At 68.5% G+C, this 56,438-nt stretch carries 49 protein-coding genes and 1 tRNA gene (2 of these 50 running past the window's edge); 21 read left to right on the top strand and 29 right to left on the bottom strand.

What is annotated here, in order from left to right; genetic code table 11:
- The 3 genes in view from QO015_RS14935 to QO015_RS14925 are tightly spaced (at most 36 nt apart) and all read right to left on the bottom strand, a layout consistent with a single transcriptional unit that may run on beyond the window.
- On the bottom strand, positions 1-205 hold the 5' portion of the coding sequence (locus QO015_RS14935; RefSeq protein WP_370877464.1) for an MFS transporter. The gene continues 992 nt to the left of window position 1, outside the view; only the first 205 of its 1,197 coding nucleotides appear in the window; it begins with the start codon at positions 203-205; the stop codon falls past the left edge of the window.
- A 36-nt stretch (positions 206-241) separates the two neighbouring features.
- Positions 242-784 (bottom strand): DsbA family protein, encoded by a 543-nt coding sequence (locus QO015_RS14930; protein WP_266278483.1) that lies wholly within the window; start codon positions 782-784, stop codon positions 242-244.
- The gene (locus QO015_RS14925; RefSeq protein ID WP_266278484.1) at positions 781-1,299 is read right to left on the bottom strand and encodes a redoxin domain-containing protein; all 519 of its coding nucleotides are present in this window, start codon (positions 1,297-1,299) and stop codon (positions 781-783) included. The genes QO015_RS14930 and QO015_RS14925 overlap by 4 nt, the downstream gene beginning before the upstream one ends.
- A 293-nt stretch (positions 1,300-1,592) precedes the next feature.
- On the opposite strand from QO015_RS14925, the gene QO015_RS14920 reads away from it, so the two are divergent.
- From QO015_RS14920 to QO015_RS14910, 3 genes are read left to right on the top strand one after another with little or no spacing between them, the layout of a single operon-like run.
- Positions 1,593-3,602 carry an FUSC family protein gene (locus QO015_RS14920; RefSeq protein ID WP_266278485.1) on the top strand — a complete coding sequence of 670 codons (2,010 nt, stop codon included), beginning with the start codon at positions 1,593-1,595 and terminating at the stop codon, positions 3,600-3,602.
- A 12-nt stretch (positions 3,603-3,614) separates the two neighbouring features.
- The gene (locus tag QO015_RS14915; RefSeq protein WP_266278486.1) at positions 3,615-3,821 is read left to right on the top strand and encodes a DUF1656 domain-containing protein; all 207 of its coding nucleotides are present in this window, start codon (positions 3,615-3,617) and stop codon (positions 3,819-3,821) included.
- Positions 3,818-4,762 (top strand): efflux RND transporter periplasmic adaptor subunit, encoded by a 945-nt coding sequence (locus QO015_RS14910; RefSeq protein ID WP_266278487.1) that lies wholly within the window; start codon positions 3,818-3,820, stop codon positions 4,760-4,762. The genes QO015_RS14915 and QO015_RS14910 overlap by 4 nt, the downstream gene beginning before the upstream one ends.
- Before the next feature lie 92 nt (positions 4,763-4,854).
- Here QO015_RS14910 and QO015_RS14905 read toward each other — a convergent pair whose 3' ends face one another.
- Positions 4,855-5,586 (bottom strand): YoaK family protein, encoded by a 732-nt coding sequence (locus QO015_RS14905; protein ID WP_266282329.1) that lies wholly within the window; start codon positions 5,584-5,586, stop codon positions 4,855-4,857.
- Between the two features lie 416 nt (positions 5,587-6,002).
- Between QO015_RS14905 and QO015_RS14900 the strand changes: the two genes are divergently transcribed.
- The 3 genes from QO015_RS14900 (at position 6,003) to QO015_RS14890 (ending at position 10,241) form a co-directional block, all read left to right on the top strand.
- Entirely contained in the window at positions 6,003-7,136 is a 1,134-nt protein-coding gene (locus QO015_RS14900) for a cupin domain-containing protein (RefSeq protein ID WP_266278488.1), read from the top strand.
- Positions 7,137-7,412: 276 nt separating this feature from the next.
- Positions 7,413-8,573, top strand: a complete 1,161-nt coding sequence (locus QO015_RS14895) for an NAD-dependent formate dehydrogenase (RefSeq protein WP_266278489.1) — start codon at positions 7,413-7,415, stop codon at positions 8,571-8,573.
- A gap of 36 nt (positions 8,574-8,609) precedes the next feature.
- Positions 8,610-10,241, top strand: coding sequence for a Na+/H+ antiporter (locus QO015_RS14890; RefSeq protein WP_266278490.1), 1,632 nt, complete (start codon positions 8,610-8,612; stop codon positions 10,239-10,241).
- A gap of 169 nt (positions 10,242-10,410) precedes the next feature.
- Here the strand turns inward: QO015_RS14890 and QO015_RS14885 are convergent, their stop codons facing one another.
- From QO015_RS14885 to QO015_RS14875, 3 genes are all read right to left on the bottom strand, one after another.
- A complete protein-coding gene (locus QO015_RS14885) occupies positions 10,411-10,908 on the bottom strand; it encodes a hypothetical protein (RefSeq protein WP_266278491.1) in 498 nt (165 codons plus the stop codon).
- Positions 10,909-10,928: 20 nt separating this feature from the next.
- A complete protein-coding gene (locus QO015_RS14880; protein WP_266278492.1) occupies positions 10,929-11,744 on the bottom strand; it encodes an AraC family transcriptional regulator in 816 nt (271 codons plus the stop codon).
- Positions 11,745-12,054: 310 nt separating this feature from the next.
- A complete protein-coding gene (locus tag QO015_RS14875; protein ID WP_266278493.1) occupies positions 12,055-12,579 on the bottom strand; it encodes a Dps family protein in 525 nt (174 codons plus the stop codon).
- Here QO015_RS14875 and QO015_RS14870 point away from each other — a divergent pair.
- From QO015_RS14870 to QO015_RS14850, 5 genes are all read left to right on the top strand, one after another.
- Entirely contained in the window at positions 12,578-12,805 is a 228-nt protein-coding gene (locus QO015_RS14870; protein WP_266278494.1) for a hypothetical protein, read from the top strand. The two genes, QO015_RS14875 and QO015_RS14870, sit on opposite strands and share 2 nt — an antisense overlap.
- Before the next feature lie 81 nt (positions 12,806-12,886).
- Positions 12,887-14,680, top strand: coding sequence for a PAS domain-containing sensor histidine kinase (locus QO015_RS14865; protein ID WP_266278495.1), 1,794 nt, complete (start codon positions 12,887-12,889; stop codon positions 14,678-14,680).
- Positions 14,677-15,327 carry a response regulator transcription factor gene (locus QO015_RS14860; protein ID WP_370877421.1) on the top strand — a complete coding sequence of 217 codons (651 nt, stop codon included), beginning with the start codon at positions 14,677-14,679 and terminating at the stop codon, positions 15,325-15,327. The genes QO015_RS14865 and QO015_RS14860 overlap by 4 nt, the downstream gene beginning before the upstream one ends.
- 82 nt (positions 15,328-15,409) lie before the next feature.
- Entirely contained in the window at positions 15,410-15,787 is a 378-nt protein-coding gene (locus QO015_RS14855; protein ID WP_266278496.1) for a response regulator transcription factor, read from the top strand.
- Between the two features lie 462 nt (positions 15,788-16,249).
- Positions 16,250-17,092 carry an alpha/beta fold hydrolase gene (locus tag QO015_RS14850; protein ID WP_266278497.1) on the top strand — a complete coding sequence of 281 codons (843 nt, stop codon included), beginning with the start codon at positions 16,250-16,252 and terminating at the stop codon, positions 17,090-17,092.
- Between the two features lie 97 nt (positions 17,093-17,189).
- Here the strand turns inward: QO015_RS14850 and QO015_RS14845 are convergent, their stop codons facing one another.
- The gene (locus QO015_RS14845; protein WP_266278498.1) at positions 17,190-18,080 is read right to left on the bottom strand and encodes a helix-turn-helix domain-containing protein; all 891 of its coding nucleotides are present in this window, start codon (positions 18,078-18,080) and stop codon (positions 17,190-17,192) included.
- A 198-nt stretch (positions 18,081-18,278) separates the two neighbouring features.
- Between QO015_RS14845 and QO015_RS14840 the strand changes: the two genes are divergently transcribed.
- Positions 18,279-23,423, top strand: coding sequence for a trifunctional serine/threonine-protein kinase/ATP-binding protein/sensor histidine kinase (locus QO015_RS14840; protein WP_266278499.1), 5,145 nt, complete (start codon positions 18,279-18,281; stop codon positions 23,421-23,423).
- A 63-nt stretch (positions 23,424-23,486) separates the two neighbouring features.
- Here the strand turns inward: QO015_RS14840 and QO015_RS14835 are convergent, their stop codons facing one another.
- Positions 23,487-24,263, bottom strand: coding sequence for an SDR family NAD(P)-dependent oxidoreductase (locus QO015_RS14835; RefSeq protein ID WP_266278500.1), 777 nt, complete (start codon positions 24,261-24,263; stop codon positions 23,487-23,489).
- Positions 24,264-24,397: 134 nt separating this feature from the next.
- The gene (gene crcB, locus QO015_RS14830) at positions 24,398-24,802 is read right to left on the bottom strand and encodes a fluoride efflux transporter CrcB (RefSeq protein WP_266278501.1); all 405 of its coding nucleotides are present in this window, start codon (positions 24,800-24,802) and stop codon (positions 24,398-24,400) included.
- 412 nt (positions 24,803-25,214) lie between these two features.
- On the opposite strand from crcB, the gene QO015_RS14825 reads away from it, so the two are divergent.
- A tRNA-Leu gene (locus tag QO015_RS14825) sits at positions 25,215-25,299 on the top strand.
- Between the two features lie 376 nt (positions 25,300-25,675).
- Here the strand turns inward: QO015_RS14825 and QO015_RS14820 are convergent.
- Both QO015_RS14820 and QO015_RS14815 read right to left on the bottom strand, forming a co-directional pair.
- Positions 25,676-25,837, bottom strand: a complete 162-nt coding sequence (locus tag QO015_RS14820) for a DUF3309 family protein (protein WP_266278502.1) — start codon at positions 25,835-25,837, stop codon at positions 25,676-25,678.
- On the bottom strand, positions 25,837-26,769 hold the full coding sequence (locus QO015_RS14815; RefSeq protein ID WP_266278503.1) for a sensor histidine kinase: 933 nt from the start codon (positions 26,767-26,769) through the stop codon (positions 25,837-25,839). Before QO015_RS14815 ends, QO015_RS14820 begins: the two co-directional genes overlap by 1 nt.
- 381 nt (positions 26,770-27,150) lie before the next feature.
- Between QO015_RS14815 and QO015_RS14810 the strand changes: the two genes are divergently transcribed.
- Together QO015_RS14810 and QO015_RS14805 are read left to right on the top strand one after the other, a co-directional pair.
- Positions 27,151-27,510 carry a response regulator gene (locus tag QO015_RS14810; RefSeq protein ID WP_266278504.1) on the top strand — a complete coding sequence of 120 codons (360 nt, stop codon included), beginning with the start codon at positions 27,151-27,153 and terminating at the stop codon, positions 27,508-27,510.
- Positions 27,511-27,702: 192 nt separating this feature from the next.
- Positions 27,703-29,550, top strand: coding sequence for a heavy metal translocating P-type ATPase (locus QO015_RS14805; protein WP_266278505.1), 1,848 nt, complete (start codon positions 27,703-27,705; stop codon positions 29,548-29,550).
- Here the strand turns inward: QO015_RS14805 and QO015_RS14800 are convergent, their stop codons facing one another.
- The 4 genes from QO015_RS14800 to QO015_RS14785 all read right to left on the bottom strand — a co-directional run bounded on the left by QO015_RS14800 (position 29,551) and on the right by QO015_RS14785 (position 34,255).
- A complete protein-coding gene (locus QO015_RS14800; RefSeq protein WP_266278506.1) occupies positions 29,551-30,570 on the bottom strand; it encodes a zinc-binding alcohol dehydrogenase family protein in 1,020 nt (339 codons plus the stop codon). It lies immediately after the preceding gene.
- Between the two features lie 32 nt (positions 30,571-30,602).
- On the bottom strand, positions 30,603-31,577 hold the full coding sequence (locus tag QO015_RS14795) for an ABC transporter permease (RefSeq protein ID WP_266278507.1): 975 nt from the start codon (positions 31,575-31,577) through the stop codon (positions 30,603-30,605).
- 77 nt (positions 31,578-31,654) lie between these two features.
- On the bottom strand, positions 31,655-33,181 hold the full coding sequence (locus tag QO015_RS14790; RefSeq protein WP_266278508.1) for a sugar ABC transporter ATP-binding protein: 1,527 nt from the start codon (positions 33,179-33,181) through the stop codon (positions 31,655-31,657).
- 81 nt (positions 33,182-33,262) lie between these two features.
- Complete coding sequence (locus QO015_RS14785; protein ID WP_266278509.1) at positions 33,263-34,255, bottom strand: ABC transporter substrate-binding protein; 993 nt, start codon at positions 34,253-34,255, stop codon at positions 33,263-33,265.
- A 329-nt stretch (positions 34,256-34,584) separates the two neighbouring features.
- Here QO015_RS14785 and QO015_RS14780 point away from each other — a divergent pair, with 329 nt between their 5' ends.
- On the top strand, positions 34,585-35,505 hold the full coding sequence (locus QO015_RS14780; protein WP_266278510.1) for a GntR family transcriptional regulator: 921 nt from the start codon (positions 34,585-34,587) through the stop codon (positions 35,503-35,505).
- 19 nt (positions 35,506-35,524) lie between these two features.
- On the opposite strand, the gene QO015_RS14775 is transcribed toward QO015_RS14780, so the two are convergent.
- The 12 genes from QO015_RS14775 to QO015_RS14720 form a co-directional block, all read right to left on the bottom strand.
- Positions 35,525-36,202, bottom strand: coding sequence for an RraA family protein (locus QO015_RS14775; protein WP_266278511.1), 678 nt, complete (start codon positions 36,200-36,202; stop codon positions 35,525-35,527).
- Between the two features lies 1 nt (position 36,203).
- Positions 36,204-37,043 carry an SMP-30/gluconolactonase/LRE family protein gene (locus QO015_RS14770; protein WP_266278512.1) on the bottom strand — a complete coding sequence of 280 codons (840 nt, stop codon included), beginning with the start codon at positions 37,041-37,043 and terminating at the stop codon, positions 36,204-36,206.
- Positions 37,040-38,794: a CoA-transferase gene (locus QO015_RS14765; protein ID WP_266278513.1), complete on the bottom strand. Its 1,755-nt coding sequence runs from the start codon at positions 38,792-38,794 to the stop codon at positions 37,040-37,042. The genes QO015_RS14770 and QO015_RS14765 overlap by 4 nt, the downstream gene beginning before the upstream one ends.
- A gap of 5 nt (positions 38,795-38,799) precedes the next feature.
- Positions 38,800-39,615: an enoyl-CoA hydratase/isomerase family protein gene (locus QO015_RS14760; protein ID WP_266278514.1), complete on the bottom strand. Its 816-nt coding sequence runs from the start codon at positions 39,613-39,615 to the stop codon at positions 38,800-38,802.
- 3 nt (positions 39,616-39,618) lie between these two features.
- Entirely contained in the window at positions 39,619-40,824 is a 1,206-nt protein-coding gene (locus tag QO015_RS14755) for a CaiB/BaiF CoA transferase family protein (protein WP_266278515.1), read from the bottom strand.
- Positions 40,825-40,844: 20 nt separating this feature from the next.
- The gene (locus QO015_RS14750; protein ID WP_266278516.1) at positions 40,845-41,642 is read right to left on the bottom strand and encodes an SDR family NAD(P)-dependent oxidoreductase; all 798 of its coding nucleotides are present in this window, start codon (positions 41,640-41,642) and stop codon (positions 40,845-40,847) included.
- Positions 41,643-41,656: 14 nt separating this feature from the next.
- Positions 41,657-42,646 carry an ABC transporter permease gene (locus QO015_RS14745; protein ID WP_266278517.1) on the bottom strand — a complete coding sequence of 330 codons (990 nt, stop codon included), beginning with the start codon at positions 42,644-42,646 and terminating at the stop codon, positions 41,657-41,659.
- A complete protein-coding gene (locus QO015_RS14740) occupies positions 42,630-44,150 on the bottom strand; it encodes a sugar ABC transporter ATP-binding protein (protein WP_266278518.1) in 1,521 nt (506 codons plus the stop codon). Before QO015_RS14740 ends, QO015_RS14745 begins: the two co-directional genes overlap by 17 nt.
- The gene (locus tag QO015_RS14735; RefSeq protein WP_266278519.1) at positions 44,140-45,123 is read right to left on the bottom strand and encodes an ABC transporter permease; all 984 of its coding nucleotides are present in this window, start codon (positions 45,121-45,123) and stop codon (positions 44,140-44,142) included. Before QO015_RS14735 ends, QO015_RS14740 begins: the two co-directional genes overlap by 11 nt.
- 123 nt (positions 45,124-45,246) lie before the next feature.
- Positions 45,247-46,278, bottom strand: coding sequence for a sugar ABC transporter substrate-binding protein (locus QO015_RS14730; protein WP_266278520.1), 1,032 nt, complete (start codon positions 46,276-46,278; stop codon positions 45,247-45,249).
- 43 nt (positions 46,279-46,321) lie between these two features.
- A complete protein-coding gene (locus tag QO015_RS14725) occupies positions 46,322-47,188 on the bottom strand; it encodes an IclR family transcriptional regulator (RefSeq protein WP_266278521.1) in 867 nt (288 codons plus the stop codon).
- Positions 47,185-48,339, bottom strand: coding sequence for an extracellular solute-binding protein (locus QO015_RS14720; RefSeq protein ID WP_266278522.1), 1,155 nt, complete (start codon positions 48,337-48,339; stop codon positions 47,185-47,187). The genes QO015_RS14725 and QO015_RS14720 overlap by 4 nt, the downstream gene beginning before the upstream one ends.
- Positions 48,340-48,602: 263 nt before the next feature.
- Here QO015_RS14720 and QO015_RS14715 point away from each other — a divergent pair, with 263 nt between their 5' ends.
- The 4 genes from QO015_RS14715 to QO015_RS14700 all read left to right on the top strand — a co-directional run bounded on the left by QO015_RS14715 (position 48,603) and on the right by QO015_RS14700 (position 54,783).
- Positions 48,603-49,289 (top strand): GntR family transcriptional regulator, encoded by a 687-nt coding sequence (locus QO015_RS14715; protein ID WP_266278523.1) that lies wholly within the window; start codon positions 48,603-48,605, stop codon positions 49,287-49,289.
- Between the two features lie 20 nt (positions 49,290-49,309).
- Complete coding sequence (locus QO015_RS14710) at positions 49,310-50,101, top strand: SDR family NAD(P)-dependent oxidoreductase (RefSeq protein WP_266278524.1); 792 nt, start codon at positions 49,310-49,312, stop codon at positions 50,099-50,101.
- A gap of 178 nt (positions 50,102-50,279) precedes the next feature.
- Positions 50,280-54,224: an autotransporter outer membrane beta-barrel domain-containing protein gene (locus tag QO015_RS14705; protein ID WP_266278525.1), complete on the top strand. Its 3,945-nt coding sequence runs from the start codon at positions 50,280-50,282 to the stop codon at positions 54,222-54,224.
- Positions 54,225-54,285: 61 nt separating this feature from the next.
- The gene (locus tag QO015_RS14700; RefSeq protein ID WP_266278526.1) at positions 54,286-54,783 is read left to right on the top strand and encodes an OsmC family protein; all 498 of its coding nucleotides are present in this window, start codon (positions 54,286-54,288) and stop codon (positions 54,781-54,783) included.
- Between the two features lie 12 nt (positions 54,784-54,795).
- Here the strand turns inward: QO015_RS14700 and QO015_RS14695 are convergent, their stop codons facing one another.
- A complete protein-coding gene (locus tag QO015_RS14695; protein ID WP_266278527.1) occupies positions 54,796-55,599 on the bottom strand; it encodes a hypothetical protein in 804 nt (267 codons plus the stop codon).
- A gap of 205 nt (positions 55,600-55,804) precedes the next feature.
- Between QO015_RS14695 and QO015_RS14690 the strand changes: the two genes are divergently transcribed.
- Positions 55,805-56,438, top strand: partial view of a carbonic anhydrase gene (locus tag QO015_RS14690; protein ID WP_266278528.1) — the 5' portion only. It continues 26 nt past the right edge of the window; the window shows 634 of its 660 coding nt (coding positions 1-634); it begins with the start codon at positions 55,805-55,807; its stop codon lies off the right edge, out of view.

Below are 56,438 nucleotides of genomic sequence, written 5' to 3'. Positions count from 1 at the left end.
CATAGCCGAGCTGCGTCGCCGTCGGGATAGCGCCAGCGAGGCGGTCGGGCAGGTCCTGCTCGATCAGTTCGAGCATCGGCTGGTTGTAATAGATATTGGCGACGGCAAGGCCCGCTGCGGCGGCCATCGCGAAGGTCGTGCCGCGTCCGAGCGTGGCGCTCGCCTGCGGATCGAAGGCGGGCCCCGCCGGGGCGCTGTCCTGCATGGTCATGGGATCACCTCGGCCAGGATCGGGATAAGGTCAAAGGGCCGGCTGGGCGACGCGCCCCGCGCTGTCGCGCAGCGCCGCGACGATGCTCTCGACATCGCGCGGGCCTTCGTAGCGAAGACCGTTGATGAAGAGGCTCGGGGTGCCGTTCACGCCGCCCCGGATACCGCCGATGAAGTCGCGCTCGATCTTGTCGTCGTAGCGCCCGGCGAAGGCGGAGACGAGCGCGGCGCGGTCGAGGCCGAGCCGGTCGCCATAGTGGGCGAGGCTGCGGTCGTCGAGCGCATCCTGGTTCTCGAACAGCATGTCATGCGCCGGCCAGAAGACGCCCGCATCGGCGGCGGCTTCCGCGAGCTGGGCGGCGCGGCGCGCATGGACATGCATGTCGACCAGCGGAAAATTACGGAAGACGAAGCGAAGCCGGCTTCCCATCTCCTGCTGAACGGCCTTCAGGATCGGATAGGCCTCGCCGCAATAGGGGCACTGGTAATCGCCATATTCGACCAGCGTGACCGGCGCATCGGACGGCCCGAGGACGTGATCGTCGGCGGCGATCGGGGGAATGCCATGGGTCATGCTGCGGCTCCTTCGGCATGGGTTTGCGGGGAAAGCTGTTCCAGCGCCTCGAGGATGCCGTCGGCGCCGGGATTGATGCCGAGCGGCGAGACATAGGACCAGCGGATGACGCCTTCGGCGTCGATGACGAACAGCGCGCGATCGGCGACGCCCTCGGCGGCGCGATAGACGCCGTAGCGCCGGGCGACCTCGCCCTTCGGCTCGAAATCGGCGAGCAGCGGGAAATGCAGCTTGCGCTCGGCCGCGAAGGCGGCATGGCACCAGACGCCGTCGGTCGAGATGCCGACGAGTTGCGCCCCGAAGCGATGAAACTCGGGCAGCACCTCGTTGAAGAGGCTGACCTCGTCGCCGCAGACCGGGCTCCAGTCGGCCGGATAGAAGGCGAGGATGACCGGGTGGCCGCGCATCTCGGCGAGCGAGAGCCGCTGGTCGGGCGTGGCGGGAAGCGTGAAGTCGGGGGCGCGCGTGCCCGGCGGAAGGTGCGCGCCTGGGGCCGGGGCCATCTGCTCTGCCATGATGTCGTTCCTCGTCCGCCGACGCCGCTGCGGGAGGGGATGGGTCCATCCCGCCGACGCCGGCTCCTGCACTGATGGCGGCCATTGTCTGCCTGCCGCCGGCGCAGGTGAATCGACCCTTGGCGTGCGGCGCTCATACTTAGGTTTGGCGGAATGGCGCTCGCAGCGCGTCCGGCCGCGCCCGTCGCGGGAGGCAAACCAAGGTACTACCCGCCACCACCGGCGTATGATTTCGCTTTCCGGCCCGATGCCTAGCCTCATGCCATCCCCCACGGTGTCGGAGATGACGCGGCATGAGCGTGACGTCCCCCCTCGGCCTCGCGGCGGGCCGGGACTCCCGCGGCCCGCTCCAGGCGATCCTCTGGCTGAAGGGCCGGTTCGGCCCTCGCCTCTCCTTCGGCCTCCGTCTCGCGACCTCGGTCTGCCTGACGCTCTCGATCACTTATTTTCTCGAGCTTCCGAACTCCTTCTGGGCCGCAACGACGGCGGCCATCGTCTGCCAGCCGAGCTTCGGCGCCTCGCTTCAGAAGGGGCGCTTCCGGATCATCGGCACGCTGACCGGCGCGCTGGTCATGGTGGCGCTGCTCGGGCTGTTCGCGCAGCAGCGTGACCTGCTCATCCTCGGCCTGGCGCTCTTCTGCGGGTTCTGCGGCTTCGCCGCGGTCGCGCTGCAAGGCTTCGCCGCCTATGCGGCGGCGCTTGCCGGGATCACGGCGACGATCATCTTCACCGACACGCTGAGCGATCCGACCGACGCCTTCTTCCTCTCCCTCATCCGCGTCAGCGAGATCGGCATCGGCATCGGCGCCGCGACCTTCGTGATGCTGGTCACCGATCCCGGTCTTGCCGGACGCCAGCTCTCCGGCCTGCTGGCGCGCATCGCGGACCAGATGGCGGCGGGCTTCGTCGCCTCGATGGCGAGCGAAGCGGAGACGGACGCCATGCGCGCCGCCCGGCGCGAGATCGTCCATTCGCTGGCGCCGCTCAACGCGGCGATCGGCGCCGCCGTCTCAGGTTCGGCCCGCTGCCATGCGCGGCGCGGCAATCTGCATGCGGCGCGCGAGGCGCTGGTCGCCTCGCTGGTGAGCTGGCGCACGATCGGCCACCATCCCGGCAGGATCTCCGGCGACGACACCGCCGCGACGCGCGCGGCTCTCGGGCGGCTGCTGGCCCCGCTCGGCGCCGGAAGCGTCGCCCGCGATCCGGCCGGTATCCGCGCGGCGAGCCGCCATGTGCTGGCTGAGCTTCGGGCGATGGAGGGCGGCGCGGCGATCGACGCGCTGCTGCGGGGCGCGGCGCGCGACCTTGCCACCTTCCTCGTGCTGGCGGCGGATGCGCTGCTGATGCTGCGCGGCCAGAGCGCGGACCCGCAACCCGCGCGGCGGCCGCGCCTCGTGATCGACGATCCGCTGTTCGGGCTGCTGGCGGCATTCCGCGCCTTCGCCGCCGTTCTCGCCGTATCGGCCTTCGCCATCGCGAGCGGCTGGTCCAACGGCGGCTTCGCCATCGTCTTCACCGCCGTCGCGACGCTGATCTTCGTGGCGCGCGACGATCTGGCGCCGGCGCTCGCCTGGGACAACGCCCTCGGCACGAGCCTGATGGCGGTCGTGGCCGGCGCGCTCTATTTCGGCCTGCTGCCTGCCCTCACGACCTTTCCGGCGCTCCTCGTGGTGCTCTTCCTGCTGTTCGCGGCGCTCGGCTTCATGCAGGCCGGGACCTGGCACCCGATCGTCTTCCTCGCCATGTCGATCAGCGCGCTGCCCATGCTCGGCGTCGGCAACCCGCCGAGCTACGACGCCGCAGCCTATCTCAATCTCTGCCTCGCCATCATCGCCGGCAATCTCGTCGGCGTCCTCTTCTTCGCCGCGCTGCCCGTCCCCGGCCCGACGCTGCGCATGCGGCGCTTCATCGGGCGGTCGCTGCGCGAATTGCGCCGCGAGATGCGGCGCCCGACGGCGAGCCGGCCGAGCGCGTGGTCGCGGCGGCTGGAACGGCGTCTGGAGGCCATTCCCGCGCAGGCGAGCCTTGCCGATGCCGGCGCGCTGCTCTCGCTGCTCGCGGTCGGCGAGGCCGTGATCCGCCTGAAGCGGGCGCGGCTCGATCCCGACCGCCGCCGCCTCGCGAGCGAGGGCCTCTCTGCGCTCGCGGCGGCCGATCTTCAGGGCGCGCGCGGCCACTTCGAGGCGCTCGCCGCGATGCGCGATGCGAACGACCTCACCGCCGAGATCGCCGTGATCGTCGACGCCATCGACGGCCAGCCCGGGCTGCTCGCTTCGGGCGCCGTCCCATCCGCCCAGACCTGAGGAGCCTGCGCCATGTTCACCGAGGTCGATATTCTCGGCGTCCTCATCTCGCCCTTCGTCGTGATGATGTTCGCCGCCTGGCTGGTCGTCACGCCGATCACGATGGCCACGGCGCGCGTGAGGTTGCTCGGCCGCATGTGGCATCCGGGCCTGTTCAACCTCTGCCTCTACGTCATCACCCTCTCACTCATCGTGATCCATTTCGGAGAGCATCCATGACCACGACGGATAGTGTCGCGGAACCCGCCGTGCCGCGCGGAAGGGGCCTTGCGTCCCGGCTTCTTCCCTGGCTTCGGTCCCTCCTCGCCGTTCTCGTCACGCTCGCCGCACTCGGCCTCGCCGGCACTCTCGGCTGGCGCATGTGGCAAGTCTACATGACGACGCCCTGGACGCGGGACGGGACGGTGCGCGCCTATGTCGTGACGGTCACGCCGCAGGTCTCCGGACGCATCACCGAGCTGCCGGTGAAGGCCGACCAGTTCGTCCACAAGGGCGACCTGCTGATGGTCATCGACCCCAGCGACTACGAGATCGCGCTCGCCAATGCCGAAGCGGCCGTCGCCGGGGCGCAGGCCGACCTCGACAACAAGACGATCGAGGCCGCGCGACGGGCCCAGCTCAATTCGCTCGCCGTCTCCAGGGAGGAACAGCAGAGCTTCGCGGCATCGGCGGCGGTGGCGGCCGCCACGCTGCAGCAGGCGACGGCGTTGCGCGACAAGGCGAAGCTCGACCTCGAGCGCACGCGGATCGTCTCGCCGGTGAACGGCTACATCACCAATCTCCTCACCCAGCCCGGCGATTATGCGACCAGCGGCCAGCGCGCCCTCTCCGTCGTCGACAGCGACAGCTTCTGGGTCGACGGCTATTTCGAGGAGACGCTGCTTTCCGGAATCGAAGTCGGCGACAGCGCGCGGGTCTCGCTGATGGCGCATCCCGAGCCGCTCGGCGGGCATGTCGTCGGCATAGGCCGCGGCATCGCCGTCGCCAATGCCGAACCGGACGGCTCCGGTCTGGCGACAGTCAATCCGGTCTTCACATGGGTGCGCCTCGCTCAGCGCGTCCCGGTCCGCGTCGTGCTCGACGACGTGCCGCCCTCGGTGAGGCTCGTTGCGGGGCTGACGGCGACGGTTTCCATCCAGCCAGACAGGCCGCGGCCCTGATCGAGGGGCTTCGGCGCCTTGCACCCGGCAGGAACAACAACGCCCCGGCCTGAAGCCAGAACCTCAGGCCGGGGCGTTGTGCGTGTGCGGTGCTAGCGACCGCGAAGCGGCACCACGACCAGCATGGCAAGCACCAGCGCCAGCGCGACGACGAGGCAGGCGGTGAAATCGAGCGCGCCGATGGCGAGAGTGCCGAGCGCCGCGCCGCCGACAAAGGCGAGCCAGTTCAGAAGCGAGGTCGAGGCGGTGCCCCATGTCAGCTTCGCCTCCGCCATGCGCGCGATCGACTGGCCGAAGCGGAAGAGCATGCCGGTGACGAAGCCCTTGCCGACATCGACGCCGCCCACCGCCTGATGCAGCACGTTCTGGATGCCCATCGTCAGCGCGACGATCATCACGCAGGGCAGCGAAAGCGACGCCAGCGACGCGAGGAGCGCGGCGGCGAACAGCACGGCCTCGAGCGCGAGCACCCGGCCGATGAGCCGCGCGCCGACATGGTCGGCGACGGCGGTGCCGACCGCGGCTCCGGCGACGAATGCCGCGATGACGCCGAGAACGGCGACGAGATCCGGCACCGCCCAGTCGGCGATCGCGATGCCGAGATGCGTGCTGTTGCCGCTCATGAACGAGACATAGAGGTGGTTGAACCGCACGAAGGCCGCGGCATCGAGAAAGCCTGCGAGGCCCGTCAGGGTCAGGGCGAAGGCGAAGGGCCAGCGCGCTTCCGATCGGGCGGCGGCGGGGGGTGAGGGAGGCCGGGCGGCGGCCTCGACGGGGCTGGCACCGGCATCGGCCGGGCTCGGTATCTGGGTATTCGCGTTCATGTCGGTCACGTCGCTTCTGGAGGGTCGGGGGGACGCGGGAGAGGCGCGCCTGGCTCGGGTGGCACCGCCGCTGTCCACGGAAGGACGCCGCCCCGGCGACCGGATCGATTGCGATGGGGAGGGCGGGACGCGGGGGCTGACGCGCGCTCGCGAAGCGGATGGCGCGGTGCCTCGCCGACGGTCTCACTCCGGGCCTCGCCGCGCCATCATACGGGCGTTGGCTTCGCGGCCCGACATCCGGACCGGGAGCATACCTCCGTATACATCGCCTATATGGCGGTTCACTGGAGGGCGACCGACGATCCGGCCTATCTTGACTGGGCAAACGGAGCAGTCATCCGGCATCGACATCCGATGTACTTGAAAACTCGGACGATCTGCTTCCCCTTCATTTCATGACACAGGCGAGATTTGCGATGACTATTCTGAAGCAGCCCATCGTGGGCACTCTGGGCGCGGACATTGTCGGGCCGCGCAACCCCGAGGTCGAGGCGCAGAACCCGGACATCCTGATCCCGCCGCTGTCCGACCATGGCGGCATCCCGAACCTCAAATTCCCCTTCGCGATGGCGCACAACCGCCTCGAGGACGGCGGCTGGGCCCGCGAGGTGACGCAGCGCGAGCTCGGCTCGCTGAAGGAACTCGCGATGGTCAACATGCGCCTTCCGGCCGGCGTCGTGCGCGAGCTGCACTGGCACAAGGAGGCCGAGTGGGCCTATGTGCTCAAGGGCCGCGTGCGCTTCTATCTCGTCGACGACCAGCGCCAGACGCTGATCGAGGATCTCGGCCCCGGCGATCTGTGGCTCGCCCCGGCCGGCTTCCCGCATGCGATCCAGGGCCTCGAGGAAGGCACGGAGTTCGTCCTCGTCTTCAACGACGGCAATTTCTCCGAGAACCAGACGCTGCTCGTGACCGAGCTGTTCGCCCATACCCCGCGCGAAGTTCTGGCCAAGAATTTCGGCGTGCCGGCCGAGGCCTTCGACGGCACCCCGGCGCATGAGAAGTACATCTTCCGCCAGCCGGTTCCCCCGCCGCTCGACGAGGTCCGCAAGGCGCTCGGGGCCGTCACCTTCACGGACAAGTATGTCTTCCGCGCCTCCGAGGTCCCCGCGACGCCCTTCCCGGGCGGGGCGACCAAGGTGATCGACCAGAAGACCTTCGGCGTCACCAATCTTGCCGCCCTCTTCATCGATCTCGAGCCGGGCGGCATGCGCGAGATCCACTGGCATCCCGATGCCGACGAGATCCAGTACTATGTCACCGGCAAGGCGCGCATGACCGTGTTCGACGCGGTCGCCAATGCCCGCACCTTCGACTTCGTCGCCGGCGATGTCGGCTATGTGCCGAAGACGCTCGCCCACTACATCGAGAACATCGGCGACGAGCCGATGCGGGTCCTGAACGTCTTCCACACCGGCGAGTACAAGGACGTCTCGCTCAACAACTGGCTGGCGCTGACGCCGAAGCATCTCGTCCAGGGCCATCTCGACGTCGGCGATCCGCTCCTCGGCTCGCTGCGCGCGACGCGCCAGCCCGTCGTCAAGGGCTGACGGCCGCCCCGGCCGCGGGTCCGAGCCGATCTTCGATGACAGCGTGCGATCGTGAAAGGACGCCGCTCTTTCGGAAAGACGCCCGGCCCCGCCCCTGAAAGACTTCCCTAGCGCCCAGGATGCCCGAAGTCGTCCGCGTTCCGCTGGCCCCGTCCTCCCCGGCGCCAGCCCTCCTGCGAAGTCACGCCCCCTTCGCCGGATTCCCCGCGACGACGGCTCCCTTCCTCCCCCCGCATCCTGGGCGCCCCCTTCCGCTCCCCCGAAAGGAACGCCGCCATGGCCAAGGTTCTCTGCGTCCTCTACCCCGACCCGGTCACCGGCTATCCGCCGGCCTATGCCCGCGACACGATCCCCACCATCGCCAGCTATCCCGGCGGGCAAACGACGCCGACGCCGAAATCCCCGCTCGGCTTCAAGCCCGGCGAACTGGTCGGCTGCGTCTCCGGTGAGTTGGGCCTTCGCCCCTATCTCGAGGCGAACGGTCACGAACTCGTCGTGACCAGCGACAAGGACGGCGCCGATTCGACGTTCGACCGGCATCTCGTCGACGCGGACATCGTCATCTCGCAGCCCTTCTGGCCGGCCTATCTCTCGGCCGAGCGGATCGCCAAGGCGAAGAAGCTGAAGCTGGCGGTCACGGCGGGCATCGGCTCCGACCATGTCGACCTGAAGGCCGCCGCCGCGCGCGGCATCACCGTCGCCGAGGAGACCTATTCGAACAGCATCTCCGTCGCCGAGCATGTCGTGATGATGGTGCTATCGCTCGTCAGGAACTACCTGCCGGCGCACCAGATCGCCTTCAACGGCGGCTGGAACATCGCCGACTGCGTCAGCCGCAGCTACGATCTCGAGGGCATGCATTTCGGCACGATCGCCGCCGGCCGCATCGGCCTCGCGGTGCTGAGGCGCCTCAAGCCCTTCGACGTCAAGCTGCACTACATGGACCAGCATCGCCTTCCCGAGGCGGTCGAGCAGGAGCTCGGGCTGACCTTCCACGCGACGCCGGAAGAACTGGTCGCCGCCTGCGACGTCATCAACCTGCAGACGCCGCTCTATCCCTCGACCGAGAACATGTTCGACGACCGGATGTTCGAGCATGTGAAGCGCGGCAGCTATCTCATCAACACTGCGCGCGGCAAGCTCTGCGACCGCGATGCCGTGGTGCGGGCGCTCGCCAGCGGCAAGCTCGCCGGCTATGCGGGCGATGTCTGGTTTCCCCAGCCAGCGCCCGTCGACCATCCGTGGCGCACGATGCCGAACAACGGCATGACGCCGCATATGTCGGGCAGTTCGCTCTCGGCCCAGGCCCGCTATGCGGCCGGCACGCTCGAGATCCTCGAGTGCTTCTTCGAGGGCCGCCCGATCCGTCCCGAATATCTCATCGTCGATGGCGGCCACCTGGCCGGCACCGGAGCCCGCTCCTACCAGCTGACCTGAAAGCGGCGGCCCCCCGCCGAGTAGCCGGCCATCGCTATGGCGACGCTCGACCTCGTCCTCGTGCTCGTCGTCGCCGTCGTGGTGAGCAGCTGGCTCGGCCGGCTCCTGCCTCTGGTGGCAACGCCGCTCATCCAGATCGCACTCGGCGCCGCGATGGGCCGCCTCGGGGTCGATGCCGTGCGCATCGACCCCGAGCTGTTTTTCGTCCTGTTCCTGCCGCCGCTCCTGTTCCTCGACGGCTGGCGGTTTTCCGGCCGGGAGCTGCTGCAACGCGCCGGGCCGATCGCCTCGCTCGCCATCGGGCTCGTGCTCGTCACCGTGCTCTGCGTCGGGCCGGCGCTCGCCGCGCTCATGCCGGGACTGCCGCTCGTGGCGACGCTCGCGCTGGTGGCGGTCCTCTCGCCCACCGACGCGATCGCCGGCATCGCGCTGCTCAGGGGCGTGCCGCTCGCCCGGCGCATCCTGAGGATCGTCGAGGGCGAGGCGCTGCTCAACGACGCATCGGCCCTCATCTGCCTGCATTTCGTGCTGCTGCTCGGCTCAGCCATGGCGCCGACGGGCCCGACCCTTCTCGCGCAGCTCGCCTGGGTCGGCGGCGGCGGGCTCGCGATCGGCACGGGCGTCGCCATGGTCCTTCTCAGCGTCAAGAACGCGGTTTCGGCCCGTCTCGGCGAAACCACCGCGACGCAGATCCTCATCAGCCTGCTCATGCCCTATGCCGCCTATCACGCGGCGGTCGCGCTCGGCGCCTCCGGGATCCTCGCCCCGGTCGCGGCAGGCATGGTGATGGGACGCTGGGAACTGGGCGGCACGGCGCTGCCGCTCACGCGGCTGCGGCGCGCGGCGTTCTGGGAGACGCTCGAATTCACGCTGAACGGCGTCATCTTCGTGCTGCTCGGCGAGCAGTTGCCGCGCATCGTCGCGCAAGCCGCCGCCGATTTGCCGGCGAACGGACTGGCCGGCGCCTGGCGCCTCGTCCTCGTCACCCTCGTCGCCTGGGCGGCGCTGACGCTCATCCGCCTCGCCTGGGTGACGGCCATGGCGCTCTGGCACGATCGCCGGCAACTGCGGGGCGCCTGCACGCGGGTCCGCGTCCTGACGATCCTCGCCATGACCTTCTCGGGTGTCCGCGGCGCCGTGACGCTCGCGGCCGCGCTGGCGCTGCCGATCGTCCTGCCGGACGGCGCCACCTTCCCGTCGCGGAACCTCGTGGTCGCAGCGGCGGCCGGCGTCATCCTGACATCGCTCGTCATCGCGAATATCGCCCTGCCGCTGCTCGCCCGCCGCATCGCCGCGGCAGCCACCGAGGGCGACGACGACACGTTGCGCGCGGCGCGGCTCCGCGCAGCGGCGGCGGCCATGGCCGCCGTGGAACACGCGGCGGAGCAGCGCGGAGGCAGGGCGGATGGCGAGGGCCAGCCGTGGGACGAGGCATCGGCGACGATCCTGTCCTCCTATCGCGCGCGGCTCGATCGCCTCGGCGCCTCGGCCGGAGCCGCTGGAGCCGGCGATGGCCGCGAGGCCGCGGAGCGCGATCTGCGGATCGCTGCGCTCCATGCCGAGCGCGCGGAGGTCGCCGCCATGGTGGCCGAGCGCCTGATCGACGACGAGACGGCACGGCTGCTCCTGCGCGAGCTCGATGGGCAGGAGGCCGCCCTCGATTACTGAAGCGGCGTCGCCGCCTGGCCGCAGCGCCCGGTCATCCGCCCTCAAAGCAGCGAGCCCGGGACCGGACGACCGCGGGGCGGCCGGACGGATCCGGGGCTGGCGAAAAGCCCGTGGGTTCCGGTGGCAGCGCGGAGAGGCGCCGTGCTTCCACCAGAACCTCGGCTGTGCATCACTCGATGTCGATGTCGTCCTGGGTGGCCGGATGCGGGTTGTAGGCGCCGATGCCGATGCTGCCCTCATGGGCGACGCCGACGCGATCGCCGGGGGCGAGGCCGTAGAGCACGGTGCCGTTCTTGAAGGTGAAATTCTCGCCCGACTGGAGCTCGAGGGTGCCGGTCGAGGCATTGACGGACTTGACCACGCCATCGGTCTGCTGGGCGGCGATGGCGGCGACGACGCTTCCCATGACCGCGGCCATGGCGATGAGGATAACCTGCTTCATGATACGATTCCCTTGCTTGGATTTCAGTTCCTGATCGACACGCGGCGCGTCGTCGATGGAAGAAAGATCGTTCATTTCGCGGTTCCGGATAATTATCCGGCTGTGCATCGGATTTATATGTTTGAACATTTCCGATATACGCAGGGATGAGCTTGAATCGCCGGCATCAAGACAGATGCGGCCGCGCTGGTTTCCCGGCGCGGCCGCATCGATGATGGGCGTCACAAGATGATCGTCGGGGCGCTTCACGCCATGCCGAGCGGGACGCCGGCTGCCGAAGGGTTGCGGCTGACGCGGGCGAAGGCCGAACTCGTCGCCGAGGACCGCCGCTCGGAGGCGCGGGCGCGGCGCCACTGATAGGGCGTCTCGCCGACGAAACGGCCGAAGATGGTGGTGAAATGCGCCTGCGTCTGGAAGCCGACCGCCAGAGCGACCTCAACGATGGAGAAGTCGTCGTCGAGAAGCAAAGTCTTCGCCCGCTCGACGCGCTGCCGCAGCAGATATTCGTGCGGGCGGAGGCCGGTCGTCGCCCGGAACTGGGCCGCGAAATGCATGCGCGTCAGCTTGGCGGCGGCGCCGAGATCGGCGAGCGTGATCGGCTCGTCGAGATGGGCATCGATATAGTCTATGACGCGCTTCAGCCGCCATTTGGGGAGGAGGCCGCAGGACCGTCGGCGACCGGACGCGCCATGTGTTTCCTTCGCCTCTCGGGCGGCGATGTTGGCGCCGATCGCGTCGGCATAGAGCATCGCCCCGGTCATATCGTCGGGCAGCGCCGCGATCAGCGCCGTCGCGAGCGGCGCGAGGCCGGCGTCGTCGGTGCCGCGAAGGTCAATGATCATGAAGCCGGCATGGAGACGCCCGGCCCTCAGGCGCCCGAAGAAGGCCCCGAGCTCGAGGCTCGCCGAATGCACGCTGAAGATGTCGAGCGAGCCGGGAAGAAGGGACTCGACCCTTTCCACGAGCTCGACGCCCGCGCCGGGCGCGCCCGTCTCGACGGCCGGGAAGGAGATGGCGATGGCGGCCTCGTCGAGGATGAGGCCGAGGACGAAGCCCGGCACCGACGTCGTCCGGCTCGCGGGGCCGCCGCCGAAAGCCGACGGCGGAATCGGGGAAGAGGTGGGAATGCCTACGGAAAGGACGGGGGCCTGGAACATGCTCGTGCCTCGCAAACGATCGGGGTTCGACCTTCGCGGCAGCCATGCGACGCTGTCCTTCGAGGACCTTTGTCGCGGTCGGCGCCGTGATCGATTGCGAGTTTAGGAATGTCCGGTTCGGGGCCCCATTCTACGAGCATCCTGCGCCTGCATGACTTGGCATGACGGGGATCATACCAAGGTATGACCCCCGCAATGTTCTCGGCGCTTGCGCTCAGCGCCGGCCGGGCTCGCGGGCCGTCTCGAACAGGAACCAGGTGCGGCGCTCGGCCTCGTCGATCCACACTTCGAGCATGCTGGTGGTCGCGACGTCGCCGAACTCCTCGGCGATCTTGTGCGCCTCGCGCATGCTGGCGGCGAGCTGGATGTTGTCGTCGCGAAGCTCGGCCAGCATGTCGGCCGGCGCCACGAAATCGAGATCGTTGTCGGCGATCCGCTGCAGGCGCGCGATCTCGCCGATCGAGCGCAGTGTCGTGCCGCCGATCTTGCGGACGCGCTCGGCGATGTCGTCGGTGATGGCGAAGATCTGCTCGCCCTGCTCGTCCAGCATCAGGTGATAGTCACGGAAATGCGGGCCCGAGACATGCCAGTGGAAGTTCTTCGTCTTGATGTAGAGCGCGAAGACGTCCGCCAGCAGGCGGGTCAGCGACGCCGCGATCTCGTCCTTGGCGTTCGACGAGAAGTCGGACGGCGTGCTGAGAGCGGGGACGGCGCCCGTGGCGATGCGGGAAGTGGTCATGATGGCTGCCTCGGCTGTTGAAGGGGAACGCGGCGGCAAGGGCCGTCTCGCTGTCCCCTTCGTCGCCGGCGGGCCCGGCGATGGTCTTTCCGATCCGCCCTATGGGACGGGATCGGCCGGCGTCGCCGCCTTCGCGTCGTGCGAATGGAAAAGCGACGCCGCAGAACGCCGCCGGCTCATCTTTATGCGGCAGCGCGAATCCACTAAGCGAAAGGGAAGCCATTGACCCACGCCAGGTCTGCGGCACCAATGGCGTGAGGGGCATCGGGCCGGCCGTGCCTCTCCAGGAGGGCTCGGCGACCGAACGATGGCATCCCTGCTGCACGCACGCCGGATCACACCTCTGCTCGGTTTCCTTCTCGTCGCGGTGGTGTTCGCCATCGACACGCTGACGACGATCGGCGGCGCGATCGCGGTTCTCTATGTGCTCGCGCTGCTGCTCGTCGCGCCCTCGCTGGGCATCCGACGGCTGATCGCCGTCGCACTCCTATGCGTCGTCCTGACACTGACGAGCTTTCTCATCGCCCATTCCGACGATTGGCCGGGCGATGCGATCATGCGCTGCGCGATCGCGCTCCTCGCCATCATGGCGGCCACGCTTCTGCTCATCCGCGGCAAGAAGGATTCACAGTCGCTGGCGAAGCAGGCGGCGCTGCTCGATCTCTCGCATGAGGCCATCTTCGTCCGCGGCCGCGACAATCTCGTCACCTACTGGAGCGACGGCGCCGCGGATCTCTATGGCTGGCCAGCCGACGAGGCCGTCGGCCGGGACGCCGACGAACTGCTCGCGACCGAATTCGCCACGCCGCGCTCGAGCCTCGTCGAGCAGGTGAGCGCCACCGGCCGCTGGGAGGGCGAGCTCATGCGCCGGCGTCGCGACGGCGCCAAGGTGGTGGTCCTGGCACGGTGGTCGATCAGCCGGGCGGAGGGCGAGGCTGCGGCGCTGCTCGAGACGAACACGGACATTACGGAGCTGCGCCTGGCGCATGACTCGCTCCGCCGGCGCGAAGCCGAGTTGCGCACGGCGCAGCGCCTCAGCCAGACGGGCAGCGTCAGCTGCGACATCGCCGGCGGCGATTTCAGCTGGTCCGCCGAGACCGCCCGCATTTTCGGCTATCCGGCGGATGCGCCGCCGACCCGCGCGATGTTCGAGGCGCGCCTCCATCCCGACGACCGCGCGGAGACCATCGCGCGGATCGCAGCCTCCCATGAATCGCCCGAGGTGTTCGATCTTCTCTTCCGCCTGACGATGCCGGACCAGTCCGTGCGCCACCTCCATATGGTCACCGAACAGTCGGTGAGCCGCTCGGGCAGGGTGATGCGCACCGGCGCGGTGCGGGACGAAACCGCGGAGCGCGACGCCGAGCTCGCCCTTCACAGGGCGCAGCAGGAACTCGCACGCGTCTCGCGGCTCGCCACCCTCGGCGAACTCACGGCGTCGATCGCGCATGAGGTGAACCAGCCGCTGGCCGGCGTGGTGGCGAATGGCGAGGCGGCGCTGCGCTGGATGCGGCGCGAGCCGCCCAATCTCGTCGAGGTCGACCAGGCCGTGAACCGGATGATCGCCGACGGCCGGCGCGCGAGCGAGGTGGTGACCCATATCCGCCGGCTGACCGGCCGCGGCGCGACTGTCGAGCATCACGACTTCGACATGAACGACACGATCGAAGCGACCGTGCATCTCCTGCGCAGCGAACTGACGATCCACGGCGTGCGGATCGAGACCGACCTCGCGGCCGATCTGCCGCCGCTGCACGGCAACCGGGTGCAGATCCAGCAGGTGCTCATCAATCTGATCGTCAACGCCATCCAGTCCATCGAGGATGCGGACGGCTGGATCCGCATCGCGTCCCGAAGCGACGGCAGGAGCGCGATCGTCGAGGTCGCCGACAGCGGAAAGGGCATCTCTCCCGAAGTCTCCGGCCGCCTGTTCGAGGCCTTCGTCACGACCAAGCCGACCGGCATGGGCATGGGCCTCTCCATCTGCCGCACCATCGTCGAGGCGCATGGCGGCACGATTTCGCCGGTCCAGATCGAAAGCCGTGGCGCCCTCTTCCGGATAATGCTGCCGCTCGATCATGACGAAAGGAGCAACGGATGAACACGATGTCGGACGGGCGGCGCGCAGCGACGCAGGAACCCATCGTCTATGTCGTGGATGACGACCCCTCGCTCCGCGACGCCCTGAGCAGCCTCCTGCGCTCCGTGGGCATGGAGGTCGCGACCTTCGCCTCGGCGCCGCAGCTTCTCGCCCAGCCCTTCGCCAATGCGCCGAGCTGCATCGTTCTCGACATCCGCATGCCGGAGGTCAGCGGCCTCGACTTCCAGGCCCTGCTCGCGCGCTCGGGCAATCATATCCCCGTCATCTTCATGACCGGCCACGGCGACATCCCGATGTCCGTTCGGGCGATGAAGGCCGGCGCCGTCGACTTCCTCACCAAGCCGTTCCGCGATCAGGATCTGCTCGACGCGGTCACCGCCGCCATCGAGCGCGACCGGCAGCGGCGCGGCAACGACCGCCAGCTCCTCGACCTGCGCCGCCGATTCGAGAGCCTCACCGCCCGCGAGAAGGAGGTGATGGCGCTGGTGGTCGCCGGCCTGATGAACAAGCAGATCGCCGGCGAACTCGACTTGAGCGAGATCACGGTGAAGATCCACCGCGGCAGGATGATGAAGAAGATGGAGACGCGGACCCTTGCGGATCTCGTCCGCGCGGCGAGCGATCTCGGCATGTCGGGGCGCGGATGAGCAGGCAAACGTCCGTATATCTGCACGCGGACGCTGCGACACGCTATCTTCAGGATGGCGGCGACGGCTTGGGACGAATATTGTGAATGCATCCAGTGTGATAGCCGTCATCGACGATGATGCGTCCGTGCGGCTCGCCCTGCAGAGCCTGCTCCGGTCCTTCGGCTACGAGGTCATGCTCTTTCCCTCGGCCATGGCCTTCCTGCATGCGCCGGAGCGCCACGAGCCCGATTGCATCATCAGCGACGTGCAGATGCCGCAGATGTCGGGACCGGACCTTCAGGACCAGCTCGTGGCCGACGGCGACACCGTGCCGATGATCTTCATCACCGCCTTTCCCGAAAAGGCCGTCGAGGCCCGCGTGATCGAGCGCGGCGCCGTCGCGATCCTCTCCAAGCCGTTCGACGGCAACGAGATCGCCGCTCATGTCGAGCGCGCGCTGGGCAGCGCGCCGCACTGATCTCCCCCTTCGCGATCACGTCCCGACGGGACGGCCGGATCGGCCGCGCCCGCCATTTGCGCAGCCTTCTCCACCTCCGCCGGCCGCACGGCGCCAGGCCGCGCACGCCTGCCGCTCATGGGCGATACGGAACCGCACCCGCGGCATACCAACGTATGCGCCGCCGATCCGCCCGTACGATTCATCCCGCGGGTGCCGACCTCTAGCCTCTGTCTCGTAGGCAACGGCACGCAGGAGATCACGGCCATGGGCATGTTCCCGATCGTCCCCGGACGGGCACCCGACACGACACACCGTTCGGAGGGGCCTGCCGCGATCCGGACGGGGCATCTCCCGATGACGCGCCGGGGCGTGTTCGGCATTGCCGCGGGCCTCGCGGCAACGACGATCCTCCCGGCAAGCGCCGTTGCAGGCAATCCAGGCGCCAGTTCCGGCGCGGCACCCAAGGACGGAGAGACGAGAATGAGCAGCGGCTTTGTGAAGACGAAGGACGGCACCGAGATCTTCTACAAGGACTGGGGTCCGAAGGACGCCCAGCCGATCCACTTCCATCACGGCTGGCCGCTCTCGGCCGACGACTGGGACGCGCAGATGCTGTTCTTCCTGTCGAAGGGCTACCGCGTGGTCGCCCATGACCGCCGCGGTCATGGCCGCTCCTCGCAGGTCGACAGCGGCAACACGATCGAGCAATACGCCGCCGACGCCTCGGCCGTCGTCGAGCATCTCGACCTCCGCAACGCCGTCCATATCGGCCATTCGACCGGCGGCGGCGAGGTGGCGCGCTATGTCGCCCGCTTCGGGCAGCCGCAGGGGCGGGTCGCCAAGGCCGTGCTCGTCTCCGCCATTCCGCCGCTGATGGTGAAGACCGCCAGCAATCCCGAAGGCACGCCGATCGCCGTCTTCGACGGCTTCCGCTCGGCGCTGGCCGCCAACCGCGCCCAGTTCTATCTCGATGTCGCCTCGGGCCCGTTCTATGGCTTCAACCGGCCGGGCGCCAAGGTCTCGCAGGGCGTCATCGACAACTGGTGGCGGCAGGGCATGATGGGCGGCGCCATCGCCCAGTACGAAGGCATCAAGGCCTTCTCCGAGACGGACCAGACGGACGACCTCAAGGCGATCACCGTGCCGACCCTCGTCCTGCAGGGCGACGACGACCAGGTCGTTCCCTACAAGGATGCGGCCCTGCTGCAGGCGAAGCTGATCAAGGACAGCACGCTGAAGATCTATCCGGGCTTCCCGCACGGCATGCTGACCACCCATGCCGACGTCATCAACCCCGACCTGCTGGCCTTCGTGAAGGCCTGACGCGGGACGACGCGACGGCGGGCCGCCCATATGGCCTGCCCGAACCGCAAGGTCCGGTACCTGGCAGATTCATTCCCCGGCCGGTGGATGGATCGGCCTAGGTGCCGGCCTTGCGCCTGTATTCACCCGGCGAAACGCCGACATGCTTGCGGAAGGCGCGGGTGAAGGTCGACTGCGACGAGAACCGGCAGGCAAATGCGACCTCGGCGAGGCTCGCCCTGGTATTGGCCAGAAGATCCTGCGCGCGTTGCAGCCGCAGCGAACTGATGAAGCGATGCGGCGGCACGCCGATGGCCGACCGGAAGGCACGCGCGAAGTGATGATGGCTGAGACAGGCGATGTCCGAGAGCTCGGCGACCGAAATGTCTTCCCCGAGATTGTCGTTGATGTAGTCGATGACGCGGCGGAGCTTCGCATGCTCGATCGATGACGCGGCGCTGTCCTTCGGCAATTCGCCGATATGATTGGCGACCAGATGCGCCGCCATGGCGCGCGCGAGGCCATCGACCAGGAAGCGGCCGACGGATGTCTCCTCCTCCAGCTCGGCACCGATCCGGTAGGCCATCTGCCGCAGGAAGGCATCGTCGAGATCGGCCCTGTAGGCGACGCTCTCCGGCGAGACCGGGCGCGAGGTCGATTGCGAGATATCCTCGAAAACGTCGCGGCCGATATAGATGTGCAGGATATGGCTGAGATCGTCCGTGATGCGGATCGAATCCTCGACCAGCCCGATCGGGCAGAGCCAGAGTGTGCCGGGCCGGGCGATCGTCGCCTGGAACTCGCCGCCGCCGCGCCGCTCGACGGTCCCGACCCTGGACCCGGTGAGGGCGAGCGTGATCTCCATCTGCTGGGGAACCGGCGGCGGAATCTCGCCGGCCGGATGATTGCGGATCTCGGCGGCCATGCCGGTCCAGTTTCGTCGCGCCGAAGACAGCACGACCTCGCCTCTCGGGAACTTCCTGCGGCCGAATTCGTGCAGGCCCGCCATCTCGGGATCCTTGTCCGTGGGCGATCTTTTCGCATGCCCGCCGATTGGGCAGCGTCATGCCCCGCCGATCAATGCATCAATTCCGGCAAAAACAACAGCGTTTCTGGCAAAGACGAATCCACCCGCCTGGGGCAAGACTGCGTCTTCAGCGTCGGCAGTCCCCCGTCCCCGGCCGGCAAAGCGCAACAAGAGGCGACCATGCACTCCAGCAGTCATGTGAGCGATGTCTCCCGCGAGCACGTCGTCGCCGCACCGCAATCGCCCTATCTCCTGAGCAACCAGCTCGCGAGCCGCCTCGGATCGAAGGACGCCGACTGGTTGTCGTCGCTTGCCATCAGCGAGCGGTCGACCGAGACGGGGATCGACGACTGTCTGGCGAGGGACGCCGAAGGACGCGACTGGCGCATCCGCCTCGCCGACTGGAACACGCCGGCGGCGAGCCGCCTGCAATTCGAGGCCGGGCTCGCCCTGACGCTCGGCGACACGCTCGCAGAGCCGCCGCTCTTCATCGGCGAAGAGGACCGCCTCGCCCTCGTCTATCCCGCCCGTACCGGACGGAGCCTCGCCGAGTTCGCCGGCCGACCGATGGCGATCGCAGCCTTCCTCGACCGCGCCGCCGCCGTAGCGGGCGCTCTCGCGCGGCTGCATGCCGCCAGCGTCATCCATGGACGACTTTCGCCGGACCGCATCCTCATTGGTCCAGATGGACAATCCCGCTTCATCGGCTTCGCGTGGATGGCCGCGGCCGAGTTCGGCGCATCGGAGGATCGGCGCGTTGCCGACGCGGACCTCCCCTATGCCGCTCCGGAACTCATCCGCCCGGACGCCTCCCCCGCCGACGCGCGGAGCGATCTCTACGCCCTCGGCGTCCTGCTGCACGAACTCCTGACCGGCTCGACGCCGCTTTCGGCCGATGACCTCCCCGGCTGGCTGCACGCCCATGTCGCCGTGGAGGCGCCTTCGGCGCGGCTGGCGCGGCCTGATGTCCCCGAGATCGTCGATGCCATCCTGCACCGCCTCCTCGCCAAGGACCCGAGAGCCCGCTACCAGACCGCGCGGGCGCTCGAGGCCGACCTGACCCGCGTCGCGCGGTCGGTCGCGGCGACGGGAGAGGCGGAGACCTTCGAGCTCGCGCGCGGCGAGTTCGCCGAGCCGGCGCGGCATGCGGCGCATCTCGTCGGCCGCAGCCAGCCGCTGGCGGCGATGGGCGAGTTCTATGCCGCCTTTCTCGCGTCTTCGCAGCGCCGGATCGTCCTCGTCAGCGGCGAGCCCGGCGCCGGCAAGTCGGTCCTCGTCGAGACCTTCCTCAACGATGCGCGGCGCGGAGACGCCATCTGCGCCTCCGGCAAGGGCGTGGAGCTTCGCCAGGGCACGCCTTTCGCGCCCATGGCGGAGCTGCTGCGCACGGCGCTGGCACAGCTCATGGCCGGCGACGAGAGCGCGCTCGAAGCGGCGCGATCGCGGCTCGCCGGGGTCGTCGGCGGCGCGCGCGTGCTTGCGGACCTCGTGCCCGAGGCGACCATCCTTCCGCCATCGAGCCAGACCATCGCCGACGTCCCCGCCCATCTGGCGCAGGCCCGGTCCGCCCGCGTCATCGCCGAGAGCCTCGCGGCGCTGGCGACGGCGGATGCGCCGCTGGTGCTCTTTCTCGACGACCTGCAATGGTTCGACCAGGGCAGCCTCAACGTCCTGCGCCAGCTCTGCGAGGAGCCACCCCGCCATGTCTTTCTCGTCGCGAGCTACCGCTCCGAGGCGGAGGGACGCAAGGCGGTCCGGGACATCCTCTCGGTCGCCCGGAACTCGGCCGCCTTCGCCATCGAACTGAAGCTCGGCCCGCTGACGGAGCGCGACACCAACGCGCTGGTCGCGTTCGTGCTGAAGAGTCGCCCCGAGGAGGTCCGGCCGATCGCCTTCGTGGTCCACCGCGAGACGGGCGGCAACCCGTTCCATATCGGCCAGCTGCTGCAGCGCTCGCTCGACCAGCAGGTCCTGCATTTCGATGCCGACCGGCAGGAGTGGATCTGGAACGAGCATCGGCGACGGGAACCGCACGAGATCGCCGGCCTGATGCTCGAGCGCATCAACGCCCTGCCGCCCTTGCAGCGGAGCTTCCTGCAACGCTGCGCCAGCCTCGGCGGCCGGGCCACGGCGGCGTTCGCCGCGGCGCTGTCCGGCGCCAGCGTCGAGGAGACCGTCCGCGCCGCCCAGGCGCTCGTCGCCGCCGGCCTGATCCGCCGCTCCGGCAGCGAGTTCGTCATCGCGCATGACCGCGTCCTGGAAGCGGCCTATGCGGCGATGTCGCCGGCCCACCGCGCACGCGAGCATCTCGGCAACGCCCGGCTCCTCGCCGCCGGCCATCTGAATCCCGATCCCGACCGGGCCTTCGAGATCGCCTCGCAGATCGAGCGCTGCGACCTCGGCGATCTTTCGGCAGAGGAACGCCCCGCGTTCGCCGCGATCCTGCTTCGCGCCGCGCGGACCTGCCGGTCGGCCGGCGAGGCGCGGCGGGCGCTGCATTTCGTCGAACTCATCCGCCGCATCCTGCCCGCCGCCGGTCCCGGCGATCGCTCCCCCCTCGCCTTCGAGACCGAGTGGTTGCAATGCGACTGCCTGCTGGCGCTCGGCCGGGTCGACGAGGCGCTCGAGGCCCTCGCAGAGGTGTCGGGGCTCGCCGGCGACGCCGTCGCCTTCGCCGATACCTGCCGCCTCCGGGCGATCGCCTGGACGATCAAGAGCTCCTATCCGCTCGCCATCGAGGCCGCGCTCGATGGACTGCGCGCGCTCGATATCGACCTCGAGACGCGGGTCGGTCCGGCCGCTCTGGAAAGGAACTATCGCGCCTGCCTCGAAAAGCTCGACGCCGTCGGCATCGATGCGCTGATCGCGCTGCCCGAGGCGACGGACCCGCGCGCACGATCGGCGCTCGCGCTGCTCTCGACCCTCATCTCGTCCTTCTTCGTCGAGGGCGAGTTGCGCTTCCTGCATGTGCTCAAGATGCTCGAGCTGACGCTGGCTCATGGCTCGACCCCGGAAGCGTCCTATGGCCTCGCCTGGTTCGGCGTCCTCGGCGCGCATTATTTCGGGGCCTATGAGAGCGGCGCGACCTATTCCATGGCCGCCTCCAGGCTCGCCAAGCGCGACGGCTACGAAGCCCAGCGCACCGCGGCCTTCATCGCCCTCGACCAGGTCGCCGCCTGGACGCTGCCGATGCGGACCGCGCTCGGCCATGCCCGCGAAGGCGCGCGGGTCGGACAGGCGGCGGGCGACCTCGGCATGGCGTGCTATGCCCGCAACCACATCGCCTCCGACATGCTGGTCGTCGGCGATCCACTCGACCGCATCCGGACGGAGCTCGTCGACAGCATCGCGATGACCCGCGAAGTCGGCTACCGGGACATCGAGCTGATCCTCACCGCCCAGATCAATCTGGTGGACGCGCTGAGTTCCGGCGACATCGCCTCCACCGTCTCCGATCCGGAGCTGGAGACGACCTCGGTCGCGACCCAGTTCTGGGTGAAGCACTATGCCGGCCTGCAATCCTTCTTCGTCGGCAGCCTGGAAGCGGCCATGGCCGACCTCGAACGGGCCGAGTCCATGGCATGGGCCGCGCCGGCCCATATCGACACCGCCAACAACTGTTTCTTCCTGGCGCTCGCCGAGGCGCGCCTGACGCCGCCGGATACCGGCGAGGGCCGCCGGATGGCAGAGGCCCGCGAGCGGTTCGCCGCCTGGTCACGCCTCAATCCGGAGACCTTCTCGGCCAAGCACCTGATGCTGGAGGCCGAGGCCGCCCGCCTCGCCGGCCGCGCGAGCGAGGCCATCGCACTCTATGGCCGCGCCGCGAAGGCGGCGGCGCAGGCGAAGTTCGTCCAGGACGAGGCGCTCGCACAGGAACTCGCGGCCGGCTTCTATCGCGCGGCCGAGCTCGGCGCGCCGGCGGAGGGCTGCCTCGCGGCGGCGATGCGCCACTACCGGCTATGGGGCGCCCATGCCAAGGCGGCGGCGCTCGGCGGCGACATCGGCTCGTCCGCCGGACGCGATCCGGTCCATCTGGCGCCGGAGCGGCTGCAGAACGAACTCGACCTCTCCGTCATGACGGCCGCCTCGCAGGCGCTCGCCGAGGAGATCGGCCTCGAACAGGTCGTCCGCTCGCTGATGAAGAGCATGGTCGTCCATGCGGGTGCGCAATTCGGGCTGCTGGTGCTGCTGCGGCAGGGCGAGGCGGTCATCGAGGCGGTGGCCCGTGTTCGCGTCAAGGAGGTCGAGATCGAGCTCCAGCCCAAGGCGAGGCCGGAAGAGCTGATGCCCGCCTCGGTGCTGAAGACCGTTCTGAGGACTGCGCGGCCGGTGACGCTCGCCGATGCGGCGGTCGAGGCGTCGCAGCGCGGCCTCTCGATGGGCGGACGCGCCATCCGCTCGCTCGCCTGCATCCCGCTCGTCAAGCGGGGCGAGCTCATCGGCGTGCTCTATCTCGAAAACGCGCTGAGCGCCGATGTCTTCACGCCGCGCCGCATGGCGATGCTGGAGGTTCTCGCGCCGCAGGCGGCGATCTCGCTGGATGCCGCGCGGCTCTATGGCGACCTGATGGACGAGAACCTGCGCCGCGCGCAGGCAGAGTTCGAACTGCGCGAGGCGCGCAGCGATCTGGCGCGCGCCAACCAGATGACGGCGATGGGCAGCCTCGCGACGTCGATCGCCCATGAGATCAACCAGCCGCTGGCGAGCCTCGTGGCGCAGGCGGATGCCGGCCTGCGCTGGCTGAACCGCAAGGAGCCGGATCTCGGCGAGGTGGCGAACAGCCTCGGCAGCATCCGCGAGGCCGGACGACGCGCCGCCGACATCATCGCCGCGCTGCGATCGCTGGTGAAGCAGGAGCCGGCGCGGCTCGGCCTCGTCGTCATCGACGACGTGCTTCACGAGGTGCTGAAGATCGCCGCCGCCGACATCGCTGCGAGCGGGACCGAACTCCGCCTCGAGCTCGGCGGCGATCGGCGTCCGATCATGGCGAACGAGACGCAGCTGCAGCAGGTGTTCTTCAACATCATCACCAACGCCATCCAGGCCATGGCCGGCCGCGACCAGTCCGAGAGGCGGCTGCGCATCGGGTCCAGGGCCACCGACGATGCGATCGAGGTGACGATCGAGGATGCCGGCTGCGGCATGTCGGAGGAGACGATGGCGCGGATCTTCCGACCGTTCTTCACGACAAAGGCGTCCGGAATGGGCGTCGGCCTCGCCATCTGCCGCTCGATCGTCGAGCTGCATGGCGGCTCGCTGGAAGCCCGCTCGGTGGAAGGCACGGGCAGCACCTTCGTCGTCCGCATCCCGATCGCGCGGGACTAGCAAGGCGTCCGGTCGGCTCGGCCCGCCCGGACGCGCGTTTCGATGCTTCTGGTCCCATCCGCTTCAGCTGATGAAGTCGATCGTTCCGCCATCGACGCGCAGCGCCGCCCCGGTCGTTGCGGACGCAAGCGGCGAGGCGAGATAGACGGCCATGTTCGCCACTTCCTCGACGCTCGCCGGCCGGCGGAGCAGCGAGGTCGGCCGGTGCGTCCTGACGAAATCGGCGCCGGCCTCCTCCAGCGTCTTGCCGCCCGCCATCTCGGCCTTGAGCATTTCGGCGACGCCTTCGGAAAGGGTCGGGCCGGGCAGGATGGAATTCACGGTGACGCCGGTGCCGGCCATCCGCTTGGCGAGCCCGCGGGCAAGCGCGACGTCCGCCGTCTTGCTGACGCCGTAGTGGATCATCTCGACCGGTATGTTGAAGGCGGATTCGGAGGAGAGGAACAGCATCCGTCCCCAGCCGCGTTCCGCCATGCCGGGGAGATAGATCCGTGCGAGACGCATGCCGGACATGACGTTGACCTGCCAGTGACGGTCCCAGACCGCATCGTCGGCGGCGAAGAAATCGACCGGCTCGAAGATGCCGAGATTGTTGACGACGATGTCGAAGCGGGGCTCGAGAGCGGCCAGCGCGTCGACGCCCTCCGCGGTTCCCAGATCGATCGCCCGGCCGCGCGCCGGGCCGCCGAGCCGGCCGAGCGCCGCCTCGACGCTGGCGGTGCTGCGGCCGTTGATGACGACCGCGGCGCCCGCTTCCTGGAGACCGCGCGCGATGGCGAAGCCGATGCCCGCGGTCGAGCCGGTGACGAGCGCGGTCTTTCCGGACAGGTCGATCTTCATGACGAACTCCTAAGCGACAAGGGTCTGAAGGCTTGCGTCGGACATGGTGGCAGAGGATGGGCTGGCGCGCTCAGGTCCTCGAGCGGAAACTACAGGACACCGGCCGGAATATGGGCATCCGCCCCGCGCGACACTCACGCGCCGACGCTCCGCGACAGGGCGGCGACGGCGCCCGGCACGATGGTGCCGAGCGCGACGGCGATCAGGCAGAGCGTCATCGACAGGGCGATGTTGAGTACCGCGCGACCGGGCTCGCCGGCATCGAGCAGAGTGAGGGTCTGGAGGCTGAATGAGGAGAAGGTGGTGAAGCCGCCGCAGAGGCCGACCAGCACGAACTGGCGCATCTCGATCGGCGTCGATGCCCCGGCGCCTGCGAAGAGCGCCGTGAACAGCCCGATGACGAAGGAACCGGCGATGTTGATGAGGATCGTTCCCCAGGGCAGGGCGTCGCCGATGAGGGGCGTCAGCCACGCGTTGAGGCTGTAGCGCAGCGCCGATCCGAGCGCGCCCCCGACCGCGACATAGACAGTGACCAGCATGGCCCGACCTCCGGGTTGGGCTGCGCGGCATCCATGGCGCAGCCGAGGCCGGCAGAGTCCCATGCGCGAACCCGCGCGGATATGCTCCTGTAGGTTCGGCCGAGTGAACCTTCGTATGCCGGGACGCCGGGATCGTCTGGATATCCTGGCAGGGCAGGCCTGCGGTATCGGAGCGGCGGTCCGGTCCGGACAGGCTCCGCGAGCCGTAGCCCGGGTGCCCGCAGGCGCGACGAAATTGGACGGCGCGGCAGTCTCTCCATGGGGTCCACGGGACGATCCGAGAATTCTTTCGCCTGTTGAATTGGCCGCGATGTCAGTGGCTTGGACAAGCAAGAGTTCTCACGACCGCGCTTGATTCTGCTTCGGGCGCAGTATAGGTGCAGAGAGTGGCGTCTGGTATTGGCGGCGCAATGCGGGTGTGGTGGAACTGGTAGACGCGCCGGACTCAAAATCCGGTTCCGAGAGGAGTGTCGGTTCGATTCCGACCACCCGCACCACCGCCCCCGGCTGTTCATCCCAGGACGAACGCGCTCCCCGAGAGCAATCGCATGAGCTTTTGCTCCGGACATGCAGGTCCGGGTAAGGCCGTGCCGCCGCTGGACCTCGGTGTCCCGTCAGGGGTCCCGGATCCGGTTTCTCGCTCGAAGGCGCAGCGGCCGCGTCCGGAAGACGACGTGAAACCCGGAATTGTGGCCGGCCTCGCCTCCGGCAGCGAATCGGCGACTTCTTCGTCTATGACCGCCCGATCAACACGATCCCGGCGTTCGGGGTGCCGGCGCCGTTCTCCCGGCAACAGGCTTCAAGCATCGCCCGGGGCGTGATCGTCGTCGGCGACCTCGGGAGCGGCCCGGGCCTTGGCCGTGCAGCACCAGCTCAGATGCGGCCGCCTCCGAACAGCCAGACCAGGATCAGGACGATCAGCAGGATGCCGAGGACACCCCCCAGGCCGCGACCGCCATAGCGGCTATAGCCATAATATCCTCCTCCGCCTCCAAAGACGAGAACAAGAATCAGGACGATCAGGATCAAAGACATTACAATCCCTCCTCTGGCGATGCTCTGGAATCGAAAGAACGAACGTCCGCGGGATAAGCGGACAGGTCAGTCTCTTGCTCATTGCCGGATTGCGCGACCGCAGCGCGCGCTGTGGCGTTCTGACTTTCGGTCGTCTCTCGACGGTCCGGCGGTGCGGCAGGCTGGAGGACCAGCCGGAACCGGAGCCCGGCGGTTCCGCTTTCGAACGCCACGACGCCGCCGACCTGTTCGCCAAGCGCCCTGACAAGACGAAAGCCGAGGCCGGCACTGCCTTTTGGATCGAACCCCTCGGGAAGCCCCGGCCCGCTGTCGGAGATTTCGAGCAGCACGGAATCGCCAGCCTCCCGGCGGCATCGGACGCGAATCTGGCCGGCACTGGGAGCGGAAGCGGACTGTCCGTGCTTGATCGCGTTGGTGACCACTTCGGCGAAGATCTGCGTCAGCGGCAGGATCTGCTCTGCGGACACGTGGATGCCGGGCTCGATGTCTTCGATGATCTCCACCCCGCCGAACAAGGCCGAACCGAACGAGACGCAAAGTTCGTGCAGGTGTTGGCCGAGTTCCGCCGTCGATTCCTGTCGACTGGCGGCGAGTTCGCGATGAAGGTTGGAGACGGCCTGAATCTGCACGCAGATCCCCTCCAGGAGGAGCCGGACCGACTCCAGATCGGGCTGCGCCGGTCGCTTCGCCAACTCGTTTCCCTTCAGGCGGACATAGCTGGCCAGCATCGCCAGGTGGTTGGCGATCCGGTGATCGGCCTCGTCCAGCCGCGTGCAGTCTCCGCAGGCAGTCGTGCGCATGGCATCACCTCGGCTTTCGATCCGCCATAGCCCATGTCGCAGCAATCGCTTCATGACAGACAAATCATCATTGACGTGAGTCAATTTATGGTCAGCAGCGGTCAATTCTTTCGGTGGAGGCATCCAGATCATCAAAGCTCCGGATCGCGCCTCGACTTCGCTGTCAAAAAGAAGAAATTACCTATATATAACAAGGATTCACCCGCGATCGCAGTTTTCGGGGAGCATTTGTACGCCAAATCTGAAGACGAGCGAGCGGCGGGGCCCGGCAGATCGTCGCGGAATTGGTCATCCCGCCTTGAACCGGGCACTTCCGGCAAAGGTGAAGGGGCGCATCGCGGTTCGACGCCCCGACCGAGATGCTCGGCGCCGAGATTCAGCCGGTCGTCAGGCAACCGGGCACAACGGCCGATGTTGTATGCAAGAGGGCGGTTCCAGTCGGCCATCAGTCGTCGGCTGATGGCCAGGTCACTTTCGACCCGGTTTCATCAGAACGAGAAATCAATGACCACAATGGACGGCGTCGTCCTCGTCGTGGACGACGAAGCGATCATCCGCATGGGCGCCGTCGATCTGGTCGAATCCGCCGGATTGCGGGCCATCGAAGCCAACAACGCCGACGAAGCGATCCACCTGCTCGAAACGCGGACGGATATTCGCCTGGTGTTCACGGACATAGACATGCCCGGCACCATGGATGGGCTCAAGCTGTCGCGATACATCCGAGAACGCTGGCCTCCCGTCAAACTCATCGTCGCCTCGGGCAAGGCGATCCTCGACCAGAGCCATCTCCCGGAGGGGGCACGGTTTTTCTCCAAGCCCTATGTCGGGCGGTCGATCACCGATGCCATCATCGAACTGATCTCAGGCTGACAGGACACAGCGACGGACAAGGCCCTCGGGTGTCGCCGTCACCTGAAGGGTATGATCGAAGAGGGGACGCCGCAGACCTCACGCCGGCAGCGTCGGCGCGAGGAGACTTGATCCTTCGCACACCGCGTATCGGCGCCAAGCGCTAGGATGCACCTCCATTCTCGGAGAAAGTCTCCATCCTAGGAGAGAGCCATGGCAGCAACCGGACTGTCCGCAGGCGGGCTGCCGGCATCGAAGGTGCGCCTGGCGCTGGTCGTGACAGCGCTGGCCGGCCTTGCGACCGGTCTTGCCGGCCTCGCATTCGGACAGACCTGGTCGGGCATCGTCTTCGCAGTCGCGACCCTGCCCGTGCTGGCGGCGCTGCTCGTCGAGATCGTCACCAGCCTCAGGCGCGGCGATGTCGGCCTCGACATCGTGGCGGCGCTGTCGATGTCGGCGGCGCTCGGCTTCGGCGAGCCGCTCGCCGGCAATGTCGTCGCGCTGATGTATGCCGGCGGCCAGCTGCTGGAAAGCTATGCCGAGAACCGGGCTCGCCGCGAGATGACGGCCCTCCTCGGCCGCGTCGCGCGGACAGCTATGCGCATCGACCGCGACGGACTGCACGAGGTCGATGTCGGATCGATCGCCCCGGGTGACCGGCTGCTGATCCGCAAGGGCGAGGTGGTTCCGGTCGACGGAACACTCGCGGCACCGGGAGGCAGCTTCGACCAGTCCGCGCTGACCGGCGAAAGCCTGCCGGTGACGAAGTCGGCCGGCGACGAGGTGCTGTCCGGGGTCGCCAATGCCGGCGAGGCGGTCGAGATCGTCTCGGCGCGACCCGCGGCCGAGAGCACCTATGCCAATATCGTGCGCCTCGTCGAGCAGGCCGCCTCGAGCCGCGCGCCGGCGATCCGCATCGCCGACCGCTTCGCGATCTGGTTTCTCCTGCTGACGCTCGCCATCGCCGGCGCCGCCTGGTGGGCCTCGGCAGACCCGATCCGCGCCCTCGCCGTGCTCGTCGTGGCGACGCCCTGCCCGCTCATTCTCGCGCTGCCCGTCGCGATCGTCTCGGGCATGTCGCGCGCCGCCCGCTCGGGCATCCTCATCAAGCATGGCGGGGCGCTGGAAGCGCTCGGGCGCGTGCGCACCGTCATTCTCGACAAGACCGGCACGCTGACGCTCGGCCTCGCGCGCGTCGCCTCGATCCGCACGCGCGAGGGCATCGACCCGAACGAGTTGCTTCGCCTCGCCGCGTCGCTCGACCAGGCCTCGAACCATGTCATCGCCGAGGCGCTCGTCGCCGAGGCTCATGCCCGCGGCCTCTCCCTGAGCGCGCCGGGACCCGCGACCGAGATGGCCGGAGCCGGCCTTTCCGGCACGGTCGACGGGCATGACGTGGTCGTCGGCGGCCGCGCCTATGTCCACGCGCTGAGCGAAGAGGGCTCGGCCGGACTGGACGGCGCCATCCCGCCCGGTTCGGCCGTGGTGGCGGTGGCGATCGACGGAACACTGGCCGGACTGATCCTGCTTGCCGACGGCCTCCGGCCCGAGGCGCCGGACATGATCCGCAGCCTTCGCGCCGCCGGCATCCGGCGCGTCGTGCTCGCTTCGGGCGACGCGGCCGAGATCGCGTCGGCCGTCGGTCATGCCCTCGGGCTCGACGCGGCGCGGGGCGGCATGTCGCCCTCGGACAAGCTGAAACTCGTCCATGAGGAGGAACAGGCCGCGCCGACCGTGATGGTGGGTGACGGGGTCAACGATGCCCCGGCGCTGGCCGGCGCCAGCGTCGGCGTCGCCATGGGGGCGCGCGGCGCAGCCGCCTCCTCGCAGAGCGCCGATATCGTGCTGCTGGTCGACCGGATCGACCGTCTCGCGCTGGCGCTGTCCATCGCCGCCCGGACGCGGCGGATCGCGCTGGAGAGCGTTCTCGCAGGGCTGGCGCTGTCGATCGCGGCGATGATCGCCGCCGCCTTCGGCCTGCTGCCCCCGGTCGCCGGCGCGCTGCTGCAGGAAGCGATCGATGTCGCGGTGATCCTCAACGCGCTCCGCGCGCTCAGATGATCAGCCGCCGACCGTGATGATCGCCTTGATGAGGCCGTCCTTGGTGTGAGCCCAGCGCGGCAGATCCTCAACGGCGCCCGCGAGCGTCGTCGTGTGCGTCACCAGCGCGTCGAGCGGCACTCTCCCGGCGCGGATCGAGGCCATGACATGCTCGAAATCCGCCTTGAGGGCGTTGCGGCTGCCGATCAGCGTCATCTCGCGCTTGTGGAATTCCGGATCGGCGAAGGCGATGCGGTCTTTCACCACCGAGATCAGCACATAGCTGCCGCCATGCGCGACCAGCGTGAAGCCGGCCTCGATCGCCTTCACATTGCCCGTGGCGTCGAACACCGTCTCGAAGCCCTCGCCGCCGGTATGCGCCATCAGCTGCGCCTCGGCATCGGCCCCCGTGGCGAAGCCGGCCGAGAAACCGAGGCGGTCGCGGGCGAAGGCGAGCCGCTCGGCGCTGGCGTCGAGCAGCGTCACCTCGAGGCCGGCGATGCGCGCGAAGATCGCGGCACCGAGGCCGATCGGCCCGATGCCGACGACGAGCGCCCGCGTGCCCGGCTCGGCCCGCGAGCGGCGGACCGCATGCGCGCCGATGGCGAGGAACTCGACGGTGGCCGCGTCGCGCAGCGAGAGACCCTCGGCCGGATAGAGATTGCCGGCCGGAAGCACGACGCGCTCCGTCATGCCGCCATCGCCATGCACGCCGAGCACCGTGATCGAGGTGCAGCAATTGGGCTTGCCGGCCCGGCAGGCGACGCAGTGGCCACAGGAGAGATAGGGGTTGATGACTACCGGCGTTCCGGGCGCGATGGCGACGCCTTCGCCCGTCTCGGCAACGACGCCGGAGAGCTCGTGGCCCATCACCCGCGGATAGGCGAGGAACGGGTGCTTGCCCTCATAGATGTGATAGTCGGTGCCGCAGATGCCGACATGGCGGATATCGACGGCGGCTTCTCCAGGTCCCGGCGCGGGCGGCGCCGGGCGGTCGACGAGTTCGAGGCGGCCGGGCTCGACGCACAGAAGTGCCTTCATGAGGAATGCTCCGTGACCGGCCGGCCGGGTCGTCAGCGACCGCGGCGGCGCAGCTGGTCGAAATAGACGATGACGATGATCAGGCCGCCGGTGATGATGCGCTGCCAGAACGAGTTGACGTTCAGGAGGTTGGCGCCGTTGTTGATGGTGGCGAGGATGAAGGCGCCGATGAGCGGTCCATGCACCGAGCCGACGGCGCCGAAGAGGCTCGATCCGCCGATGACGGTCGAGGCGATCGCCTGCAGCTCCCAGCCCTCGGCCTGCGTCGCGTTGCCGATGCCGATGCGGGTGGCCAGCAGCACGCCGACAAAGGCGGCGAACACCGACGACAGCGCATAGGCGAGATAGATCACGCCATTGACGCGGACGCCGGACAGGCGCGCCGATTCCGGATTGGAGCCGACCGCGAAAAGATAGCGGCCCCAGCGGGTGTGGTTGAGGAAGATATAGGCCGGCACCGCGACGAGGATCACCATCCAGAACAGGCTCGGAATGCCGAGGAAATCCTTGGTTGCGAAGGCGGTGAAATCGTCGTTGTCGATCGAGATCGTCGAGCCGTTGGTGATCAGGAGGCCGATGCCGCGCAGCGAGGTGAGCGTCGCCAGCGTGATGATGAAGGGCGGCAGGCCCATCTTGGTGATGCCGAAGCCGTGGAAGAGGCCGATCCCGAGCCCGACCAGGAGCGTGATCAGGATCGAGAGCCACACCGGGACGCCGGCATTGATGAGCAGCGCGATGATGACGGTCGTGAAGCCGACCACGGCGCCGACCGAAAGATCGATGCCGGCCGTGATGATGACGAAGGTCTGCCCGACGGCGAGGATGGCGATCATCGAGCCCTGCCGCAGCAGGTTCGAGATATTCTTGTCGCTCATGAAGTTCGGCGTCGCGATCGCGAGCACCGCCCAGAGCAGCACGAGCAGGCCGAGCAGGGTCAGCGCGAACAGGAAGCTGTAATTGCGCCGCGCCTGGGAGGCCTTCGCCGAAGCGGCATCCACCGTTGACATGTCGAGACCTTCCTCCCCTTCACCTGAAGCCGCCGTCGCGCCGCTGGCCGCAGGCGCGCCCTGGGGCGCGAAATTCGCTAGACGCCGATCGCCTCGGCAAGGACTTCCTCATGGCTCGCGCCATGGAATGGATTGCTGCCGACGAGCCGACCGCTGCGGAAGACGTGGAGCGTATCGGCCAGTTCGTAGACCTCCGGCAGATAGCTCGAGATCAGCAGGATGCCGGCGCCCTCCTTGAGCAGCGCCGCGAACAGCCGGTAGATCTCGGCCTTGGTGCCGACATCGACGCCGACCGTGGGTTCGTCGAAGATGAACAGGTCGGCGCCGTGGTTGAGCCATTTGCCGATCACGATCTTCTGCTGGTTGCCGCCCGACATGGACGAGGCCAGCGAGCGCCGGCTCGGCGTCTTGATCGAGAGATCGCGGATCTGCTTGTCGGCGCGCCGCGCTTCCTCGCCGGCGGAAATGACGAAACCCTTGGTCAGCCTTTCGTAGATCGGCAGGTTGAGGTTGAGGCCGATCGGGAGGTTGAGGTTGAGGCCCTGGTCGCGACGGCTCTCCGGCGCCAGCGCGATGCCGAGGCCGATCGCCTGACGCTCGTTGTTGATGGCGACCGGCTTCCCCTTCCACAGGATCTCGCCCGACGTCTTCGGATTGCGCCCGAACAGCGACAGCGCGAACTCGCTGCGCCCGGCGCCGATGAGGCCGTAGAGGCCGACGATCTCGCCGCGGCGGATCGAGAGCGACACGTCGCTGAAACCCTTGCCGGAGAGATGGCGCGCTTCGATCAGCGTCTCGCCGAAGGGGATCTGCTCCTTGTGGTAGATCTGCTCGATCGTCCGGTTGATCATCAGCGCGACGAGCTCGTTGTCGTCGGTGGCGGCGATGTCGCGCGTGCCGACCATCTGCCCGTCGCGCAGCACCGAGACGCGGTCGGCGAGCTCGAAGATCTCCTCCATGCGGTGGGAGATGTAGACGATCGTCACGCCCTCGGCCTTCAGGCGGCGGATGAGCGTGAAGAGCTGCGCCGCCTCCTGGCGGGTCAGATAGGCGGTCGGCTCGTCGAAGATGAGGAACTTGGTGCCGCGCTTGGCGGCGCGCGCGGTCGCGACCAGCTGCTGCTGGCCGATGGTGAGCGAATCGAGCTGCGCGGCGGCCGGCAGCTGGAAGCCCATGTCGTCGAGGATGGCCTGGGCGGCGCGGACCATGTCGCGCTTCTGCAGCAGGCCGAACTTCACCGTCTCGTCGCCGAGGAAGATGTTCGCGGCCACCGACAGATGGCGGCAGAGCATGACTTCCTGATGGACGGCGTTGATGCCGTGGTCGATCGCCTCCTGCGGCGTCGCCAGCGAGACCGACTTGCCGTTCCAGCGGATATCGCCGGCAGTGCGCGGAATGACACCCGTCAGGAGCTTGATCAGCGTCGACTTGCCGGCGCCGTTCTCGCCGACGATGGCGTGGATCTCGCCGCGGCGGAAGGCGAGACTCGCCGGCTTCAGCGCCAGTACCGGCCCGTAGCGTTTCTCGAGATCGCGGAGCTCGAGGATGATGTCGCCGCTCGCAAGGGGCGCCGCCTCCGGCGTCGCAAGATGGGTTGCGCTCATGTCCTCGTTCCGTCCGGGCCTGCCAGGGCTGTCAACAGTGTCGGCGCGCCGCCCTCCCCCAAGCGCGGCGCGCCGTCGGCCTTACTTCACCTTGGGATTCAGCAGGGCCGAGTTCTTCGCCTCGTCCATGTTGGCCTTGGTGATCAGGTTGGCACCCGTATCGACGAAGGCCTCCACCTTCTCCTTCTTGGAGGCGGCGAGCGCGGTCTTCACGCCGTCATAGCCCATGCGGTAGGGGTCCTGCACGACGAGCGCCGCGATGGTGCCGTCCTTCAGGAAGCCGACGAGCTTGTCGTCGTTGTCGAAGCCGATCAGCGCGACCTTGTCGGCCACCTTGTTCTCGGCGATCGCCTGGCCGGCGCCCTGCGCCATGATCAGGTTCGACGCGAAGACGCCGACGAGGTTGGGATTGGCCGTCAGAAGGTCGGTCGTGATGTTGAGGCCGGTCGTGGCCTGGCCATCGGCGACCTTGTCGGCGACGAGCTTCAGCTCGGGATACTTCGCCAGCTCTTCCTTGAAGCCCTTGGCACGCTGATCGAGCGAGCCGACGCCCGGCAGGGCGGTGATGAGCGCGACGTCGCCGGCTGCCTTGCCGGTCTTCGCCTTGACCGCCTCGGCAAGGCCGCGCGCGGCCACGCGGCCACCCTCGACATTGTCGGTGGTCAGGAACGAGGTGAAGGCCTTCGAGTCGGCGGCCGAGTCGATGCCGATGATCGGCACGGACTTCGCGGCTTCGTCGATCGGCTTGCCGAGCGCCTTGAACTCGGTCGGGGCGATCACGACGGCGGCCGGCTTGCCGGCGACGGCGTTCTCGAGGATCGTGATCTGGCCGTTGATGTCGGCCTCGGACTGCGCGCCGAGCTCCGGCACGTTGACGCCGAGATCCTTGCCGGCGGCGCGGGCGCCGGCGAGCACGATCTGCCAGTAGAACGAGGTCGTGTCCTTGACGATGATCGGGATCGTCACTTCCTCGGCGGCGGCCGGGGCGGCCTGGACGAGGCCTGCGGCGATGACGGCCGTACCGGCCATCAGGCCGAAGCCGCGGCGGGTGACGGGTTTCCTAGCGAACGACATCTTCGGTTCTTCCTTCCCTTGGGCGCGATCTCCACCCGAGACGTAGTTCAGGACGCGCCCCGCTCTGCTACGTCTTTTATCGTTATAGGACTGATGCCCCTTTTTTGCGGGGTCCGCAACCCCCCTTCCGTCCGCAAACACAGGCGTGGCAACGACTTCCAGCGCGCAAACGAAATGACTTATTCCATCTCGCATCGCAACATGAGCGGCTTGTATACCGCCGCAAAGCAGCATAGATCGGCTGACTTATCGATAAGAGACCGTATGCCTCCGCGATCGACTATGCTAACAGAGGGGCGCACCTCAGACCGGACAATCCCGCGCAGCGCATGAGCAAGAGCGACACCGTCTTCAAGGAGGCGTACAACCAGAGCCTCGCTCTCCTCGTCGAGGGAAGCGTGCTGCCATCAGAGGCGGAGCTGGCACGCCGGCTCGGCATCAGCCGTACCACGGTGCGGGCCATTCTCGACGCGCAGGTCGAGGCGGGACTCATCGCCTGGAACCGCCGCCTGAAGGAGGTGCTCCGCGCGCCGCGCCCGGAGGATTATTTCCCCGAGGACCAGACCGACGCCGTGTCGCTCAGGGTCGAGCGCGCTTTCATGAGCCGGGTCCTCTCGTCCGATATCCGCCCCGGCAGCCAGTTCAACGAGAGCGATTTCGCCCGCGAGCTCGGTGTCAGCACTTCGGCGGTGCGCGAGTTCATGATCCGCTTTTCGCGGTTCGGCCTCATCGAAAAGCAGCGCAACCGGCACTGGGTGCTGAACGGCTTCACCGAGGCATTCTCGCTGGAGCTGTTCGAAGTGCGCGAGATGTTCGAACTGCGCTCGGTGCGGGCCTTCGTGCGCCTGCCGCGCGACCATCCGGCCTGGGCGGCGCTCGATGCGATCGAGGCCGAGCATCAAGCCTTCCTGGAGGCGCCGCGCGCCCGGCTCGGGGAGTTTCCCGACCTCGACGACCGCTTCCACCGCCTGATCCACAGCGCATCGAGCAATCGCTTCATCATCGATTTCTACGACGTCATCTCGCTGATCTTCCACTACCACTACCAGTGGAGCAAGATCGACGAGATGGAGCGCAACGCGACGGCGGTGCGCGAGCATCTCGACTACATCGCCGGCCTCAGATCGGGCGCGGAGCTCGATGCCGAATTCTATTGCCGCAAGCATCTCGCCACCGCGCGCGAGACGCTCCTGAGCGCGACCCGCGCCCGCCAGGACGCGCGCAACGAGGCGCTAGGCGCGGCGGGCTGACAGTCAGCCGCGTCGGCCGTCACATGATGCCGGTTTCCTCGAAGATGCCCCCGGTCGAGCGGCCGGCGAGGATCATGTCGCGGACGCGGTCCTCTCCCTCGACCTTGGCGACTGCCGCGGCGAGGATATCGGCCACATGCGCAGCGGGCACGGTCAAGACGCCGTCGATGTCGCCGACGATGAGATCGCCGGGCATGACGCGGCAGCCATTGTCGAATTCGATGGCGCAGCGGAAATCGACGACGCGGCCGCGCAGCCGCTGGTCCTGCGCATAGGAGCCCATGGAGAAGACCGGGAAGCCGAGCCGCGCGATCTCGCGCGTGTCGCGATGATAGCCGTCGAGGACGGCGCCGACCGCGCCGAGATGGGCGGCGCGCGTGCTCATGAGGCCGCCCCAGAGCGCATAGCGGGGCGATGCGCCGGTGCAGATATAGACCTCGCCGGCCTCGAGCTGGTCGAGCGCCCTGAACATGAGGCCGAAGGCATCCGTCGCACCGCTATGGCCGAGCAGCTCGCTGGCGCAATCGGCCTCCAGCACCGGCATGGCACGGCCGACGAGCATGGTCCCGGGATCGAGCGCCCGGATCTCCGGTGGCAGGAACTGCCGCGTCAGGCCGGCCTGGTCCATCACGTCGCCGATCACGGCGGTGAAAAGGCGCTCCCGCACCAGCGCGAAGAGTTCGGCATCGCCCGTCATGTCAACGTCCCTTCAGCTGTGCGAGGTCGATCTCGGTGATGTGCCAGCGCCCGAGATTGGCGGAATAGAGCCGGTCGCCCTTCAGCGCGACATTGGTCGGATGGGCGATGAGCGTCGCCTTCGGATCCTCGATCAGCAGCTCCAGGGCGCCGCCCGGCTTCAGACGATAGATGCGGCTCGGCTCGTAGCAGGAGATGTAGAGCGTCCCATCGGGCGCGAGCGCGACGCCGTCGGGCACGGTCTCGACGCGGTCACTGACGAGACGGCTCGGTCCCGCGGAGCCGTCGGCGCGGATTGGAACATGCACGAGCGAGGGGACGTCGCTCTGCACGACATAGAGCCCGTCGCCCGTCTCGTCGAGGCAGGCGCCATTGGCGAAATCCATCGGCTCCTCCGACCAGACGCCGCCCTCCCCCGTCTCGAGATCGAAGCGGTAGAGGCCCGGCCCGATATTGCCGTTGCCGCGGCTGTCCGTGACGTAGAGGACGCCGCGCTTCTCGTCGACGACCGGATAGTTGGGCACGCGGATGCCGCTGGAGGCGAAGCGGTCGAAGGCGCCGGTCGCCGGGTCGTAGCGAAAGACCGCCGCATGCCGCAGGTCGCAGGCATAGCAGCGTCCGGCGCTGTCGAAGGCGAGGCCGAGCAGGAAGCCGCCCGTGCCGCCGATCCGATCATGCGCGCCTCCGTCGGCGGCGATGCGGATGAGATCGCCGGTCTCGGTGCCGCACCAGATGGAGCCGTCCTCATGCACGGCGACGCCTTCTGGATGGGCGAGGCACGGCTCGGCGAAGATGCCGTCGAAGAAGACGCGCGCGGCCGAGAGGTCGAGAAGCGGTGTCATGCAGTGGTCCTCCCGAGCCGCTCGACGAGGGCGCGGTCGGCGGCGATGATGGCGGCGATGAGGTCGCCCCGCTCCCGGGCGACGACGAATTCGAGCTTGCGCAGCCCAAGCGGATCGATCCGGTGGCGCAGAATGTCGAAGCTCGCCGCATCCGGCAGCGCGACAGGCCGGCAGTCCGCCGCGAAAGTGACGGCAAAGCCCGTCGCCTCGGTAACCACCTCGCGCGTCACGCCGGGCATCAGTTCGTCGACGACAAGTTCGCCGCTGTCCTCGTCGAGGCGAAACACGCAGAGATCGGTGAAGACCCGCGCCTTACCCGGCCGAAAGCCGGCCCGCATGCGCTCTTCGGCACGCGCGAGACCGCGACCCGAACTCGCGATGTCCACCGCCTCGACGAAGGCGAGCGGGGTGTGCCGCGGAACATAGAGCGCATAGTCGCGATGCATGTTGGCGACATCGGCCATGCCGCCCTGCCCGGGCAGACGCAGCATCGCGCCGTTGCGGCGGCGAATGGCGAGATTGTTGACCCGCCCGCGCCGGTCGATCTGCGCGGCGCCGATGATCTCGTGCGTGACGGCGCCGGCCTGGTAATACGCCGCATAAGTATCGTCGCCGCCGGCATGCGCCGCCGCCGTCGCGGCATCGAGCCCCTCGACCAGCGACAGCAGCAGCGGGCTCGGCGCGATGTCGACATGGCCGCAGGAGAAGGTGGCGATGATCATGTTCGGCGCATGCGTCGCCTTGGCCAGGCGATAGGCGACATTGGCGAGCGGCGACACGGCGCCGGCCGAGGCGAAGCTCTCGTCGTCCAGCTCGGCGGCGATGCGCGCCGCCATGATCTCGTCGATGGTGGGCGCCTCGGGCGCAGCGTGCACCGCCGGGAAGCGAACGGGCAGATCCGCGGGGCGGATGGCCGCGGCGGCCACGACATGACCCGCCACCGGTCGCGATGCGAAGCTCTCGGCAAGCGGTCGCCCGGACGCGAAGGCTTCGGCGAGCGCCGCATAGTCGGTCGCGTAAAAGGGCAGGCTCGATGTCGGCCAGGCACCGCCCGGTGCCTGCGCGATCGCGGTCACCTGGTTGCGCGTGATCACCGTCTGCCGCCCGGCCTCGGCAAGGTGGCCAACCGGCACGATTTCCTCAACCGTGACCAGCACCTTGCGCGCCGCGCCGATCATCGCGAGATCGAGCGCGCGGGCGCCGAGGATCTGGACATTGCCGCTCTCGTCGGCGCGAGCGGCGTGCAGGATCAGCGTGTCGAGGCGCAGCGGCGGGATGACGCCGACGGCCTCGCCGGTGACGGGATCGGCGGCGGTCCGGGCGCCTGGAATGCGCTCCATCATCGCCGAGCCCGTTGGAAGCTGGAAGGGAAGGCTCGGCAGGTTCTTCTGCGCCGCATGAAGCGCCTCGATCATGGCGAGCGCGGTCCAGTCGCGCACCGCGAGCGAGCCGCTCTCCGCCGCGGCCCGGAAGCGCGGAGGCAGGCCGAAGATGTCGAGCGAGGAAAAGCAGAGATCGGCGGAGGCGACGGCGCCCGCCTCGAGGAGATATTCGAGCGCAAGTCCGCCGGCCCAGCTCGTATAGCGAAGCTCGCGCACCCCGCGCGCCGCGATGGCCGCGAGCAGCCGCATCGGCAGGCGCGCGAAGTGATGCCCGCCGACACCGAACACATCGCCATCCGCGACGAGAGCGGCCAGCGCCTCCACGCTCGTGAAGGCCGGCCGGTTCGGCTTGACGAGGCTCTCGCCCATCGCCGTCAGCCTTGCTTCGCAGCTGCCGCCTTGGCCGCCTTCTCGGCGGCGCGGGCGATGCTCTTCGCGGCGAAATCCTGCACGCGCGCCTGGCCGATCTCGCTGCGATAGAGGGCGCAGACGAGGTCGCGCTCGGCGGCGAGCCCGGCCGCGCGGTCGCCCGCGAGCGCCATCGCCGTCAGCCGCTTCAGCCCCTCGACCGCCGCGGGCGGCTCGGCCGCGATCATGCGCGCGAGTTCCATCGCGCGCGGAAGCAGCCCCTCGATCGGCACAATCTCGGCGACGAGACCGGCGGCGATGAAATCCGCCACCGGCAGGATGGCGCCGGTGAGCAGCATGAGATTGGCGCGGTTGCGGCCGAGCTTCTCGACGCTCCGCTGCGTACCGCCGCCGCCCGGCACGAGCCCGAGCTTGATCTCCGGCAGGCCGAATTTCGCTTCCGGCGCGGCGAGGACGATGTCGCAGCAGAGCACCAGCTCGAAGCCGCCGCCGAGCGCAAAGCCGTTCACGGCCGCGATCACCGGCTTGGCATTCGCCTCGATCGCCCGGTACATGCGCTCGCCCGTCTGCTGGAAGGCGTCGAATTCCGAGCCCGACTGCGCGGCATATTCCTTGATGTCAGCGCCGGCCATGAAGCCTCGACCCTCGCCGGTGACGACGATGGCGCCGACGCCCGCCTCAGCCGACAGCGCCTCGAAGGCGGCGGTGATCTCGCTTTGCATCGCCTTGTTCATGGCGTTGAGCTGGTCGCCGCGTCGGAACGTGACCGTGGCGACCCGCCCCTCGCGGACGATCTCCAGCGTCTGGAAACGGTCCGCCATGGCTCAGACCCGCTCGATCGTCATGTCGCCGGAGGTCTCGAGCGCGTCGATCTCCTCGGCGGAGTAGCCGAACTCGGCGAGGATTTCGCGGCCATGCTCGCCGACCATCGGCGCCGGTCGGTCGATCGCGGGCGGCGTCTCGCTCATCCGCACGGCGGGGCCGACGACGCGCACCGTGCCGGCCTTCGGATGCTCGTAGCTCTGGATCATGCCCATATGGGTGACCTGCGGATCCTCAGAGGCCTGGCGGATATCCTGCACCGGCGCACACCAGATATCGGCGGCGAGGAGGCGCTCGAGCAGGTCCTCCATGGCGAACTTCCGCGTCTCGGCATTCACATGCGCCCAGACCTCGTCGCGCTTGGCGAAGAGCGTGGAGAGGTCGTCATAGACGGCGAGGCCGGGCGCCTCGAGCGTCTCGTAGAGCGTCTTGAACGGGCTCATGGCGATCGAGACATAGCGGTGGTCGCTGGTCTCGTAGATGCCGAACGGCGCCTGCATGCCGGGATGGCCGATGCCGGAATTCGGCCGGACGAAGTCCTCGCCGAGATTGAGCACCGCGCAATATTCCTGCCCCAGATGCGCCAGCATGCCGGCGAGCAGGTTGACCTCGATCTTCTGCCCCTTGCCGGTCTTCTCGCGATAGTAGAGCGCCGAGAGGATGCCATAGACCATGTTCATGGCGCCGATCTGGTCGGCCATGCCGGAGCCGGCCGGCACCGGGGGACCGTCGCCGCGGCCGGTATTGGTGGCGAGGCCGACCAGCCCCTGGATGAGCATGTCCTGGCCGGGGCGCTCGAGATAGGGCCCCTCCTCGCCATAACCGGAGCCCGAGCAATAGATGATGCGCGGATTGGCGGCGCGGAAATCCTCATAGCCATAGCCGAGCCGTGCCATGACGCCGGGCCGGAAGTTCTGCACCACGACATCGGCGTCCTTCGCCATGCGCATGATGATCGCATGGACGGCGCGGCTCTTCAGGTTGAGCGCGATCGACCGCTTGTTGCGGTTCCAGGCGAGGAAATTCGGGCTCTCCGAGCCGCCGACCCATTTCGCGAAGAAGGTCATGGAGCGGAAGAGGTCGCCGGGGCCGGCGCGCTCGATCTTGATGACGTCGGCGCCCATGTCGGCCAGCAGCTGGGTCGCGAACGGACCCTGCAGCAGATGGCTGAAATCGAGGATCCTGACGCCGGAAAGGGCCTTGTCCATGGGTGCGGTCTCTTTGAAGATCAGACGAGGTCGGGCACGAAGCGCGGGGCGGCGGTAAGGCCGCCATCGACGCGCAGGTCGATGCCCGTGGTGAAGCCGGCGGCGTCGGAGGCGAGATAGACGGCCGCCTCGGCCACCTCCTCGGGCTTTCCGATCCGCCCGATGGGATGCATCTTGACCCAGGCGCGGGCGACATGATCGCCGAGCTCGGCGATCACCTTCTCGTTCATCGGCGTGTTGATCGTGCCGGGCGAGATCGAGTTGACACGGATGTTCATCGGGCCGAATTCGACCGCCATCTGCCGCGTCATCGACATCACCGCGCCCTTGGCGCCGGCATAGGCGGTCCAGCCGTCGAGGCCGATATGGCCCTGCGCCGAGGCCATGTTGATGATCGAGCCGCTCTTCTGGCGGATCATGTGCGGCAGCGCATATTTGCAGGCGCGGAAGACGCTGGTGAGATTGACGGCGATGAGCCGGTGCCACTGCTCGTCGGTCATCTCGTGCACCGGCATGCCGCCGATGGCGATTGCGGCATTGTTGACGAGCACGTCGAGCCGGCCGCCCTTCGCGATGGCCTCGGCGATCAGGCCGGCGATATCCGCTTCGACGGAGACGTCGCAATGGCGGAAATCCGCCTTGCATCCCTCGCTGCGCAGCGCGGCGGCGGCCGCTTCGCCCTTGGCGTCGTCTATGTCGCCCATCACGACATGCGCACCCTCTGCCGCCATGGCGCGGGCGATCGCATGGCCGATGCCGTCGGCCGCTCCGGTGACGACGGCGACCTTGCCTTCGAGACGTCCGGTCCTGTCTGTCATGAGCGCGTCTCCCCTCAGTGCCTCTGCCGCTTGACTTCGTCGAAGCCGACGGCGGCGATGATGATGAAGCCCGTGATGACCAGCTGCCATTCGGTGGCGAGGTCGAGCATGCCGAGCCCGTTGGACAGGAAGGAGAGGATCAGCACGCCGAGCGCCATGCCGAACAGGCTGCCGACGCCGCCCGAGAGGCTGACGCCGCCGAGCACGACCGCCGCCACCACCTGAAATTCGAAGCCGAGGCCGGCGACATGCACCGCCGAACCGAGCCGCGAGGCGAGCAGGATGCCCGCGACGGTGGCGAGCAGCGCGCTGATCAGGAAGCAGGTGAACTTGATGCGGCGAACATTATAGCCGGCGAGCCGCGCCACCTCGGGATTGCCGCCGACCGCATAGACCTGGCGGCCGAACGGGCGATGGCGGAGGACATAGGCGAAGACGAGCAGGAGGACGAAAGCAATGGCGGCCGGGATCGGCAGCACGTCGAGGATGCGGCCGTTGCCGATCTGGAAGAAGCTCTCCAGCATCGCGTCGTCGGGGATCGCCGTCTGCCCCGTATAGAGATAGACGCCGCCGCGCAGGATGAAGAGCGTGCCGAGCGTCACGATCAGCGAGTTGATGCCGGCATAGGCCGAGAGATAGCCGTTGACGGCCCCGACCACGAGGCCGAGCGCCAACGCGCCGCACACGCCGAGCGCCAGCGATTCCGTCATGTTCATGATCGTGACGAGCGGAATGGCGACGGCCGCGACGAGCGATCCGACCGAGACGTCGACCTCGCCGGAGATGAAGACGATCGCGACACCGATGCCGGCGGTCAGCGCCAACGACGCCTGGCCGAGCACGTTCGTCATGTTGCGCACGGTGAGGAACGTGCCGGAGGCGAGCGAGAAGAAGGCGATGATGACAATGAGCGCCACGAGCAGCGCGAACTCGCTGCGGCCGACAAGGAGACGCAGCAGCGGCGGGGTCGACGCGGAGGCGGCGAGGCTAGGCGATTGCGGCATTGAGAATGGTCTCCTGCGTCGCGGCATCGCGGGGCATGACGGCGGTGATGCGGCCCTCCGCCATCACGGCGATGCGGTCGGAAAGGCCGAGCAGTTCCGGCATTTCCGAGGTCATCATGATGACGGCGAGACCTTCGCCGGCGAGCTGGTCGATGAGCGCGAAGATCTCCGACTTGGCGCCGACATCGATGCCGCGGGTCGGCTCGTCGACGACGATGACTTTCAGGCCGCGCATCAGCCAGCGGGCGAGCAGCACCTTCTGCTGGTTGCCGCCCGAGAGATTCTTGATCGCCTGGCCGAGGCCCGGCGTCTTGACGCGGAAGCGGTCGACGAAGCTCTGCACGGCGCTGCGCTCGCGCCCCTCGTCGACGAAGCCGGCCTTCGCGAAGGCCGAGAGCGAGGCTAGGCTCATGTTCTGGAGCACGGGGAGCTCCAGCATCAGCCCCTCCGTCTTGCGATCCTCGGTGAGGAGGCCGATGCCGAGCCCGACAGCGCGGCGCGTGTCATGCGGGGCGAGCAGCGCGCCGTCGATGCGGATCGTGCCGGTGCGGATCGGGTCGTAACCGACGATCGCCTTGGCGAGTTCGGTGCGCCCGGCGCCCATCAGGCCGAAGAATCCGAGCACCTCGCCGGCCCGCGCCTCGAAGCTGATGCCCTTGAGCTTGGCGTCGGTGGACAGGTTCTCGACCGTGAGCACCGCGCGGCCCGGCTGCTGGCGCCTCACGCGCGGAAAGAGATTGTCGATGCGGCGCCCGATCATGTCGTGGATCAGGCTGTCATGAGTGTGGTCGCCGATCGGCCTGGTCGAGATGTGCCGCCCGTCGCGCAGCACCGTCACCTCGTCGGCGATTTCGAAAACCTCGTCCAGCTTGTGGCTGACATAGACGACGGCGATGCCGAGCGCGGTCAGGCGGCGGATCACGACGAAGAGGAGCTCGACCTCCTTCGGCGTCAGCGACGAGGTCGGCTCGTCCATGACGACGATGCGGGCCTCATGCGCCAGCGCGCGGGCGATCTCGACCATCTGTTGCTGGCTGACCGGCAGGTCGCCGGTCTTTGCGGCGGGATCGACGTCGAAGCCGATGCGCCGGAAGAGCGCCGCCGCCTCGGCGCGGATTCGCTTCCAGTCGATCGATCCGCCGGCGATGCGGGGATATTCCTCGAGAAAGATGTTCTCGGCGACCGTGAATTCGGAGATCAGCGCGATCTCCTGGAAGACGACCTTGATGCCCTGGCGGAGCGCATCGCGGGGCGAGCGGAACTCGGTCTCGCGGCCGCCGACGCGGATCGTTCCCGTATCCTTGCCATAGACGCCGGCGAGGATCTTGATGAGCGTCGACTTGCCGGCGCCATTCTCTCCCATCAGCGCATGCACCTTGCCGGGCGCGAGCGTGAGATCGACGCCGTCGAGAGCGATGACGCCGGGAAAGCGCTTGCCGATGCCGCGCATCTCCAGCGCCGGCACGGCCGCCTCCCGCGCGATCTCCATCGGTTCAGCGCGCATCGGCCTTCCTCCGGATGATGTCGAGCCAGGTGGCGAGGACGATGACGATGCCCGGCACGACCATCTGCAGGTCCTGGTTCCACCTCAGGATGATGATGCCGTTGTCGTTGACCTTGAGCAGCAGCACGCCGAGCAGCGTGCCCACCAGCGTGCCGCGGCCGCCGGCGAGCGAGGTGCCGCCGAGAATGACTGCGGCGATGACGGTCAGTTCGAAGCCGCGGCCGGCGGTCGGCTGGCCGGCATTCATCAGCGAGCAGAGCACGAGGCCGGCGACGCCGACGCAAAGGCCGGTGATCACGAAGGCGATGACCTTGAGCCGCTCGGCGCGGAGGCCCGAGAGGCGCGCCGCCTTCTGGTTGGCGCCGACAGCGTAGAGATAGCGGCCGAACAGCGTGAAGCGCAGCGCGACATAGCCGAGGACGAAGATGGCGGCGGCGAGGATCACCGGGATCGGGATCGGCCCGACATAGCCGGCGCCGATCGCGGTGAAGGCGTCGAGCTGGTGTTTGTTCTGCACCGCCTCGCGCGTGTAGAGATAGACGCTGCCCTGCAGGATCATCATCGTGGCGATGGTGGCGATGAGCGAATTGATCCTGAGCCGGGTCACGACCAGCCCGTTGAAGAGGCCGACCGCTGCGGCGAAGGCGAGCGCGGCCAGCGCGCCGAGCGTGACGCTGTTGGTGCGGTTGGTGACGTCCATGGCGACGCAGCCGGTGAAGGCGAGCGAGGCTCCGACCGAGAGGTCCACCTCGCCGGCGACAAGCAGCATGGTCATGCCGACGGCGACGATCAGCACCAGCGCGCACTGGCGCAGGATCGCGATCGTGTTGTCGACGGAATAGAACTGCGGCGCCGCGACCGAGATGGCGATGCAGAGGATCACGAGCAGGCCGATCAGCACGACCTGGCTCTTGTCGGCGAGCGCGCCGACGAGAAGCCCCGGTCGCCTTGCGGGCAGTGTCTCGCTGGTCATGGTCGGTGGTTCCGCATTGGCGTCTCGCCGTCGGTCCGTCGCGCGTTGCCGAGGAGGACTCGCCGGCGCCTTCATGGAAAAAGAGACCGGGACGGCGGACCGCCCCGGCCAGGCGCAAGCGGCTTACTTCTTGAGGTCAGCCGCCGTCTGCATGCACTTGTCGGGCGCCTTCACGGCGTTGACGGCGTCCCACTTGATGGTGCGCGTCGTGCCGTCGACCGAGTAGTATTTCTGCCAGTCCTCGCCGACCATCGGCGTCGTCGGGCTGACGATCCAGGTCGGGACCTCTTCCTTGTTGTAGAGCTTGACGGCCGCGTCGACCGCCGTGAAGCCGACCTTCTCCGGGAACATCGCCGCCTCGATCCGGTAGGACGGCTCCTTCTCGATCGCATTGATGAAGGCGAGACCCTCGCCGCCCGTGCCGACCACGAGCAGGCCGTCCTGCGACTTGCCGGCCGCCTTCCAGGCCTGGAGACCGCCGAGCGAGGAACTGTCGTTGATGCCGTAGATGATGTTGACGTCGCCGTTCTGCGCGAGCGCGGCAGCCGACACCTCGAAGGAGCGGTCCGGATTGCCGCCGCCGTCGAGATCATGCACCAGCGTTGCGCCCGGGATCTCGGTCTTCAGGCCGTCCATGAAGCCCTTGGAGCGCAACACCGTGGCCGACAGCAGCGGCAGGCCGACATTCATGACCTTCGCCGTGCCGCCGAGCTTCTCCTTGGCATATTTGCCGGCCTCGACGCCCGCGTGATAGCCGGTGTCGTAGTCGCAGATGGCGACCAGCGTCGTCATGCCCTTGACCGGGTTGCCCTCGAGCACGATGGGCATGCCTTCCTGCTTGGCACGGCGCAGCAGCGGAGCGACGGCGTCCTCGTTGACCGGCGTGATGATCAGGACGTCCACGCCCTGGGACATGAAGTCCTCGGCGGCGGCGATCTGCTTCGCGGCGTCGAGATTGGCGTCCTTGACCTCGACCGTGATGCCGAGCTGGGCGCCGCGGTCCTTCATGCCCTTGATGACGTTCTGGTACCACTCGTGCGTCGCGTAGTTGACGACGTAGCCGATCTTCTTCGGCGCGCCCTCGGCATAGGCCGAGCCCACCGCCAGCACCGCGATGGCGGATCCGGCGAGCAGTCCCATCAGCATCTTCTTCATGTCGCTTTCCTCCCTTGTCAGCGAACCGCCCTTTGCGGGCGTCTTAGCGTTTCTGCTCTTGTGCGGCGGGGAGCCGGATGGCCCTGTTCCTGCCGGCCTGCTCGGGCGCGCCCAGCGCGCGCGAGATCTCGCTCGCCGCGGCGCGGGTCGTCTCCAGCACGCTTTCGCGGCTGAAGCGGGCGCGCTTCTGCGGCAGATAGGGAACGGTGAGGGCTGCGACGGTCGCACCCATATGGTCGCGCACCGGCAGCGAAATGTTGGTGCAGCCGTCGACAGCGAGCGAGGCGCGCATCTCGTAGCCGAGTTCGGCGATCGCGGCGAGCCGCGCATCAATCTCCGGCCGTGTCGCACCGGCCTCGCCGCTGGCGAGGATGCGCCGTACCAGCGCCTCGCGCTCGGCCGGCGGCAGCGCCGCGAGCAGCACGGCGCCGGAACTCGTCTCGAGCACGGGGAAATGCGAACCGAGAGCCACGGAATAGCGCATGGGCAGCGGCGACTCGACCTGCAGCACGATGAGCACCGTCGCTTCGCGCAGCACGACGAGATGGCAGCTCTGGTCGGTGTTGCCGACGAGCTCGCGCATGACCGGCAGCGCGCTGTCGACGAGCCGGTTCACCGGCGGATGCATATGCGCCAGCTCGAACAGCTTCAGCGACAGGCGGTAGCGGTCGGCCTTGGTGCGGACGAGATAGCCGCGCCCCTCCAGAAGCTGGATGACGCGGTAGATCTCGTGGATCGACCGGCCGAGGCCCAGCGACAGCTCGGTCTGCGTGACGTCCTCGTTGCGGGCCGCCATGAATTCGAGAATGTCCAGCGCCTTCTCGGCCGCCGGCACCTTGTAGTCACGCCGCGACCCGGCATCCGCACCCTCGTCCTCGTCCAGCGTCATCGCCCGCTCCGTCTCGCTCATGCCGTCATCTCCGGCAGCGAGGCGGCATAGAGCGTGTCGAGGCGGTCCGCCAGCGCCCGCGCCGGAAGCCGACCGGCGATGGCGTCGGCGGCGGAGTGCGTCGCCTCGCGGAAGAAGCCGATGAACCCCGGATGGGTCGGACGGAGATAGGAACCGGCGAGCGTTTCCAGCGTGTCGGCGAAGAAATTGCCGGTGATCCGGTTGGCCTCGGCATCGCGCCAGGCGGCGAGCGATCCCGGCTGGCCGCCGAACCGCACATAATCGCCGCGCTGGTAGTCCGGCGCGCAGAGGAACAGCGCGTAGTCGGCCGCGGCCGCAGGATGGGCAGAAAAGGCCGAGACACCGATACCGGCGCCGCCGAGCAGCGATCCCCTGGCGCCTTCGGCCGGGATGTTGCCGAAGCGAAGGCGCGGCCCGGAAGCGGGCGCGGAGTAATTCACATAGCCGAACGCATAAGGCGTGTAGACGACGTCGTCATGCCCGACCATGTGGTCGTAGCAGCGGATCGGATTCCAGTCCGCCGAGGCGGGATGGGCCAGAGCCGCCAGCGCGCGCAGCTCGTCGATGATGGCCTCGACCGCATCGCGGTCGAGAAAGCGACCATCCATCCCGACGGCATCACCGCGACCTGCCGCGAGCGTCATGACGAGGCACATCGCGTCGGTGGGCACGAAGGGGAGACCGATCCAGCATCCGTCCGCACGGAGCCGCCGGCCGAGATCGAGAGCCTCGGCATGGCTTTTCGGCATCGTCTCGGCATAGCGGGCGAGTAGGTCGGGGCGGCAGGACGCAACCTGCGCCGCGGCATCGATCGGCAGCGCCCACTGCGCGCCGTCATATTCATAGGATCTCCAGGACCCGCCGACCGAATCCGCCGCGAAGCGGGCGCGCGCGGCATCGTCGAGCCGGTCGTCGAAGGGAACCATGAGCCGGCCGCGGGCAATGTCGCCGATAAAGGGATGGTCGAAGACGATGAGGTCATACTGGCGGAGCACGTCTTCGAGGCGGCCCTCGCCGAACTCGTAGAGGCTGCGGCGATCCCACTGGATCGAGACGCCCGGATGCGCGGCGCCATAGGGCGCGATGCTCGCATCGAGCGGCCCCCAGCAGCGCCTGTGATCCCAGGCGAGCCCGCGCAGCGTCACCGTCATTCCCGTCTCCACCGGTTTGCCCGGCTCTGCGGCCGGCTTGCGAGGACATTACCGCTCTCGCGCACTTATGCAAATAGTTTTCTTAAGTGCCAAAACTCGTCCCTACGCAGCCTTTCCGGGCAGGCTGCACGCTTGATTGATGGATTAATATACTAGTAATTGGATCTATGCGCACTGGCGTGGCCGGGTTGCTCTTGCCCGCGCTTTGTGGATGGATGCCGGCAAAGCGGTCGTGGCGACCGCGCCATGATGGAGAATCGGCGGTGTTCGACGACGGCCCGATGCCGGTGAAAACGCGCTCGACGGCCCAGGGCGTCTTCGAGCTGCTGCGCGGCGAGATCGTGCTCAACCAACTGAAACCGCTCGAGCCGATCCGGGAGGGCCAGATCGCCGAGCGCATCGGCGTTTCGCGCACGCCGGTTCGCGAGGCGCTGCTCCGCCTCGCCGATCTCGGCCTCGTCGACATCTATCCCCAGAGCGGCACCCGCGTGGCGCCGATCCGTCTTTCCAAGGTGCGCGCCGCCCAGCTGATCCGCGAGGCGGTCGAGGTCGAGGTCGTCAGCCGCGCCGCCGCGCGCATGACGCCGGCCGCGCTCTCCGCCATCGACGCGATCATCGAGGACCAGGCGCGGGCCGCGACGCGCGGCGACACGCGCCGGCTCTACGAACTCGACGAGGCCTTCCACCGCGCCATCTTCGAGATCGCCGACTGCCTGGCGGCCGCGGACGAGCTGGAAGACGTGAAGCTTCACCTGAACCGCCTGCGCTACCTCTCGGTCGATTGGCCGCGCAGCGCGGACTACATCGTGGCCGAGCACCGCCTGATCCGCGAGGCGCTCGGCGCGCAGGACGCCGTGGCGGCCGCGGCGGCGATGCGGACGCATCTGCGCGCCGTGCTCGTGCCGCTCGAAATGATGTCGCGCCGCAACGGCATCGCGGCCGCGATCTGAACGATCCGGGAGGAATGGACATGACGCAGGAGTTCGACGGCAAGGTGGCGCTCGTCACCGGGGCCGCGATGGGTATCGGTGCGGCCGTGGCGGAGCTTCTTGCCGAACGGGGCGCGAAGCTCGTTCTGGTGGACCGCGACGCCGGGGCGCTCGCCGAGATCGCGGGGCGGACCGGCGGCGAGGCGGTGGCGGGCGATCTGGCCGACCGCGCCACGCTGGAGGCGGCGATCGCCCGCGTGAAGGAGCGGTTCGGCCGGCTCGATGTCCTTTCCAACAATGCCGGCATCCAGCGCTACGGCACGCTGGAGACGACGACCGACGCGCTCTGGGACGAGGTCTTCGACGTCAACCTGAAGGCGATCTTCCGCCTCTCGGGCCTCGCGATCCCGCTGCTGCGCGAAACCCGCGGCGCGATCGTCAACATGGCCTCGGTGCAGGGCCTCGCCTCGCAGGCGAATGTCGTCGCCTACACCGCCGCCAAGCACGCACTGATCGGCCTCACGCGCGCGGCCGCCGTCGACCATGCGCATGAGGGCATCCGCGTCAATGCCGTGGCGCCGGGCTCCGTCGACACGCCGATGCTGCGCAAGACCATCACCATGGCCGACGATCCGGCGGCGCTTTCCGCCATCATCGACGGCATGCACCCGCTCGGCCGCCGCGCCGCTGCGCGCGAGATCGCGGAAGTTGTCGCCTTCCTCGCCTCCGACCGCGCTTCGTTCGTCACCGGCGCGGTCTATGTCGCCGATGGCGGCCTCACCATTCCGCTCGGCGGCGCGCCCAAACCCTCCGAGACCGAGCGCAAGGCCTGACGCGAAGTCTCGACCGGTGGAGCCGTTGCGGCTCCGCTATGGTTAACCCTGCCTTAACGCGCCTCGCCGTAAGGTCGGCTGAGGCGCGGCGACCCCTGCGCCATGGCCATATGGCGGAAGAGGTTGGCCTGTGCGGAGATCGGCGCGGCGCGGCGGAACGATCTGGAGCGCGGCGGCAATGGGTGCGCTGCCGGCCGGGCTTGTGCTCGCCGCCTCCCCGGCCCTCGGCGAATCGATCTGGGTCCTTCCCGGCAACGGCAACTGGACGACGCCGTCGAACTGGTCGCCGGCCGGCGAGCCCACCGCGGCCTCTTCGGCGCGCGTCGACAATGGCGGCGAGGCGCAGGTGACCTTTCCCGGCGCCGCGGCCGCCGGCCTCACCATCGGCGGCGCCTCGGGATCGTCGGGCAGCATCGCGGTCACCTCCGGCGGGACACTGACCACGACCTCGGCGACGCCGAGCATTGTCGGCGGCAGCGGCGCCGGCACGCTCACCGTCACCCGACTCGGTTCGAAATGGACCAATGCCGGCGGTCTCGTCATCGGCCACGCGGCGGGCAGTTCCGGCCGCATGATCGTCGACATGGGGGCCACCGTCGCGACGGGAAGCGCGGCCGGTTCAACGACCGTCATCGCCAACCAGGCCGGATCGGCCGGCAGTCTCTCGATCGATGGCGACGGATCGATCGTCACCGTCGACAACACCCTCGTCGTCGGCAATGCCGGAACGGCCACGCTGCGCGTCTCGAGCGGCGGCGTGCTCACCGATGCCGGGTCCGTTGTCGGCGCGGCGGCGGGCGGCTCCGGCACGGCGACCGTGACCGGCTCCGGTTCGCTCTGGAACACGTCGGGCGCACTGACGCTCGGGCGCTCCGGCAGCGCGGGTCTCACCGTCGAGGCCGGGGGCACCGTCAAGACGGACAGCGCGATCGCGGGGCTCGAATCCTCCGGAAACGCGGCGATCAAGGTGACCGGCACAGGCTCCGGCCTCGCGGCAACGGGCGAACTGACGCTCGGCTCGTCCGGCTCGGGCGAACTCACCGTCGAGGCGGGCGGCACCGCGTCGGCATCGACCATCACGCTCGGCGCAACCGACGGCGGCAGCGGCTCGGCCAAGGTCACCGGGTCGGATTCGCTGCTGTCGGCCTCGGGCTCGGGCGGCCTCGTTCTCGGCGCCTCGGGCGACGGCGATCTTGTGGTCGAGGGCGGCGGCCGTGCCACGGCGCCGACGATGACGCTCGGCGACGAAGCATCCGGCTCTGGCACGCTTCTCGTGACCGGCGCCAATTCCTCCGTCGGCGCCCAGACGATGGCGATCGGCGCGGAAGGCGCAGGCAGCGCCACGGTCCAGGCGGGCGCCTTCATGCAGACTGCGCAGACCATAGTCGGGAGCGAGGCCGGCTCGACGGGAACGCTTGCGGTCGACGGCGCAGGATCGGTGGCAATCACCTTGGACGCCCTGACGATCGGTGCCGACGGGACCGGCGACCTCACCGTGTCGGGATCGGCGGCCGTCGCCGCCGGAACGCTCGCAGCCGGGTCTGGCGGAGGCGGCAACGGCAGCATCGTGGTGACCGGCGAAGGATCCGATCTCACCGCGAATGGCGCGGCGACGATCGGCGGATCGGGGACGGGCGACCTGACGATCTCGCTCGGTGCCACCGTGAATGCGGGCTCGATGGTCATCGGCGCCGATGCGACGGGCGGCGGGACGGTACTCGTCACGGACAACGGCTCGGCGCTCGCGGCAGGGACGAGCCTCATGGTCGGCGGGGCCGGCCAAGGCACACTGACGCTGGTGAATGGCGGCACCGTCTCGGCGGGCAGCCTTTCGGTCGGCAGCGCGGAAAGCGGCATCGGCACGCTGGTCGTCAGCAATCTCGGCTCCATGCTCGCCATCGACGGCGATGGCACGATCGGCGACGCCGGCGACGGCGCGCTCACCGTCACCTCTTCGGGAACGATGACGAGTGGCGACGCCGTCATCGGCGCCTCGGCCGGAAGTATCGGCGCTGCGACGGTGACCGGCAGCGGCTCGGACTGGGCGGCGGGCGCGCTGACCATCGGCGGCGCCGGCATCGGCACGCTTCAGGTGACGGCGGCCGGCACGCTGGAAAGCGGATCGGCCACGATCGGCGCGGCGCCTGGCTCATCCGGCTCGGTCCTGGTCGATGGCGGCGGCTCGGTCTGGACAGCGGATGGCGACCTCGCCGTCGGCGCCGGCGGCAGCGGCTCGCTGCAGGTCACGGCCGCAGGCAAGGTCACCAGCGGCGCGGCCACGATCGGCACGGCGGCCGGTTCGTCCGGCTCCGTGTCCATCGACGGCGACGGCTCGGTCTGGTCTGCGAACGGCGATGTCGTCGTCGGCCAAGCTGGCGACGGCTCGGTTCTGGTCACTGCGGGCGGAACGCTGAACACGGCCGGCGCCATCACGCTCGCCTCGGAAGCGGGCAGTTCCGGCGTGCTGCAGATTGGCGATGGCGCCGGCTCGGGGTCGGTGACGGCGAGCGCGGTCACAGGCGGCGGCGGCACGGCGACGGTGATCTTCGACCATACCGATCTCGGCTACACTTTCACTCCTGCGATCACCGGCACGGCATCGGTACAGCAGACCGGCAGCGGCACCACCATCCTCGCCGCCGAGAACACCTATACCGGCGCCACCACGATCGAGGCCGGCACGCTCCAGGCTGGTGCCGCGGATGTGCTGAGCGCCGCCTCCGCGGTCACCGTCGCCACCGGCGGAACGCTGGCGCTCGCCGGCACCGACCAGACCGTCCCCTCGATCGCCAATGCAGGCACGGTCTCGACCCTCGGCAACACCGCCGGCGCGGAACTGACGGTAACCGGCGACTATTCGGCAAGCGGCGGCACGCTCGTGCTGGGTGCCAAGCTCGGCAACGACGCTTCCCCGGCCGACAAGCTGGTGGTCGAGGGCGACGTTTCGGGCACGACCAGCGTCTCCGTCACCAATCTCGGCGGCACCGGCGCGCGCACGACCGGGGACGGAATCGAGGTGATCGCCATCGGCGGCGCATCGCCGGCCGGCGCCTTCTCCGGCAACCGGATCGTCGCCGGCGCCTGGGACTACAGGCTCTACCAGGGCGGCGTCGGAGCGGACGCGGATGACGGCAACTGGTACCTCCGCAGCGATCTCTCGCTCGCTGCGCAGACCTACGCCGCCTGGCCCGCCACGCTCGTCAATTTCGGCATCGCCAGCATCGGTACCTATCGCCAGCGCACGGGCATCTGGAGCTATGGCGCCGCCGGCGTCACGGTCGGCGATGCCTGGGTGCGCGGCTTCGGCCGCGGCGGCACCGCGAGCCCGGCCGGCGGAATGCCCTTCGACCAGTCGCTCGGCTTCGGGCAGACGGGCGTCGAGGCCGAGCTTCCCCTGCAACTGGCCGCGCCCGGCGAACTCAAGGCCGGCGTGATGGCGACATTCGGCCGCTCGACCGCCGACGTTTCGGCGACGACGCATGGCGTTGTGGGTTCTGGCTCGGTCGATACCGGCGCCTTCGGCATCGGCGGCAATCTGACCTGGACCGGGTCGGGCGGCGATCTCGACGGCGTCTATGTCGACACGGTCGGGCAGATCACCTGGTACGACACCGATTTCGGCGTCAACGATGCAGGCTCGCTCGCCTCGACCAGCGCCGTCGGCGGCGCGATCAGCGTCGAGGTCGGCAAGTGGATCGAGGTCGCCAAGGGCTTCGCCATCGTGCCCCAGACGCAGCTCGCCTATATCGCGACCAGCGCCGGTGGCTTCACCGATCGCGACGGCACACTGGTCGACGGCATCTCGGCGAGCGGCTTCGTCGGACGGACGGGCATCCGGGCGGAACACTCCGGCTTCCTCGGCAGCGGGCCGGATGACGCAATGCGTCTCAACGCCTATCTCCTCGCCAATCTCGCCTATGCCTTCGGCGGCAGTTATGCCGTCTCGGTCGGCGGCACGGCACTCGACCAGGATTCGGCGCCGCTGCTCGGCGAACTCGGCCTCGGCGCGACGCTGCAGATGACCGCCGCCGCCGCTCTTTATGGCGAGGCCAGCTATGCCGCGGCCTTCTCCGGCGGCGCCAGCGCCTGGTCCGGCAATCTCGGCCTGAAGCTCGACTGGTAGCTGTCGCCCTCGCCGCGCCGCTGGTCTATGGTCGGATGCCACGGCAGAAAAGGAGAGCGGCATGGCGACGGTCAAGGCGGTCCTCGAGACCACCAACTACGCTGTCTCGATCGAGGCCGGGCCGCACCGGCTTGCCGCCGACGAGCCGCCGGCGCGCGGAGGCCTCGGCCATGGGCCGGCCCCCTATGACCTGCTGCTCGGTGCCCTCGCGGCCTGCACGGTCATCACGCTGCGCATGTATGCCGAGCGCAAGGGATGGCATCTCGGCGAGATCCGTGCCGAGCTCACCCATGCCCGCATCGATGGCCGCTCGCGCATCACCCGCCAGCTCGGCTTCGAGGCGGAGCTTTCGGACGATCAGCGCAAGCGACTTGCCGAGATCGCCGAGAAGACGCCGGTGACGCTGACCCTGAAGCAGGGCGCCGACATCGTCACCGAGATCGTCACCGGTCCCGCTCATGGCGAGACGCCCGCTGAGCTGGACGAGCGACTCGACGAGGCGCTGGAGGAGAGCTTTCCGGCGAGCGACCCGCCGAGCATCTCGCCCGGCGAGGGCTGAGCGGCCTCGAGCCTACCAGTGGATGCCGAGGCCGACGAAGGCGCCCTGCTGCGTCGTGTCGTAGACGAAGCCGCCGCTCTCGTAGTCTTCGTAGATGGCGCGATAGCCGATCGAGGTCGAGATAGTCTTCGACCAGTTATAGCCGACGGCGCCGAAGGCCTGCCAGGTGAAGTTCGAGCCGACCCCGAAGCCGCCGACATCGCCGAGCGCCGTCACGAACCAGCGATCGTTGAAATCGTAGTGGCCGTAGAGGCCGATCGTGGGATCGATCCACTGCACCGTTCCCGCGTCGCTGAAGGTGACGGGCAGGAAGGCCGGGCTGACGCCGAGATCGGCGGAAAGATTCTGGTAGCGGAAGCCGACGGTCGGGGCGAGCTGCAGCTGCGGCATGCCGAGCGGCAGCATGTAGCCGACGAGGCCCTGCACCGTGATCTGCGTCTGCGAATAGTCGTAGCTGAAGGCGCTGTCGCGAATCTGGCCATTGCTGCTCACCTGGGTGAGCATGAAATCGGTCAGGAACATGAACTGATCGCTGAAGCCGCCGAACGAGCCCATCAGCGCGCCGTCGAGATCGCTCAAGGCCTGCCCCGGCGAGACGTGAATGTCGACCGGTCCGATGCCCCGCACGCCCACATCGCCGGAGACGCCGGAAAGCCAGCCATAGATCGTCGCCTGGAAGCGCCAGTCCTGCTTGGCGACCGGAGCCGCAACCACCGGCTCAGGCGGTGTCACGTCGGCCGCCTGGGCAGAAATGGTCGAGATACCGGCTGCGAGTCCGGCCAGAAGCGCCAGCGGCCTGAAACCTAAGTCGTGCATCGATATCCCCCGATGTCGTGCCTCTTGCCAACGCCATAGCATGGCCGCCCTCCGACGGGCGTGCCCGCATCGCAGCATCGGCGAAATGACGGTTCCCGGTGGCAGGAATGTCGCAGGCGATCGACGGGGGCGTCATCGAGCCGGCTTGCATTTGGCCCTCGTTTTGCTGCACTGCATGATGCGATATTCACCAGCGAGGTCGACGATGACTGAGACGCCCGCGTTCCCCAGCCGCCTCCTGCGGGGCTATACCGCCTTCCGCGACCAGCGACTGCCACAGGAAAGCGCGCGCTATCGCATCCTCGCCGAGACGGGCCAGCGTCCGCGCACCATGATCATCGGCTGCTGCGACAGTCGCGCCGCGCCGGAAACGATCTTCGACGCCGCGCCGGGCGAACTCTTCGTCATCCGCAACGTCGCCAATCTCGTGCCGCCCTACGATCCCGATGGCGAATATCACGGCACCTCGGCGGCGATCGAGTTCGGCGTGATGGGCCTCAAGGTCCGCTACATCCTGGTGATGGGCCATGGCCGCTGCGGCGGCGTGCAGGCCTATATCGCCTCGCGCGATGCGGGACCGAATGCGCCCGAGGAGCCGAGCGCTTTCATCGGCAAGTGGATCAGTCTGGTCGCCCCGGCCGAACAGCTCGTCTGCGAGAGCCCGGAGGATGCCGCCGGTCGGCAGCGGGCGCTCGAGTTCGCCTCGATCCGGCAGGGCATCGAGAACCTCCGCACCTTCCCCTCGATCCGCAATCTCGAGGAGATCGGCGAGATCGAGCTGCACGGCGCCTGGTTCGACATCTCGACGGGCGAACTGCACATTCTCGACCAGGCGACCG

It is taken from the genome of Kaistia geumhonensis (assembly GCF_030815145.1).
Lineage (GTDB): Bacteria > Pseudomonadota > Alphaproteobacteria > Rhizobiales > Kaistiaceae > Kaistia > Kaistia geumhonensis.
The sequence above is the reverse complement of the archived record's forward strand: the minus strand, read 5'-3'. Positions and strand labels throughout refer to the sequence as shown.

Excerpts from the sequence above, each read along its gene's own strand:
- QO015_RS14735 (WP_266278519.1), bottom strand. The coding sequence starts at position 45,123 with ATGACCAGCGAGACACTGCCCGCAAGGCGACCGGGGCTTCTCGTCGGC.
- QO015_RS14790 (WP_266278508.1), bottom strand. The coding sequence starts at position 33,181 with ATGAGCGCAACCCATCTTGCGACGCCGGAGGCGGCGCCCCTTGCGAGC.
- QO015_RS14795 (WP_266278507.1), bottom strand. The coding sequence starts at position 31,577 with ATGTCAACGGTGGATGCCGCTTCGGCGAAGGCCTCCCAGGCGCGGCGC.
- QO015_RS14850 (WP_266278497.1), top strand. The coding sequence starts at position 16,250 with ATGAGCAGCGGCTTTGTGAAGACGAAGGACGGCACCGAGATCTTCTAC.
- QO015_RS14805 (WP_266278505.1), top strand. The coding sequence starts at position 27,703 with ATGGCAGCAACCGGACTGTCCGCAGGCGGGCTGCCGGCATCGAAGGTG.
- QO015_RS14875 (WP_266278493.1), bottom strand. The coding sequence starts at position 12,579 with ATGACCACTTCCCGCATCGCCACGGGCGCCGTCCCCGCTCTCAGCACG.
- QO015_RS14915 (WP_266278486.1), top strand. The coding sequence starts at position 3,615 with ATGTTCACCGAGGTCGATATTCTCGGCGTCCTCATCTCGCCCTTCGTC.
- QO015_RS14870 (WP_266278494.1), top strand. The coding sequence starts at position 12,578 with ATGATGGCTGCCTCGGCTGTTGAAGGGGAACGCGGCGGCAAGGGCCGT.
- crcB (WP_266278501.1), bottom strand. The coding sequence starts at position 24,802 with ATGCTGGTCACTGTCTATGTCGCGGTCGGGGGCGCGCTCGGATCGGCG.
- QO015_RS14700 (WP_266278526.1), top strand. The coding sequence starts at position 54,286 with ATGGCGACGGTCAAGGCGGTCCTCGAGACCACCAACTACGCTGTCTCG.
- QO015_RS14770 (WP_266278512.1), bottom strand. The coding sequence starts at position 37,043 with ATGACACCGCTTCTCGACCTCTCGGCCGCGCGCGTCTTCTTCGACGGC.
- QO015_RS14815 (WP_266278503.1), bottom strand. The coding sequence starts at position 26,769 with ATGATCTGGATGCCTCCACCGAAAGAATTGACCGCTGCTGACCATAAA.
- QO015_RS14750 (WP_266278516.1), bottom strand. The coding sequence starts at position 41,642 with ATGACAGACAGGACCGGACGTCTCGAAGGCAAGGTCGCCGTCGTCACC.
- QO015_RS14920 (WP_266278485.1), top strand. The coding sequence starts at position 1,593 with ATGAGCGTGACGTCCCCCCTCGGCCTCGCGGCGGGCCGGGACTCCCGC.
- QO015_RS14860 (WP_370877421.1), top strand. The coding sequence starts at position 14,677 with ATGAACACGATGTCGGACGGGCGGCGCGCAGCGACGCAGGAACCCATC.
- QO015_RS14745 (WP_266278517.1), bottom strand. The coding sequence starts at position 42,646 with ATGCCGCAATCGCCTAGCCTCGCCGCCTCCGCGTCGACCCCGCCGCTG.
- QO015_RS14720 (WP_266278522.1), bottom strand. The coding sequence starts at position 48,339 with ATGACGGTGACGCTGCGCGGGCTCGCCTGGGATCACAGGCGCTGCTGG.
- QO015_RS14905 (WP_266282329.1), bottom strand. The coding sequence starts at position 5,586 with ATGAACGCGAATACCCAGATACCGAGCCCGGCCGATGCCGGTGCCAGC.
- QO015_RS14910 (WP_266278487.1), top strand. The coding sequence starts at position 3,818 with ATGACCACGACGGATAGTGTCGCGGAACCCGCCGTGCCGCGCGGAAGG.
- QO015_RS14890 (WP_266278490.1), top strand. The coding sequence starts at position 8,610 with ATGGCGACGCTCGACCTCGTCCTCGTGCTCGTCGTCGCCGTCGTGGTG.
- QO015_RS14925 (WP_266278484.1), bottom strand. The coding sequence starts at position 1,299 with ATGGCAGAGCAGATGGCCCCGGCCCCAGGCGCGCACCTTCCGCCGGGC.
- QO015_RS14930 (WP_266278483.1), bottom strand. The coding sequence starts at position 784 with ATGACCCATGGCATTCCCCCGATCGCCGCCGACGATCACGTCCTCGGG.
- QO015_RS14725 (WP_266278521.1), bottom strand. The coding sequence starts at position 47,188 with ATGAGCGAGACGGAGCGGGCGATGACGCTGGACGAGGACGAGGGTGCG.
- QO015_RS14710 (WP_266278524.1), top strand. The coding sequence starts at position 49,310 with ATGACGCAGGAGTTCGACGGCAAGGTGGCGCTCGTCACCGGGGCCGCG.
- QO015_RS14835 (WP_266278500.1), bottom strand. The coding sequence starts at position 24,263 with ATGAAGATCGACCTGTCCGGAAAGACCGCGCTCGTCACCGGCTCGACC.
- QO015_RS14810 (WP_266278504.1), top strand. The coding sequence starts at position 27,151 with ATGGACGGCGTCGTCCTCGTCGTGGACGACGAAGCGATCATCCGCATG.
- QO015_RS14755 (WP_266278515.1), bottom strand. The coding sequence starts at position 40,824 with ATGGACAAGGCCCTTTCCGGCGTCAGGATCCTCGATTTCAGCCATCTG.
- QO015_RS14765 (WP_266278513.1), bottom strand. The coding sequence starts at position 38,794 with ATGGGCGAGAGCCTCGTCAAGCCGAACCGGCCGGCCTTCACGAGCGTG.
- QO015_RS14865 (WP_266278495.1), top strand. The coding sequence starts at position 12,887 with ATGGCATCCCTGCTGCACGCACGCCGGATCACACCTCTGCTCGGTTTC.
- QO015_RS14840 (WP_266278499.1), top strand. The coding sequence starts at position 18,279 with ATGCACTCCAGCAGTCATGTGAGCGATGTCTCCCGCGAGCACGTCGTC.
- QO015_RS14785 (WP_266278509.1), bottom strand. The coding sequence starts at position 34,255 with ATGTCGTTCGCTAGGAAACCCGTCACCCGCCGCGGCTTCGGCCTGATG.
- QO015_RS14740 (WP_266278518.1), bottom strand. The coding sequence starts at position 44,150 with ATGCGCGCTGAACCGATGGAGATCGCGCGGGAGGCGGCCGTGCCGGCG.
- QO015_RS14800 (WP_266278506.1), bottom strand. The coding sequence starts at position 30,570 with ATGAAGGCACTTCTGTGCGTCGAGCCCGGCCGCCTCGAACTCGTCGAC.
- QO015_RS14900 (WP_266278488.1), top strand. The coding sequence starts at position 6,003 with ATGACTATTCTGAAGCAGCCCATCGTGGGCACTCTGGGCGCGGACATT.
- QO015_RS14820 (WP_266278502.1), bottom strand. The coding sequence starts at position 25,837 with ATGTCTTTGATCCTGATCGTCCTGATTCTTGTTCTCGTCTTTGGAGGC.
- QO015_RS14780 (WP_266278510.1), top strand. The coding sequence starts at position 34,585 with ATGAGCAAGAGCGACACCGTCTTCAAGGAGGCGTACAACCAGAGCCTC.
- QO015_RS14775 (WP_266278511.1), bottom strand. The coding sequence starts at position 36,202 with ATGACGGGCGATGCCGAACTCTTCGCGCTGGTGCGGGAGCGCCTTTTC.
- QO015_RS14895 (WP_266278489.1), top strand. The coding sequence starts at position 7,413 with ATGGCCAAGGTTCTCTGCGTCCTCTACCCCGACCCGGTCACCGGCTAT.
- QO015_RS14705 (WP_266278525.1), top strand. The coding sequence starts at position 50,280 with ATGGGTGCGCTGCCGGCCGGGCTTGTGCTCGCCGCCTCCCCGGCCCTC.
- QO015_RS14760 (WP_266278514.1), bottom strand. The coding sequence starts at position 39,615 with ATGGCGGACCGTTTCCAGACGCTGGAGATCGTCCGCGAGGGGCGGGTC.
- QO015_RS14695 (WP_266278527.1), bottom strand. The coding sequence starts at position 55,599 with ATGCACGACTTAGGTTTCAGGCCGCTGGCGCTTCTGGCCGGACTCGCA.
- QO015_RS14845 (WP_266278498.1), bottom strand. The coding sequence starts at position 18,080 with ATGGCGGGCCTGCACGAATTCGGCCGCAGGAAGTTCCCGAGAGGCGAG.
- QO015_RS14730 (WP_266278520.1), bottom strand. The coding sequence starts at position 46,278 with ATGAAGAAGATGCTGATGGGACTGCTCGCCGGATCCGCCATCGCGGTG.